The 57,191-nt window shown below is 60.5% G+C and carries 53 protein-coding genes and 1 tRNA gene (2 of these 54 cut by a window edge); 30 read left to right on the plus strand and 24 right to left on the minus strand.

The window, feature by feature from the left end:
• Positions 1-573: the beginning of an ABC transporter substrate-binding protein gene (locus tag AGR1_RS26765; RefSeq protein ID WP_149148997.1), read on the minus strand. Its footprint begins 636 nt before the window's first position; 573 of the gene's 1,209 nt are visible here — the first part of the coding sequence; the start codon lies at positions 571-573; its stop codon lies off the left edge, out of view.
• A gap of 212 nt (positions 574-785) precedes the next feature.
• Here AGR1_RS26765 and AGR1_RS26770 point away from each other — a divergent pair, with 212 nt between their 5' ends.
• Together AGR1_RS26770 and AGR1_RS26775 are read left to right on the plus strand one after the other, a co-directional pair.
• Positions 786-1,703, plus strand: coding sequence for a LysR family transcriptional regulator (locus tag AGR1_RS26770; protein WP_080794345.1), 918 nt, complete (start codon positions 786-788; stop codon positions 1,701-1,703).
• A gap of 133 nt (positions 1,704-1,836) precedes the next feature.
• Entirely contained in the window at positions 1,837-2,859 is a 1,023-nt protein-coding gene (locus AGR1_RS26775) for an LLM class flavin-dependent oxidoreductase (protein ID WP_149148998.1), read from the plus strand.
• 47 nt (positions 2,860-2,906) lie between these two features.
• Here the strand turns inward: AGR1_RS26775 and AGR1_RS26780 are convergent, their stop codons facing one another.
• A complete protein-coding gene (locus AGR1_RS26780) occupies positions 2,907-4,025 on the minus strand; it encodes a mandelate racemase/muconate lactonizing enzyme family protein (RefSeq protein ID WP_149148999.1) in 1,119 nt (372 codons plus the stop codon).
• A 231-nt stretch (positions 4,026-4,256) separates the two neighbouring features.
• Between AGR1_RS26780 and AGR1_RS26785 the strand changes: the two genes are divergently transcribed.
• Positions 4,257-4,931: a GntR family transcriptional regulator gene (locus AGR1_RS26785; RefSeq protein WP_149149000.1), complete on the plus strand. Its 675-nt coding sequence runs from the start codon at positions 4,257-4,259 to the stop codon at positions 4,929-4,931.
• A gap of 108 nt (positions 4,932-5,039) precedes the next feature.
• A complete protein-coding gene (locus AGR1_RS26790) occupies positions 5,040-6,509 on the plus strand; it encodes a mannitol dehydrogenase family protein (protein ID WP_149149001.1) in 1,470 nt (489 codons plus the stop codon).
• 51 nt (positions 6,510-6,560) lie between these two features.
• Here AGR1_RS26790 and AGR1_RS26795 read toward each other — a convergent pair whose 3' ends face one another.
• From AGR1_RS26795 to AGR1_RS26835, 8 genes are all read right to left on the minus strand, one after another.
• Positions 6,561-7,406 carry an ATP-binding cassette domain-containing protein gene (locus tag AGR1_RS26795; protein WP_077984824.1) on the minus strand — a complete coding sequence of 282 codons (846 nt, stop codon included), beginning with the start codon at positions 7,404-7,406 and terminating at the stop codon, positions 6,561-6,563.
• Positions 7,403-8,242 (minus strand): ABC transporter ATP-binding protein, encoded by an 840-nt coding sequence (locus AGR1_RS26800; RefSeq protein WP_077984823.1) that lies wholly within the window; start codon positions 8,240-8,242, stop codon positions 7,403-7,405. The genes AGR1_RS26795 and AGR1_RS26800 overlap by 4 nt, the downstream gene beginning before the upstream one ends.
• A gap of 3 nt (positions 8,243-8,245) precedes the next feature.
• Positions 8,246-9,160: an ABC transporter permease subunit gene (locus AGR1_RS26805; RefSeq protein ID WP_080794364.1), complete on the minus strand. Its 915-nt coding sequence runs from the start codon at positions 9,158-9,160 to the stop codon at positions 8,246-8,248.
• A complete protein-coding gene (locus AGR1_RS26810; protein WP_077984821.1) occupies positions 9,157-10,164 on the minus strand; it encodes an ABC transporter permease subunit in 1,008 nt (335 codons plus the stop codon). The genes AGR1_RS26805 and AGR1_RS26810 overlap by 4 nt, the downstream gene beginning before the upstream one ends.
• 61 nt (positions 10,165-10,225) lie before the next feature.
• Positions 10,226-11,830, minus strand: coding sequence for an ABC transporter substrate-binding protein (locus tag AGR1_RS26815; protein WP_077984820.1), 1,605 nt, complete (start codon positions 11,828-11,830; stop codon positions 10,226-10,228).
• Positions 11,831-11,949: 119 nt separating this feature from the next.
• Positions 11,950-13,137: a Xaa-Pro peptidase family protein gene (locus tag AGR1_RS26820; protein WP_149149002.1), complete on the minus strand. Its 1,188-nt coding sequence runs from the start codon at positions 13,135-13,137 to the stop codon at positions 11,950-11,952.
• A gap of 552 nt (positions 13,138-13,689) precedes the next feature.
• Entirely contained in the window at positions 13,690-14,439 is a 750-nt protein-coding gene (locus tag AGR1_RS26830) for an SDR family oxidoreductase (protein WP_149149003.1), read from the minus strand.
• On the minus strand, positions 14,436-15,050 hold the full coding sequence (locus AGR1_RS26835) for a nucleoside 2-deoxyribosyltransferase (RefSeq protein WP_162927565.1): 615 nt from the start codon (positions 15,048-15,050) through the stop codon (positions 14,436-14,438). Before AGR1_RS26835 ends, AGR1_RS26830 begins: the two co-directional genes overlap by 4 nt.
• Before the next feature lie 177 nt (positions 15,051-15,227).
• Here AGR1_RS26835 and AGR1_RS26840 point away from each other — a divergent pair, with 177 nt between their 5' ends.
• From AGR1_RS26840 to AGR1_RS26855, 4 genes are all read left to right on the plus strand, one after another.
• On the plus strand, positions 15,228-15,854 hold the full coding sequence (locus tag AGR1_RS26840; RefSeq protein WP_077984817.1) for a ribonuclease D: 627 nt from the start codon (positions 15,228-15,230) through the stop codon (positions 15,852-15,854).
• Positions 15,855-15,936: 82 nt separating this feature from the next.
• Positions 15,937-17,163, plus strand: a complete 1,227-nt coding sequence (locus AGR1_RS26845) for a hypothetical protein (protein WP_149149004.1) — start codon at positions 15,937-15,939, stop codon at positions 17,161-17,163.
• A 49-nt stretch (positions 17,164-17,212) separates the two neighbouring features.
• Entirely contained in the window at positions 17,213-17,530 is a 318-nt protein-coding gene (locus AGR1_RS26850) for a hypothetical protein (protein WP_149149005.1), read from the plus strand.
• Between the two features lie 252 nt (positions 17,531-17,782).
• Positions 17,783-19,324: a hypothetical protein gene (locus AGR1_RS26855; RefSeq protein ID WP_149149006.1), complete on the plus strand. Its 1,542-nt coding sequence runs from the start codon at positions 17,783-17,785 to the stop codon at positions 19,322-19,324.
• Between the two features lie 96 nt (positions 19,325-19,420).
• Here AGR1_RS26855 and rpsA read toward each other — a convergent pair whose 3' ends face one another.
• Both rpsA and cmk read right to left on the minus strand, forming a co-directional pair.
• A complete protein-coding gene (gene rpsA / locus AGR1_RS26860; RefSeq protein WP_004437832.1) occupies positions 19,421-21,121 on the minus strand; it encodes a 30S ribosomal protein S1 in 1,701 nt (566 codons plus the stop codon).
• A gap of 171 nt (positions 21,122-21,292) precedes the next feature.
• The gene (gene cmk, locus AGR1_RS26865; RefSeq protein ID WP_187772309.1) at positions 21,293-21,952 is read right to left on the minus strand and encodes a (d)CMP kinase; all 660 of its coding nucleotides are present in this window, start codon (positions 21,950-21,952) and stop codon (positions 21,293-21,295) included.
• A 199-nt stretch (positions 21,953-22,151) separates the two neighbouring features.
• Here cmk and AGR1_RS26870 point away from each other — a divergent pair, with 199 nt between their 5' ends.
• Positions 22,152-22,538, plus strand: a complete 387-nt coding sequence (locus tag AGR1_RS26870; RefSeq protein WP_063947181.1) for a TIGR02300 family protein — start codon at positions 22,152-22,154, stop codon at positions 22,536-22,538.
• 152 nt (positions 22,539-22,690) lie between these two features.
• Positions 22,691-22,766, plus strand: a tRNA-Ala gene (locus tag AGR1_RS26875).
• Positions 22,767-22,841: 75 nt separating this feature from the next.
• On the opposite strand, the gene AGR1_RS26880 is transcribed toward AGR1_RS26875, so the two are convergent.
• Positions 22,842-23,342, minus strand: coding sequence for a thermonuclease family protein (locus AGR1_RS26880; protein WP_149149008.1), 501 nt, complete (start codon positions 23,340-23,342; stop codon positions 22,842-22,844).
• A gap of 73 nt (positions 23,343-23,415) precedes the next feature.
• Positions 23,416-23,790, minus strand: a complete 375-nt coding sequence (locus tag AGR1_RS26885; RefSeq protein ID WP_080794378.1) for a PAS domain-containing protein — start codon at positions 23,788-23,790, stop codon at positions 23,416-23,418.
• A gap of 206 nt (positions 23,791-23,996) precedes the next feature.
• Between AGR1_RS26885 and AGR1_RS26890 the strand changes: the two genes are divergently transcribed.
• The 7 genes from AGR1_RS26890 to AGR1_RS26920 all read left to right on the plus strand — a co-directional run bounded on the left by AGR1_RS26890 (position 23,997) and on the right by AGR1_RS26920 (position 29,404).
• Complete coding sequence (locus tag AGR1_RS26890; protein WP_080796474.1) at positions 23,997-24,899, plus strand: hypothetical protein; 903 nt, start codon at positions 23,997-23,999, stop codon at positions 24,897-24,899.
• 69 nt (positions 24,900-24,968) lie between these two features.
• Positions 24,969-25,940 carry a quinolinate synthase NadA gene (gene nadA / locus AGR1_RS26895; RefSeq protein ID WP_187772310.1) on the plus strand — a complete coding sequence of 324 codons (972 nt, stop codon included), beginning with the start codon at positions 24,969-24,971 and terminating at the stop codon, positions 25,938-25,940.
• On the plus strand, positions 25,937-27,508 hold the full coding sequence (locus AGR1_RS26900) for an L-aspartate oxidase (RefSeq protein ID WP_149149010.1): 1,572 nt from the start codon (positions 25,937-25,939) through the stop codon (positions 27,506-27,508). Before nadA ends, AGR1_RS26900 begins: the two co-directional genes overlap by 4 nt.
• A 1-nt stretch (position 27,509) precedes the next feature.
• Positions 27,510-28,367, plus strand: coding sequence for a carboxylating nicotinate-nucleotide diphosphorylase (gene nadC, locus AGR1_RS26905; RefSeq protein ID WP_149149011.1), 858 nt, complete (start codon positions 27,510-27,512; stop codon positions 28,365-28,367).
• Between the two features lie 145 nt (positions 28,368-28,512).
• A complete protein-coding gene (locus AGR1_RS26910) occupies positions 28,513-28,764 on the plus strand; it encodes a GlsB/YeaQ/YmgE family stress response membrane protein (protein WP_046801707.1) in 252 nt (83 codons plus the stop codon).
• 12 nt (positions 28,765-28,776) lie between these two features.
• Complete coding sequence (locus tag AGR1_RS26915) at positions 28,777-29,193, plus strand: DUF3597 domain-containing protein (RefSeq protein WP_149149012.1); 417 nt, start codon at positions 28,777-28,779, stop codon at positions 29,191-29,193.
• 22 nt (positions 29,194-29,215) lie between these two features.
• Positions 29,216-29,404, plus strand: a complete 189-nt coding sequence (locus AGR1_RS26920) for a hypothetical protein (protein WP_003522463.1) — start codon at positions 29,216-29,218, stop codon at positions 29,402-29,404.
• A gap of 90 nt (positions 29,405-29,494) precedes the next feature.
• Here AGR1_RS26920 and cydX read toward each other — a convergent pair whose 3' ends face one another.
• The 7 genes from cydX to AGR1_RS26955 form a co-directional block, all read right to left on the minus strand.
• Complete coding sequence (gene cydX, locus AGR1_RS26925) at positions 29,495-29,617, minus strand: cytochrome bd-I oxidase subunit CydX (RefSeq protein ID WP_149149013.1); 123 nt, start codon at positions 29,615-29,617, stop codon at positions 29,495-29,497.
• 25 nt (positions 29,618-29,642) lie between these two features.
• On the minus strand, positions 29,643-30,800 hold the full coding sequence (gene cydB / locus AGR1_RS26930; protein WP_149149014.1) for a cytochrome d ubiquinol oxidase subunit II: 1,158 nt from the start codon (positions 30,798-30,800) through the stop codon (positions 29,643-29,645).
• A 6-nt stretch (positions 30,801-30,806) separates the two neighbouring features.
• Complete coding sequence (locus AGR1_RS26935) at positions 30,807-32,384, minus strand: cytochrome ubiquinol oxidase subunit I (protein WP_149149015.1); 1,578 nt, start codon at positions 32,382-32,384, stop codon at positions 30,807-30,809.
• A gap of 66 nt (positions 32,385-32,450) precedes the next feature.
• Positions 32,451-34,142, minus strand: a complete 1,692-nt coding sequence (cydC, locus tag AGR1_RS26940) for a thiol reductant ABC exporter subunit CydC (protein ID WP_149149016.1) — start codon at positions 34,140-34,142, stop codon at positions 32,451-32,453.
• Positions 34,139-35,926, minus strand: a complete 1,788-nt coding sequence (cydD, locus tag AGR1_RS26945) for a thiol reductant ABC exporter subunit CydD (RefSeq protein WP_149149096.1) — start codon at positions 35,924-35,926, stop codon at positions 34,139-34,141. The genes cydC and cydD overlap by 4 nt, the downstream gene beginning before the upstream one ends.
• A 17-nt stretch (positions 35,927-35,943) precedes the next feature.
• Positions 35,944-36,522 (minus strand): GbsR/MarR family transcriptional regulator, encoded by a 579-nt coding sequence (locus tag AGR1_RS26950; protein WP_080794393.1) that lies wholly within the window; start codon positions 36,520-36,522, stop codon positions 35,944-35,946.
• A 366-nt stretch (positions 36,523-36,888) separates the two neighbouring features.
• Entirely contained in the window at positions 36,889-37,920 is a 1,032-nt protein-coding gene (locus tag AGR1_RS26955; protein WP_080794395.1) for an L-idonate 5-dehydrogenase, read from the minus strand.
• Between the two features lie 219 nt (positions 37,921-38,139).
• Here AGR1_RS26955 and AGR1_RS26960 point away from each other — a divergent pair, with 219 nt between their 5' ends.
• The 3 genes from AGR1_RS26960 (at position 38,140) to AGR1_RS26970 (ending at position 41,018) form a co-directional block, all read left to right on the plus strand.
• The gene (locus AGR1_RS26960) at positions 38,140-38,895 is read left to right on the plus strand and encodes an SDR family oxidoreductase (protein ID WP_149149017.1); all 756 of its coding nucleotides are present in this window, start codon (positions 38,140-38,142) and stop codon (positions 38,893-38,895) included.
• Positions 38,896-38,980: 85 nt separating this feature from the next.
• A complete protein-coding gene (locus AGR1_RS26965; protein WP_149149097.1) occupies positions 38,981-39,874 on the plus strand; it encodes an NAD(P)-dependent oxidoreductase in 894 nt (297 codons plus the stop codon).
• 160 nt (positions 39,875-40,034) lie between these two features.
• A complete protein-coding gene (locus tag AGR1_RS26970) occupies positions 40,035-41,018 on the plus strand; it encodes an aldose 1-epimerase (protein WP_149149018.1) in 984 nt (327 codons plus the stop codon).
• A gap of 18 nt (positions 41,019-41,036) precedes the next feature.
• Here the strand turns inward: AGR1_RS26970 and AGR1_RS26975 are convergent, their stop codons facing one another.
• Positions 41,037-41,498 carry an Lrp/AsnC family transcriptional regulator gene (locus tag AGR1_RS26975; RefSeq protein WP_080794397.1) on the minus strand — a complete coding sequence of 154 codons (462 nt, stop codon included), beginning with the start codon at positions 41,496-41,498 and terminating at the stop codon, positions 41,037-41,039.
• 167 nt (positions 41,499-41,665) lie between these two features.
• On the opposite strand from AGR1_RS26975, the gene AGR1_RS26980 reads away from it, so the two are divergent.
• The 10 genes from AGR1_RS26980 (at position 41,666) to AGR1_RS27030 (ending at position 56,342) form a co-directional block, all read left to right on the plus strand.
• The gene (locus AGR1_RS26980) at positions 41,666-42,379 is read left to right on the plus strand and encodes an aspartate/glutamate racemase family protein (protein ID WP_149149019.1); all 714 of its coding nucleotides are present in this window, start codon (positions 41,666-41,668) and stop codon (positions 42,377-42,379) included.
• The gene (locus AGR1_RS26985) at positions 42,380-43,150 is read left to right on the plus strand and encodes a class II glutamine amidotransferase (RefSeq protein WP_080794400.1); all 771 of its coding nucleotides are present in this window, start codon (positions 42,380-42,382) and stop codon (positions 43,148-43,150) included. It abuts the gene before it with no gap.
• A gap of 484 nt (positions 43,151-43,634) precedes the next feature.
• Positions 43,635-46,097 carry a glycogen/starch/alpha-glucan phosphorylase gene (locus AGR1_RS26995; RefSeq protein WP_080794403.1) on the plus strand — a complete coding sequence of 821 codons (2,463 nt, stop codon included), beginning with the start codon at positions 43,635-43,637 and terminating at the stop codon, positions 46,095-46,097.
• A complete protein-coding gene (gene glgB / locus AGR1_RS27000) occupies positions 46,097-48,304 on the plus strand; it encodes a 1,4-alpha-glucan branching protein GlgB (protein ID WP_149149020.1) in 2,208 nt (735 codons plus the stop codon). The genes AGR1_RS26995 and glgB overlap by 1 nt, the downstream gene beginning before the upstream one ends.
• 21 nt (positions 48,305-48,325) lie before the next feature.
• Positions 48,326-49,588: a glucose-1-phosphate adenylyltransferase gene (gene glgC, locus AGR1_RS27005; RefSeq protein WP_077984795.1), complete on the plus strand. Its 1,263-nt coding sequence runs from the start codon at positions 48,326-48,328 to the stop codon at positions 49,586-49,588.
• Positions 49,589-49,593: 5 nt separating this feature from the next.
• Positions 49,594-51,036, plus strand: coding sequence for a glycogen synthase GlgA (glgA, locus tag AGR1_RS27010; RefSeq protein ID WP_149149021.1), 1,443 nt, complete (start codon positions 49,594-49,596; stop codon positions 51,034-51,036).
• Positions 51,037-51,040: 4 nt separating this feature from the next.
• A complete protein-coding gene (locus tag AGR1_RS27015) occupies positions 51,041-52,669 on the plus strand; it encodes an alpha-D-glucose phosphate-specific phosphoglucomutase (protein ID WP_149149022.1) in 1,629 nt (542 codons plus the stop codon).
• Between the two features lie 107 nt (positions 52,670-52,776).
• Positions 52,777-54,732 (plus strand): glycogen debranching protein GlgX, encoded by a 1,956-nt coding sequence (gene glgX / locus AGR1_RS27020; RefSeq protein ID WP_149149023.1) that lies wholly within the window; start codon positions 52,777-52,779, stop codon positions 54,730-54,732.
• A 54-nt stretch (positions 54,733-54,786) separates the two neighbouring features.
• Positions 54,787-55,275 (plus strand): MaoC family dehydratase, encoded by a 489-nt coding sequence (locus AGR1_RS27025; protein WP_080794412.1) that lies wholly within the window; start codon positions 54,787-54,789, stop codon positions 55,273-55,275.
• A gap of 23 nt (positions 55,276-55,298) precedes the next feature.
• Entirely contained in the window at positions 55,299-56,342 is a 1,044-nt protein-coding gene (locus AGR1_RS27030) for a DUF2332 domain-containing protein (RefSeq protein ID WP_149149024.1), read from the plus strand.
• On the opposite strand, the gene AGR1_RS27035 is transcribed toward AGR1_RS27030, so the two are convergent.
• Together AGR1_RS27035 and AGR1_RS27040 are read right to left on the minus strand one after the other, a co-directional pair.
• The gene (locus tag AGR1_RS27035) at positions 56,339-56,893 is read right to left on the minus strand and encodes a sarcosine oxidase subunit gamma (protein ID WP_080794415.1); all 555 of its coding nucleotides are present in this window, start codon (positions 56,891-56,893) and stop codon (positions 56,339-56,341) included. The two genes, AGR1_RS27030 and AGR1_RS27035, sit on opposite strands and share 4 nt — an antisense overlap.
• A protein-coding gene (locus AGR1_RS27040) for a sarcosine oxidase subunit alpha (RefSeq protein WP_080794417.1) crosses the window boundary here: on the minus strand, positions 56,886-57,191 show its final stretch. The gene runs 2,655 nt beyond the window's last position; only the last 306 of its 2,961 coding nucleotides appear in the window; its start codon lies off the right edge, out of view; the stop codon is at positions 56,886-56,888. Before AGR1_RS27040 ends, AGR1_RS27035 begins: the two co-directional genes overlap by 8 nt.

The raw sequence follows: 57,191 nt of genomic DNA on the forward strand, positions 1-57,191 counted from the left end.
ATTGGCCTTGACGAAATTGCCGGTGTTTTCTTCCAGTGAATAACCGAAGGCATAATCGGCGGTCAGGAAGAACCAGCTGTCGCCGCCCTGCTTGACGAGCGCACCGCCGGTGCCAACCGCCAGCGAATAGGTGTCATAGGCCCAGTGGAAACCATAGGGGCTGCACTGCTTGCCGGTCAGTTCGGTGGTTGCCGCACCCGTATTGATGGTGATCTTCTTCTTGTCCTTCGACAGCGCCTGCACAGCCAGACCCACCGACGACGAGGTCAGTTCCATGATCGAATCGACCTGTTCGGTATCATACCATTGGCGGGCGATATTGGAGGCGACATCCGCCTTGTTCTGATGATCGGCGGTCACCACTTCCACCGGCGCATTGAGCACCTTGCCGCCAAAATCCTCAACCGCCATCTTCGCGGCTTCATAAGAGTATTTGCCGCCGAAATTGGCGTAGACGCCCGACTGGTCGTTCAAAATGCCGATCTTGACCTTGCCGTCCGAAATCTCGGCGGCATAAGCGGCGGTGCCAGCGGCCAGCACCATGGCCGTGGATAAAACGATACTCTTGCGCATGACTTCTCCTCCCAGAGATGATTGCGAACCTCAGATTGTCTGTGCAACGGTGAACGAAACCATTGCACCTGAACGGTCACACCGCCCTCCTCAAAGCGATGCATCCTGAGCCTAGACTTCTCGAATTCGGCCGTTGACACAAGAGCGGGGCATCATCAAATTGCGAACAGGAACTGTTCATTTTTGAACAGAACTTTTGATGGGAGACAAATATGGCCACCCCTTTCACCTGGGACGACCTACAATATTTTCTGGCCGTGGCCCGCACCGGACAACTCTCATCGGCCGCCCGAAGCCTGCGCACCAGCCACGCCACCGTCTCCCGCCATATCGACCGGCTGGAATTTTCCCTGAAAACCAAGCTGTTCGAGCGCAATCCGCGCGGTTATGAACTTACGACCGTCGGGCGGCGGCTGGTCGATACCGTCGAGCGCATAGAGGCTGAAGCGGAAAGGTTGCAATCGGACATTTCCGAAAGCGGCAGCCTGCTGCGCGGCGTGGTGCGCCTTAGTGCGCCTGAAGGTTTTTCCAATTTTTTCTTCGTGGAGAGGCTGAAGGACTTCGCCGTCACCCATCCCCACATCATGGTGGAGATGGTGACGATCCAGCAAATCATGGCGCTGTCCAAAAAAGAGGCGGATGTGGCGGTAACGCTCGATCCGCCAAAGGCCGGCCCCTACATCAATGAACAGATCATCGATTACACGCTGCATATCTATGCCTCGCGTTCCTATCTCGCCGGGCAGCCAAAAATCGTAAAGCGCGAGGACCTGCTCGACCACTTCTTCATCGGCTACGTTCAGGACCTGATTTTCTCACCGGGCCTCGATTATATGCGTGACGTGCTGCCCGGCCTGCGTCCGAATTTCCAGTCCTCGAGCATTTTTGCGCAGCTGACCGCAACGCTAAGCGGCAGAGGGCTGTGCATTTTGCCGAATTTCATCGCCGCCCGCTTTCCGGATCTGCAAATGGTGCTTCCCGGTGAAGTGGAACTGCGGCGAGGCTATTGGCTGACGAGCCACCAGGACCTTGCCAACGTGCCGCGGGTGCGCTCGCTTATGGATTTCATTCTCACCACGGCCCGCGCCCACCAAAATCTCTTCGTGCTCGACCGAAAGACAACCGCTTGAGCAGCATCGTTCACATTTCGGCGACACCGTGTCTACCGGTGGCGAATTGGAGAACGCGCCCAACTGCTTATATGACTGACAGCAACGAAGCTGGCTGGCAAAGCCGGCATCCTCCGACATCTGGAAGGTCATCATGAAAAAGATCGGATTCCTGTCCTTCGGCCACTGGACGCCATCGCCCCAGTCGCAGACCCGCTCGGCTGCGGACACGCTGCTGCAATCGATAGACCTTGCCGTGGCTGCGGAAGAACTAGGCGCCGACGGCGCCTATTTCCGCGTGCACCATTTCGCCCGCCAGCTCGCCTCACCCTTTCCGCTGCTGGCCGCCGTCGGCGCGCGCACGAAGAAGATCGAGATCGGCACCGGCGTCATCGACATGCGGTATGAAAACCCGTTCTACATGGCGGAGGACGCCGGTTCGGCCGATCTCATCGCCGGCGGGCGCCTGCAACTCGGCATCAGCCGCGGCTCGCCGGAGCAGGTGATCGATGGCTGGCGTTATTTCGGTTACCGCCCGGCCGAGGGCCAGAGCAAAGAAGACATGGCGCGCCAGCACACCGAAGTCTTCCTCGAGCTTCTGAAGGGCGAAGGTTTCGCTGAGCCGAACCCGCGCCCGATGTTCCCCAACCCGCCCGGTCTTCTGCGGCTGGAGCCGCATTCCGAAGGGCTGCGCGAGCGCATCTGGTGGGGTTCGAGTTCCAATGCAACGGCGGTCTGGGCGGCAAAGCTTGGCATGAACCTGCAAAGCTCCACCCTGAAGACGGATGAAACGGGCGAACCTTTCCATGTCCAGCAGGCGCAGCAGATCCGCACCTTCCGGGAAGCCTGGAAGGAAGCAGGCCATACCCGCGAACCGCGTGTATCGGTCAGCCGCAGCATCTTCGCCCTCGTTGACGATCGCGACAGGTCCTATTTCGGTTACGGCAACGAAGGCGACGACAAGATCGGTTACATCGACGACAGGACGCGGGCGATCTTCGGACGCAGCTATGCCGCCGAGCCGGAAAAGCTGATCGAACAGCTGAAGGCCGACGAAGCCATCGCCGAGGCCGACACGCTGCTCCTGACGGTGCCGAACCAGCTGGGCGTCGATTACAACGCCCATGTGATCGAGACGATCCTGAAGCAGGTAGCGCCGGCCCTCGGCTGGCGCTAACGGCAACGCTTGGAAATGAGGGCGGCGCATTTTATGCGCCGTCTTTTTTATTTCACCGCCTTGCCGTAGCGGGCGAAGCTTTCCGCCAGCGGCGTGGTGCTGGCGCCGGGGCGCTCCGGACGTTTGTAAACGCCATCCCGCACATGGATCGGCTCTTCGAAATGATCCTTGATCCACGGAATATATTCGAGAATGGTCGAGGCCGGGTGCCAGTAGCTTAGATGCACATGCACCTGGCTCATTTCGCCGGCATGCGGCACCACCGGCAGTCGATGGGCGAGCGCGAGATCGGCAACCTGGATATATTCGGTTATGCCGCCAAGCCGGGTCACATCCGGCTGGACATAGGCCACCGCGCCGGCATCGATGAATGAGCGGAACGCATCCACCGTGTAGAGCTGTTCCCCGAGCGCAATCGGAATGGATGTATTGCGCGCCAGCCGCGCATGGCTCGTCACATCGTCATACCAGAGCGGCTCCTCGAACCAGTAAATGTCCAGATCCTTCGCCGCCGCGCAGAAACGCTGGCAGGTCGGCAGATCCCACTTGCCGTTGCCGTCGATGGCGATGCGGATGGACGAACCGACACGCTTGCGCACGGCCGCAAGGCGGGCAATATCGATATTCGGATCGTCATGCCCGACCTTGATCTTCAGGCGGGTGAACCCGTCTTCCTCCACCGCCCCTGCACCGCCCGCCAGCAAATCTTCCAGCGAGAAGGAAAGCCAGCCGATATCGGTATTATAGGCTTCCACCGCCGCCGTGCGTGCGCCGCCAAGATAGTGCCAGAGCGGCACGCCCGCCTTTTTCGCCTTCAGGTCCCAGAGCGCAACGTCCACTGCGGCCAGCGCCAGATGGGTGATGCCCGCCCTGCCGACCCATTGCAGCGCCGGATAACGGGCCAGTTTCGTCCAGAGCCTCGAATGCTCCGACGCATCCTCCCCCACCAGCAAGGGCGCGTAACAATCGCTGATGCAGGATGTGATCAACCTGTCCGACGGCAGATGCGCGTGGGTGCCGGTAAAACCGTATCCCTCAAGGCCATCGCTGGTGGTGATCTTTGCACCGACGACGCCCCAGTGGGTGATGCTGTGGGTGGAATCCGAAATGGACTCCGATGTCAGCGGCAGGTGCAGGATGAAAGGTTCGACAGCGGTAATTTTCATGATCGGTCATTCCTCGATTGCTGATCGCTTCCGGGGAGGAATAGACGCCGCGTCCCGCGACCACGGGCCGCGAAGATGGCTTTTAGGGAAATTGCCAGACCGCCCTCCTCCAGCAGCCAGCTTCCAATGACGGATAGAGCTAAAGCAAAAATCGCCTTTGTAAAATAAAAAATTTTTTATTTTTAATATTCGGCCATTGCCAGTCCTTTAAAGCTGGGCGATGATGCCGCCATGAACTCGCTGGTCAAAGTCACGCTCGCCGAACAGGCGCATCAGGAATTACGCGCACGCATCGTCAGCGGCAGATTGCGCGGCGGCGAACGCCTGCTGCCCAATGAGCTTGCCGCCGATCTCGGCATCAGCCCCACGCCGGTGAAGGAAGCCTGCCTGAAACTCGAGGCTGACGGGCTGGTGATCAATTCCTCCCGTCGCGGCATGGTGGTGCGCGACTTCACTGTGGAGGATGTGGAGGAACTTTACGCCGCCAGAATGCTGCTCGAAAAAGGCGCGGTGGAAGTGGCTTTCGATGCCGGGCAACTGGACGGAGCCCTGCACGCGGAACTGCTGGAAAGCCTTGCGAAACATCGCGAATTCGCCAAAGGCTCGACGCTCGACGAATTGTCGAAAGCGCTTTTTTACGACCGCAGCTTCCATGCAACCCTTGTGTCGGCGGCGCGCATTCCGGTCATTTCCGGCTCGCATGAGCGCATTCTCGACCAGACCCACACGGTTTTCGTCTCTATCCTTGGCGCTTACGCCCGCTCGGTCGAAGAGCACCAGAATATCGCCGATGCCATCGCCGCCGGCGGCAAGGCCCAGATCGTCGACGCCCTGTGGCGGCATCTCGAGCGCAGCCGCCAGAATACGCTGCGCCAGGTCCGGCTGCTCAAAGAGGCCGGCGCCTGATCATTCCGCATGTAAGGGAGGAACTGACATGATGCGCCACAAGCCGGACGCCGCAATGAGAGCGGCGCAAGCCACAACCGCCCCGTTCCGCATGGGGATTTCGCATCGATGAAAGACCGGCTTTCCCCTGCAACCTTGCCCCGCCTGCCGCAATCCGTCACGACACCCGCCTATGACCGTCAAAGCGTCACGCCCGGCATCGTCCACCTGGGCGTCGGGGCCTTTCATCGGGCGCATCAGGCGGTTTTCATCGACGATTGCCTTAATCGCGGCGAAACCCGATGGGGCATCGTCGCCGCGTCGCTGCGCAGTCCTGATACGCGCGACGCCATCGAGCCGCAGGATAATCTCTACACCTTTTGCCTGCGAGACGGTGAGAACGAGCGCCTGCGCGTGATCGGTTCTATTCTCGAAACCATCGTCGCGCCGGAAGAGCCTGAACGGCTGATGGAGCGGATGGCCGATCCGCGCGTCCTCATCGTCACCCTGACCGTGACGGAAAAAGGTTACCTGACCAATCTCGCCTCCCGCAGCCTGCTGCGCGATCATCCCGATATCGTCCATGATCTCGAAAACCCGGAGCGGCCGCGCTCCATCTTCGGCTTCATCCTTGCGGCCACACGGCGCAGGCGTAAAGAGGGTTCCCGGCCCCTGACGCTCCTTTCCTGCGACAACCTGCCCGCCAACGGCCATGTGCTGCAAAAGCTTCTGCTGGAATTTGCGGAATTGGCCGATCCGGAACTGGCATCCTTCATTAAAACCAATATTGCCTGCCCCTGCTCGATGGTGGACCGGATCGTTCCCGCCACCACGGATGCGGACCGCGAGGCGATTTCGACCGCACTCGGCCTCAGCGACGCCTGGCCGGTGGTGGCTGAACCCTATTTCCGTTTCGTCATTGAAGACCGTTTTCCGCATGGAAGGCCGGCGCTCGAGAAATCGGGCGTGGAATTTGTCGGCAATGTCGAGCCATACGAGCATATGAAGCTCAGAATGCTGAACGGCTCCCACAGCGCCATCGCCGCCATCGGCCAGATCGCCGGCCTTGCGACGGTGGCGGATGCATGGGGTGAAAAGCCCGTGCGCGATTTCATCGACGCCTATTGGCGCGAGATCGAACGGACGCTCGACCCCGCCGTCGACGGGGCGGAATTCGCAGCCGGTCTGCGGGAGCGTTTCGCCAACCCTTCATTGCAGCACAAGACCATGCAGATCGCCTCCGATGCGTCGCAAAAAGTGCCGCTGCGCATTCTTGGCCCCTTGCGTGAACTGCTTGCGGAGAAGGCTGAAAGCCGGACGGTCATTTTCGCCGTCGCGCTCTGGATCAGGTCCTGCGCGGACAAGAATGAAAAGGGGCAACCGATCACCATTCTCGATCCCGCTTTCAAGGAGTGGGATGCGCCGGATCAGCTGGCAATGACGCCGGCTGCGGTCGTCGACCGATTTTTGACTTTCGAGCGCACATTTGGCAGCGACCTGCCCGGGAACGAAACCTTCGTCCTAGCGCTGAAAGCCGCCTATCGCGACATTCGGGAACACGGCGCGCTTGCAGCAATCGAGCGTTTCCTGAAGCCGTGAAAAAAGAACAGGCCGGAAATCCAGCCTGTTCCTAAACTCGCTCGACAGCCTTCAGGCTGTCGCTGCCAGCCGTGCCGCCTTGCGGCGTTCCACGCGGGCGCGGATGGCATCGACATCCGTGATCGGTGTCGCGGCGAAAAGCTGGCGGGTATAGGGATGCTTCGGATCGGCGAAGAGTTCCTCGCGCGTGCCCTGCTCCACCGCCACACCCTTCGAAATGACCATCACATCGTCGGCGATGTAACGCACCACCGAAAGATCGTGGCTGACGAAAACATAGGTCAGCTCGAATTCTTCCTGAAGGTCGGCGAGAAGGTTCAGCACCTGCGCCTGCACCGAAAGATCGAGCGCGGAGACCGGCTCGTCCAGCACCAGCAGCGCCGGGTTCAGCATCAGTGCGCGCGCAATGGCGATGCGCTGGCGCTGGCCGCCGGAGAACATGTGCGGATAACGGTTGAAATGCTCAGGACCGAGACCGACCTTCACCAGCATGGCTTCGGCCCGCTCGCGTCGCTCGGAAGCCGGTATCTTGGTATTGATGACCAGCGGTTCCATCAGGACGTCGCCCACCTTCTGGCGCGGATTGAGGCTGCCATAGGGGTTCTGGAACACCATCTGCACCTTGGAGCGCATCTCCGTATCGGGACGGCGTCTGGCGATATCGACCGGCTTGCCTTCGATCTTCAGTTCGCCGCCGGATGCCGGATCGATCAGCGCGATGATCCGCGCCAGCGTCGATTTACCGGAGCCGGATTCACCGACGATGGCGAGCGTCTTGCCGCGCTCGACGGTAAAGTCGATGCCCTTCAGGGCCTGCACCGTCTTGGCGCCGCCGAACATGCCACCGGGAACGTGATAGTCGCGGGTAATGCCCTTGCCTTCAACAACGATACTCATTGAACGCCCTCCTTGCCAAAGAAATCGGAAACCGTGGGCAAACGGTCGCCGGTGGCATTTTCCGGCAGGGCCGAAAGCAGTGCCTTGGTATAGGGGTGCTGCGGGGCTTCGAACAGGCTCAAGACATCCGCCTCCTCCATCTTGCGGCCCTTATATTGCACGACGACGCGGTCTGCGGTTTCCGCCACAACGCCCATGTCATGGGTGATGAGGATCAGCGCCATGCCGTATTCTTCCTGCAGGTTCATCAGCAGATCGAGGATCTGCTTCTGGATCGTCACATCAAGGGCGGTGGTCGGCTCGTCGGCGATCAGCAGGCGCGGCTTGGAGGCGATCGCAATCGCGATCATCACGCGCTGGCACTGGCCGCCGGACATCTGGTGCGGATAGGCCTTGAGCTTGGTTTCCGGCTCGGGAATGCCGACAGCCCGGAACAGTTCAAGGGCGCGGGCGCGCGCGGCAGCGCCGCTCATGCCGAGATTGAGGCGCAGAACCTCCTCAATCTGGAAACCGACCGTGAAGGACGGGTTGAGCGAGGCGATGGGCTCCTGGAAGATCATGGTGATCTCGCGACCGATCAGCCTGCGGCGCTCCTGCGGCGACATGGCCAACAGGTTCTTGCCGTCGAAGGTCATCTCATCGGCGGTAATCGTCGCCGTGTCGGGCAGAAGCCCCATGACGGCGAGCATCGAGACCGACTTACCGGAACCGGACTCGCCGACAATGGCCAGCACTTCATGCTTGTCGACGGAGACGTCGATGCCGTCGACGGCCGTGAAGGCGCCGGTGGCGGTGGCGAATTTGACGGTGAGGTTCTTGATTTTCAGCAGGCTCATCGCTCAGCTCCGCTTCAGTTTGGGATCGAGCGCATCGCGCAGGCCGTCACCCATGAGGTTGATGGCGAGCACCGAGATCAGGATCGTCAGGCCCGGAAGGGTCACGACCCACCAGGCGCGCAGGATGAACTCGCGCGCTTCCGCCAGCATCGTGCCCCATTCGGAGGCGGGCGGCTGCGCGCCCATGCCGAGGAAGCCGAGAGCAGCGGCATCGAGAACCGCAGACGAGAAGGAAAGCGTCGCCTGAACGATCAGCGGTGCAAGGCAGTTCGGCAGGATGGTCTTGAACATCAGCCGGAAATTGCCGGCGCCGGCCACGCGGGCGGCTGTGACATATTCACGTCTCAACTCAGTCATGACGGCCGCACGCGTCAGACGCGCAAAATGGGGCTGGTAGACGATGGCGATCGCAATCATGGCATTGGTGAGACCCGGGCCAAGGACCGCAACCAGCACCAGCGCCAGAAGCAGCGACGGAAACGCCAGAATGACGTCCATCACGCGCATAATGACGGTGTCCACCCAGCCGCCGAAGAAACCGGCGACAAGACCGATGACGATGCCGCCGACAAGGGCGATGGAGACGACGACGATGCCGATGAACAGCGAATATTGCGCACCATAGATCAGGCGGGACAGCATGTCGCGGCCCACCGCATCGGTGCCGAAGAAGAAGGCGGCACGGCCGCCTTCCTGCCAGACCGGCGGAACGAGCAGCGCATCGCGATATTGTTGTGTCGGATCATGCGGGGCCAGGATGGGCGCGAAGATCGCCACCAGCACGAGCAGGATGAAGACGGCAAGCCCGATGACGGCACCGCGGTTCTGGCGGAAATAGAACCAGAAATCGGCAAGCATCCGGCGGCGGATGGCGGCGTCCGAAAGGCGGACGCCGGGAGTGGTGGTCACATCGGTCATTTGTGACGGATCCTCGGATTGATGAGGCCATAGGTCAGATCGACGAGCAGGTTGACGATCATCACCAGACCCGCGATCAGAAGCAGGCCGCTCTGCACGACAGGATAGTCGCGGCGCGAGATGGAATCGATCATCCACTTGCCGATGCCCGGCCAGGAAAAGATGGTTTCGGTCAGGATGGCGCCCGCCATCAGCACGCCGATCTGCAGGCCGATGGTGGTGATGACCGGGATCATGGCGTTGCGCAGCGCATGAATGCCGACGACACGGGCCGGAGACATGCCCTTGGCGCGGGCGGTGCGCACGTAATCCTCACCCATGACTTCCAGCATGGCCGAGCGCGTCTGGCGCGCAATCACCGCCAGCGGAATGGTGGCGAGCACGACGGAGGGCAGGATAAGATGCGAAAAAGCCGAGACGAAGGCGCCCTTCTGGCCCGAAATCAGACTGTCGATCAGCATGAAACCGGTGACGGAGGGGAAGAAATACATCAGCGAAATGCGGCCCGACACCGGCGTCCATTGAAGGATGCCGGAGAACATGATGATCAGCAGCAGTCCCCACCAGAAGATGGGCATGGAGAAGCCGACAAGCGCGGTCGTCATGGAAATCTGATCGAACCAGGAACCGCGACGGATGGCGGCGATGACGCCGACCGGCACGCCGATCAAGGTTGCGATGATGATGGCGACGAGACCAAGCTCGACCGTCGCGGGGAAAAGCGACAGGAACTCGGTGAGAACCGGCTTCTTGGTAACCAGCGAATTGCCGAGATCGCCCTGAAGCAACCGTCCGAGGAAATGAAGATATTGTTGCCAGATAGGCTGGCTGAAACCGAGTTGTTCGGCAAGCTGCGCATGCCGTTCGGGTGAAATGCCGCGTTCGCCCGCCATCAGCAGCACGGGATCTCCCGGCAGGACGCGCACGAAGGAGAAGGCGACAAAGGTGATCCCGAGAAATGTCGGGACGAGATAGAGAAGTTTGCCGAGAATGAACCGGATCATGGCTTTTTCCTGAAAAGACGCGCGGAAGAACAGGGTCCTTCCGCGCGTCCGTTGTTTGGGATTATTCCGCGATGTCGACGTTTTCGAAGGTGAAGTCGCCAAGCGGGCTCATGGTGAAGCCGGAGACCTTGGCGGACATGGGAACGAACTGCGTGGAATGCGCAAGCGTCGCCCACGGAGCCTGTTCCTTGAAGATCACCTGCGCCTGTTCGTAAAGCTTGGTGCGCTCGGCAACGTCAGTCGCCTGCTTCGCCTTGGAAATCAGGTCAGAGAACTCCTTGTTGCACCACTGCGCACGGTTCGTGCCGCCTTCGCCTGCCGAAGCGCAGGAGAGCAGAACGCCCATGAAGTTGTCCGGGTCACCGTTGTCACCGGTCCAGCCGAGGATGACGGCGCCGTCGCGGTTCACTTCGGTCGACTTCTTGAGGTATTCACCCCATTCATACGAAACGATCTCAGCCTTGACGCCAACCTTGGCGAAATCCGCCTGGATGAGTTCGGCGGTGCGGCGCGCGTTCGGCATGTAGGGACGCTGAACCGGCATTGCCCAGATCTTCATCGACAGATCCTTGACGCCGGCGGCTTCGAGAGCTTTTTTGGCTGCTTCCGGATCGTACGCATCGTCCTTGATGCTGTCGTTATAGGACCACATCGTCGGCGGGATCGGGTTCTTGGCAACCTGACCAGCGCCCTGGAACACGGCGTCGATGATCGCCTGCTTGTTCATCGCCATGTTCAGCGCCTTGCGGACTTCCGGCTTGTCGAAAGGCGCAACGGTGGTGTTATAGGCGAAATAGGCGACGTTCAGACCCGGCTGTTCATCGAGCTTGAGGTTGGAATCGGCGCGGATGGCGGCAAGATCGGCCGGAGCCGGGTACGGCATCAGGTGGCATTCGCCGGCCTTCAGCTTCTGCAGACGAACGGCGGCGTCCGGCGTGATCGCGAAGATCAGATCGTCGATCTTCGGTGCTTCACCCCAGTAGTCGGCGTTCTTCTGGTAGCGGATGACCGCGTCCTTCTGATAGGCGACGAACTTGAACGGGCCGGTGCCGATCGGCAGGTTGTTGAAGTCTTCCTTGGTGCCGGCCTTTTCCAGCGTATCGGCATATTCCTTCGACACGATGGAGGCGAAAGGCATGGCGATATTGGCGAGGAACGGCGCTTCCGGACGCGTCAGCACGAACTTGACGGTGTAATCGTCGACCTTGACGATGTCCTTGATCAGCGACGGCATTTCCATGGAGTTGAAATATTCGTAGGTGATGCCTGCGATATACTGGTTCCAAGGGTTCTTCGCATCGCGCTGGCGGTCGTAGCTGAAGATCACGTCATCGGCGTTGAATTCGCGGCTCGGCGTGAACTTGTCGTTGGAGTGCCACTTCACGCCCTTGCGCAGGTGGAAGGTATATTCCAGACCGTCGCTCGAAACTTCCCATTTTTCGGCAAGGCCGGGCTCAACTTCGGTCGTGCCCTTCTTGAACTCGGTCAGGCGATTGTAGACCGGATGCGCGGAAGCGTCGAAGGTGCCGCCGGCGGTGTAGGGCGACGGATCGAAGCCTTCCGGCGATGCCTCGGAGCAATAAACGAAGGTCTTCGCCATGGCGGGCATGGCGGAAGTGATCGCAATCGCAGAGGCGATAAGCAAACTGCGGGTCAGCGTTTTCATCTGGTGGTCCTTTCCCTCTTTTTCTGAGTTCCTGCGGCCCCGTTTGGGGCCCTACCTCTTCTGGTCAGCAGCGACGCGGGAGCCCCATGTCGCCGTTCGGTCCTTTGCCTCCCGACCAATTACCCGGCGACCGGCTGAAACAACCGGTCGAGGTTCTTCTCCGGTGGGCAGAACCAGCGCGGTCCCGCCTCCGTCATGTAGGCTATATCTTCGAGACGGACGCCGCATTCGCCATAGACGCACAGCATCGGCTCGATGGAGAAACACATGCCCGGCTCAAGCGCCGTGGCGTTTCCTGCAACGATATAGGGTTCTTCGTGAATATCCAGCCCAAGCCCGTGGCCGGTGCGGTGCGGCAGGCCGGGAAGCTGATAATCCGGGCCGAAACCGGCCGCTTTCAGGCTGTCGCGCGCGGCCTTGTCCACATCCGAGCAAGCCGCGCCGACTTGGGCTGCGGCAAATGCCGCCGCCTGCGCGTCGCGCTCGGCGTTCCAGAGAAAACGCTGCCGTTCCGTCGGTTTGCCGAAGACATAGGTGCGCGTGATATCGGAACGATAGCCGTGAAGAATGCCGCCGAGATCGACCAGCACCATATCGTCTTCGCTGAGCGTCTGCGCATGGGGCACGCCATGCGGATAGGCCGTCGCCTCGCCGAACTGGACGGCCACGAAAAGCGGCTTCAGGCCAAGGGCAATATGCGCCGTGTTGACGAAATCGGCGACTTCCGTGGTGGAAACGCCGGGACGCAGCCCTTCGAACACGGCCTTCTGCACGCGGTAGCTCGCGTCCATCGCCGTCTGGATGATGGCGATCTCGGCTGCGGATTTGACCTGCCGCTGGGCGACGATCATCGGCTGGGCGGAAATGATGCGGCCTTCCAGACGCTGCATGAGGGCCGATGCGAAGACAAAGGGCGTGGCGGGATCGATGGCTACAAGATGACCGGGACAGGTCAAGGCGCCGATACGTCTTGCCATCAGGTCGAAGGGGCTTTCATCCTCTTCCCAGACGGCAACCTCACCCGGAATGCGGATGAGCGTCTGAAGCTTCGGCTCCTCGAAGGTCGGGCTGACATAGACCGGCGCACCTTCCGCCGGCACCAGGGCGCCGTGAATGCGCTCGGAAAGACCAAGCGACAGGCCGGTATAATAGGTCAGCGACGATGATGCATCGAGCCAGACCGCTTTGATATTTTGCTGGATCATTCGCGCCTGCAGGCCGCGTAGCCGCAACCTGAGCTCGTCTTCAGCGATCGATGAAACCGCGATCGGCTGAAACCGCTTCAGCGTCTCTTGAAAGTCTGCCATTCTCTCCCCGCCGCTTTCGGGCCGCAGACACACGCGTGCCGGCAACCTCCCAAGCGTTCTTTTGCTCATGCTTAAACACAGGGCGGGGGCTAAGCAATGGCCCCGCCGGGCGTGCCACGACAAAACTGTGCAAATTTATCTAGACATAACGGAAACGTGATCGACGCAGGCCTGATTTCAATACTCGTTGCCTTGACGCAGAAATTCAAAATCCCCCCGGAAATCCAAGGGCCGATCACGGGCCGCTCTCGGCACAGAGCCGGCGCGCAGGAGGTCGTCAGCCAAAAACACTCAAGAAAAAACGCCCCAAAAAGGAAAAAGCCTGCCGCGGGAGGAGGTGCGGCAGGCTTCAAACTTGATCGGCGATTGGGAGGAGGAGTACCACCGATCCACATCGAGTGACGCTGGGAGGAGGAGTGCGTCGCTTCGATGATTTGAATATAGCGGTATCCGTGATTTTTAACAGAGCAAGTCTCGCAATGCAGCATTGCATTTCTGCATAGCTCGAAAATTCCTGCCCGGTTTTTCAGCATCCCACAAAAACCTGGGAAATCAGCTTTCCCGATAGACCTGGAAACCGGCGAAGGACTGGTTGACCGGCATGAGTTCGAGGCTGTTGATGTTGATGTGCTTGGGCTGCGAGGCGACCCAGTGGATGGTGTTGGCAATATCGTCCGCCGTGATCGGATTGACGCCCTTGTAGAGATTGTCTGAGGCTTCCTGATTGCCGCCGGTGCGCACCAGCGTAAATTCCGTTTCGCACATGCCGGGCTCGATGGACGTCACCCGCACGCCCTTGCCATGCAGGTCGGAACGCAGGCCAAGCGAAAACTGCCGCAGGAACGCTTTGGTGCCGCCATACACATTGCCGCCCGTATAGGGGTAATGTGCCGCCACGGACGAGAGGTTGACGACAATACCCTTGCGCTCGATCAGCGTCGGCAAGAGATGATGGGTGATGTTGAGGAGACCGGTGATGTTGGTGTCCACCATGGTCTGCCAGTCTTTCAAGGGCACCTGCGGTGCGGGCGCGGTGCCGAGTGCGAGACCGGCGTTGTTGACGAGAACGTCGATATCCCTGAAGCCCTCCGGCAACCCGGACAGCGCCTTTCCAGTCGCCTCCTCGTCGGTGATATCGAAGGCGAGGCCATTAAAGGCGGAGCCAAGTTCAGCGGAAAGCGCCCCCAGCCGCTCCGCCCGCCGACCCGTGCCGATGACCTTCCAGCCCTCCTTGACGAAGCGCCGCGCCGTGGCCTGTCCGAAGCCGGATGTCGCGCCGGTGATGAGGATAGTTCCGCTCATGATGATGCCTCCACTCTATTCGTTTTTTCAGGGTCAATCGGTGTCAGTAACTTTTCGGCCGCGGCCGCGAGACAGCGCCTGTAGGCCTCGAGATCCGTATACAAGGCCTCTTCGGGAGCATCGCCAATGATGATGACGCCGCCGCGCCGCAAAATTCCGCCATGCAGCATGAGGTTGTCGACCATGTCGAAATTCTCGATCGACAGCCCGTCCGGCCCGCGATAACGGCCCGTTTCATCCAGGGTAGCGACGCCGCCATAATGCGCCTTGATGCGGGTGAAGTGATTGGCCGCAACATTGGTATAGGCGAAAACCGGCTTGCCCAGCGCGCACATGAAACCAAGCTCATAGCTGGTTCCCGTATCGGCCGCGATGCCGCGGAACGGCGTCAGATTGGCAATCACCGCATCCGCTTCCAGCATCATCCGCTCATCGATGGCATTGATGTTGCAGCCATGGCCGATCCTGGTGTCCGCCGGCGGAATTTGCAGATCGCCCGGCGAAAGCGGCGTGAAACCGGCTTCCCGCGCCAGAGAGGCCTTGAGATCGAGCATTTCGCGCGCGTTCGGCAGGAAGACTTCCGGTCCGGCGAGATAGATTTTCTTTGTCATCAGGAATTCATGCGATTTGTCAGGAAAGAATGTCTCGACCCTAACCCGGGGACTTTCGCAAAGGCAAGTACCAAGGGCGGTGGATCGCGATGCACTCGGCGAGCCGATAAAACGGTATCGTCCCGCCGCTCTTTCCGTTATAGCCGGAGCAGGAAACTGGAATTTCTGGAGCAGGACATGGCAGCACCCATCCGTTACCACGAAGGCGATATTTCCGCCGAAGATGCCGCGCGTTACAACGGCGCCATCGCAATCGATACGGAAACGCTGGGACTGGTGCCGCGCCGCGACCGCCTCTGCGTCGTTCAGCTTTCGCCGGGCGACGGCACCGCGGACGTCATTCGCATCGCCGCCGGCCAGAGGCAAGCCCCTAACCTGGTGCGGATGCTTGCCGACCCCGCCCGCCAGAAGATCTTTCACTATGGCCGTTTCGATATCGCCGTTTTGTTCCACACCTTCGGCGTGACGACCACGCCGGTCTTCTGCACCAAGATCGCCTCGCGGCTGACCCGCACCTATACCGACCGGCACGGGCTGAAGGATAATCTCAAGGAAATGCTGGAAGTCGATATTTCCAAGGCCCAGCAATCTTCCGACTGGGCTGCCGAGACCCTGTCGCCGGCGCAGCTCGAATATGCAGCCTCCGACGTGCTGCACCTGCACGCGCTGCGCGACAAGCTGACGGGGCGTCTCGTGCGTGACGGCCGCCTCGACCATGCCGACGCCTGTTTTGCCTTTCTGCCGACCCGCGCGAAGCTCGATCTCCTCGGCTGGGAAGAAACCGATATTTTCGCCCATAGCTGAGCCTTCTGCCGCTTCGTTTAAGCACTGATTTACCAGAATTGCCTATTCTCGGCCGCAACTTTGGGCGGCCGGGGATTTCCAGATGATTACTCCGTTACAGCGGACGGCGGGCATTGCAGTCAGCGACCTGATGCGCTCGATGGTCGAAACCATCGAGGAACGCCAGCGCGAAGAGCAGGAAAAGGCCAACGGCACCAAAAAGGACGATGCGGTCAAGACAAACCCGCGCACGGACGAAAGCCAGCGCGCCGCCAACGAGAAGATAAGCGCCTATCTCTTCGGCGCCATGAAACTCGATCCTGACGCTTTCTTGTCCCTCATCTCCCGGTTTGCTTCCGCGCTTGGCGTCACGCAGGAAGCAAACGAATCGAGCTTTGCCTTCGCAAACCGGCTCCAGGACGCGCTGACGCTGACCCAGTTCGAAAAATCCGACGCACTGGGAAATGCCAGGAAAATTTCCCTGATATCCTTTGGCGTTTCGGAAGCGCAGGTCGTGGATGTGCTGAACAACGGCGCCAACGCCAAGACCGCCCCCATGGCCGCCCTTGCCGCCCGCATTGCGAAGGGCGCAGGCCTGACCGGCGCCGAGGAGGATTTCGGCGAGCAGATGTCGAACGCCATCATGGCGGCGCGCGCGACCCTGCCGAAAAAAGTCGATGATCTGGAAGAATCGACCGGGATCAAACAACTCGGCGTCTCCGCTCGGCAGATGATCGCCGCCATCGCCAACCCCTATGGCGATGAGGCGCGCGCCGTTAAGGACGCCCTGAACCACCAGACGCAGAGCGCCAGTTTCATGACGCGTGAAACTCTGAAGGTCATCCAGCGCCTGGAAGATGTCGCCGATCCCAAAACCAAGGAAGAGTTGCAGGCCGAACGTGGTGAAGAACGCATCGGCGAAATCAACGATGCCGAGGTGAAGGCCGAAAGGGAACAGGATATTCAGGCGCGCGATGCGCAGGGCAAGCTTGACGACGTGAAGGAGCTCCAGGACGTCGTCAAGGAGCATATCGATGCTTCCGGCGACGAAAAAACGGCAGACGACGACCCGCAGGCGCCGACCGACACGTCATCGGAAACGACACTGATCTCCGTACTTGCAGCTGCGCCCGCTGAGCAGGCCGCCCCGGCGGAAACCGAAAATGTGCCCGCGGAGACAGACACCGGCCGCAATCCGGCCGAGACGGAAACGGACGGCCAAAAACTGCTCGATGCGCAGGCGCTTGTCGAAGACGCCCGCAAAACCATTTTGCCGATCTCGATCGACGACAATGGCCTTTATGAACTGCTGAAGAAGAAGGCGGCATGATTGCCGCTCCCGATCATTCCCTTGAACAAAACATGATGTGAGTTCAGACATGACCGATATTTCCGGCCTGGCCGGCAGCGCCGCTTTCGACATTGAATCCAATGCGGAACCCAATGCGGCGCAGGCGCTGCTCTCCATGGCCGCCCCGCCGATCGTTCCGGATGACACAGGCTTCACACCCGCTGAGGAAGCCAGCCGCATCGACCCCGCGAACGCTCAACCCGAAAGAAGACTTCCCAAGGCAAGCTGGCTCGACGCCATGCCGCCGGAAGCTTTTGAGACGGCGCCCAGCGATCCCGACCATATTTCCTCGGTCAATTCCGACGATAACGGCCTTTACCGCATGTTCATCGGCGTTTCTCCCTGACGGACGCCAATTCGTTGGTTAGCCAAATCTTAATATCTGCAAGCCAAGATTGAGCTTGATGATTCTGTATGCGCGGCAACCGGCATTGCGGCCAGAGGCGTATACGGCGCTCCCGCATGAGCGGGCGAGATGACACCTGTCCATCACCGGCGCGGCGATTTTTCAACATTCAAGCCAGATGCGGATCACAGAGCCAATGGGGATTGGCCCTTTCGCAGCCAGCGGCGGTCACCGATAGAAACGGAGCGCAGCATGTTACCGCCTGTACCGAAAATTGCGGCAACCGATGCCGCCTATGGAACCACGGTTTCACTGACACCGCGCGAGCAGGTGAAACAGACTACGCCGCCGCAACCGAACACTCCCGCCCCTGAAAACAGCAGCCTTTTTGCCCGCGCAGCAATTGCCTCCCTTACCAGCGAGTTTCAGCTCTCGCGCAGCACCGCGATTCTCGCGGAAGCGCTCGGCAAGCTGATGAACCTGCCCCGGCAGGATGGCGAGGCCATAGAGACTTATGTGACGCGGCTGACGGAGGCGCTCCGCACCCTGCCGGCGTCACAACGCCTGGCGTTGGAACAGCAGGTCGGCAAGGCCCTGCAGGGTCTGACCCTTTCGATGCTCGCCGAAATCCTGAAACAGCCGACCGGACCGGATGCCGCCCGCCTCGCGCTACTGGTCGAGCTTTCCCGTTACAGGGGAATGGATCTTGCGGCGAAGGCGGTGATTTCCTCCTATCAGCAGAACAATTCCTCCAATCCCGCCCCCACGCAATCGGCCCAGCCGAAACAGCAGAACGCGCAGAGCCAGAATGCGGAAGCTCGCCCGTCTCCGGCCGCCACAGCACAGGCGGCAAATTCCGCCACCGTCAGTCGCCTCCTGCCGCTGCTCATCGGGCCGCTCGCCCTCAGCGGCACAGCAATGAAAGCAACGGTGCCCGCGCTAACGGCGCAACTGGACCCCCGGCCCACGCCTTCCACCCCGCCTGCCGATACACTTGAGATGCCGACCAATGCCGCAAAGCCGGATGGAAGAGCCGAATACCCGGCACGTCCGCTTCCGCCACAAATCGGCAGCGTGACGAAGGAAGTATCGGCCGAGGTCCGCCCGGCAAATCAGCCCCGCGCCGAAACGGGCGAGGCCCGCCCCGCCCTTCCGCATCGGGAGATGATGAAGACGGAGCAGAAAGAATCCCGCACGGGATTTACCCCGCCATCCGGTCCGCTCGCGGACGACGCCGAGACCATGAACACCCTGCTGCTTGCCGCCACAGCCGGCAAGCTTCCCACCAAGGCAGCCGGCACACAGCAGCCTCTGCCCGCACCCCAGGATGTTGCGCAGCAACCCTCCAACGATCAGCCCGCAGAAAAACCAGCCCTCGCAACAGCCGCCGCCCGCCCCTCGGGTGAGGAAACGGAGACGGCGGCGCCTCGCCCCGAGGCCCAGCCCCCGTCTCGGGTCATGCCGGACGCGGAAGTGCGGATGGCGATGCTGGAGCAATCGGTTTCGCAATCGTTGATCGCCGCGGCTCTGGCAAAGGACGGCATACCATTGCCGCTCGTCGCCTATCCTCCGGCGGATGAGGACTATGAATCGGAAACACCGCCACGCGGAGGCGGCCCGTTTTCTGAGGATGAGGCAAACGACGACACCGAAGCTGATCACTCCGATGATCAGGATGAAAAAGAAGAACGCGTCGCCGCCAATGACGGGATCGATACGCAGGAAAGCGCGGCAGCGTCGGCTTCCGATGACAGCGCGGAAAATTATTATCTCAAGATGAGCGGCATGCTCTGACAAGCGGACCATGGCCCGCCCACCGGCGCGACCTGAAAGCAACAAAAAACCCGCCGGAAAATTCCGGCGGGTTCTTCATTTCAAAGATCGGAGCGATTATTCGCCGCGGTTCTTCAGAGCCGCGCCGAGGATGTCGCCGAGCGAAGCGCCCGAGTCGGAAGAACCGAACTGTGCGACGGCTTCCTTCTCTTCAGCGATTTCCAGAGCCTTGATCGAAAGCATGACCTTGCGGTCCTTCTTCGAGAAGTTGACGACGCGGGCGTCGACAACCTGGCCAACGGAGAAGCGCTCAGGGCGCTGCTCGTCACGGTCACGGGAGAGGTCAGCGCGACGGATGAACGAGGTGAGGTCTTCGTGGTTGACGAGCTTCACTTCGATGCCGCCATCGTTGACCGCGGTGACTTCAGCGGAAACGACTGCGTTCTTGCGCAGGTCGCCGGAAGATGCGGCTTCGCCGACAGCATCCTTGCCGAGCTGCTTGATGCCGAGCGAGATGCGTTCCTTCTCAACGTCAACGTCGAGAACGACAGCCTTAACGACGTCACCCTTGTTGTACTCTTCGATGACCTGCTCGCCCGGACGGTTCCAGTCGAGGTCCGACAGGTGAACCATGCCGTCGACATCGCCTTCGAGGCCAATGAACAGGCCGAATTCGGTCTTGTTCTTGACTTCGCCTTCGACTTCCGTGCCAGCCGGATGGCTGTAAGCGAATGCCTGCCACGGGTTTTCAAGCGTCTGCTTGAGACCGAGCGAGATACGGCGCTTGGACGGATCGACTTCGAGAACGACAACGTCAACTTCCTGGCTCGTGGACAGGATCTTGCCGGGATGTACGTTCTTCTTGGTCCAGGACATTTCGGAAATGTGGATCAGGCCTTCGATGCCCGGCTCCAGCTCAACGAATGCACCGTAGTCGGTGATGTTCGTGACCGTACCAGAGATCTTCTTGCCAACCGGGTACTTGGCGGAGATGCCATCCCACGGATCGGACTCGAGCTGCTTCATGCCGAGCGAGATACGGTGGGTTTCCTGGTTGATGCGGATGATCTGAACCTTGACCTGCTGGCCAATGTTGAGAATTTCCGAAGGATGGTTGACGCGGCGCCATGCCATGTCGGTGACGTGCAGCAGACCGTCGATGCCGCCGAGGTCAACGAACGCACCGTAATCGGTGATGTTCTTGACGACGCCGTCAACAACCTGGCCTTCTTCGAGGTTCTGAACGATTTCAGAACGCTGCTCGGCGCGCGACTCTTCGAGAACCGTACGACGCGAGACAACGATGTTGCCGCGACGCTTGTCCATCTTGAGGATTTCGAAGGGCTGCGGGTTGTGCATCAGCGGGGTAACGTCGCGGATCGGACGGATGTCGACCTGCGAACGCGGAAGGAAGGCAACAGCGCCGTCCAGATCGACGGTGAAACCACCCTTGACCTGGTTGAAGATAACGCCTTCGACGCGCTCGCCAGCTTCGAACTTGGCTTCGAGCTTGACCCAGCTTTCTTCGCGGCGAGCCTTCTCGCGCGACAGAACGGCTTCGCCGAGAGCGTTTTCGATGCGCTCGACGTAAACTTCGACTTCGTCGCCGACCTTCAGCGTGCCGTCCTTGGACTTCGCGCCGAATTCCTTCAACGGTACGCGGCCTTCAACCTTGAGGCCGACGTCGACGATGGCAACGTCCTTCTCGATTGCCGTTACGATACCCTTGGCAACATAGCCTTCGGCAAGATCGTTGGAGGCAAAGGATTCTTCGAGAAGCGCTGCGAAATCTTCGCGCGTGGGGGTAGATACTGACATGAAATCTCCTGATTGCATCCGCGCAATGGCGAATACAAAAGCGCCGGTGGGCTAGTGTTGTTGATACCCGACCCCATGCCCGCCTTCTTCAAAAGGCTTTCCGGCGCAAGGACATGTCTTCGGGCAATTCCGGACTAAACGCGGGCGGCGGCAAGCCGTTCCGCGAAAAACCTATCTCTTCAGGGCGGCGTCGATAATCGTGCGCGCGGCCTGAAACGCCGCCTCTATACTCATTTCCGACGTATCTAGCAAGTGCGCGTCTTCAGCCGGCTTCAACGGGCTGTCGGCGCGGCCCATGTCCCGCTCGTCGCGTTTTTTCACCTCGGCGAAAATGGCATCGTAATCGCCGCTGCCGCCATTGGCCAGAATCTCGTCGTAACGGCGTCGCGCCCGCACATCCGCAGAGGCCGTCACGTAAAGCTTCACCGGCGCCTCAGGGCACACCACCGTGCCGATGTCGCGGCCATCCAGAACCGTGCCCGGTTCCTTCAAGGCAAAACGCTGCTGCGCCTTGACGAGCGCCCGCCTCACCGGCGTCATCACCGCGATTTTGGACGCCGCCTCGCCGATATCGTGCCGGGAAAGGACGGCGCGGTCCAACCCCGCAAGATCGAGTTCCAGCGCGATTTTCTCAGCCACGGCCTCATCATCGAGCGGCAGGCCCGCATCCAAAAGCGCCTTGGCGGTCGCCCTGTAGGTCAGTCCGGTATCGAGATGGTGGAAACCATAGGTTTCCGCGATCCTGCGCGACAGGGTTCCTTTGCCCGCCGCAGCCGGCCCGTCTATGGCGATCGTGAAGGTCATGAAGCTTTCCGCCTGTGCATTCGTCATTCATATAATAGAGTGCGCAACGCCTTCCTATTTATATCAGCATCCCCGCATAGGGGTTGCGCCGAGGCGGGCGGCACCCGAAGTTTGTCTTTGACACGAAAGAGCGCAACGATTAAGGGGACCGGCTATAAATTTTACCGTCTATGCCGGTTTTACGGCGTACACACCGAAACTCATTCGACAATTTGAGGCTTAGACAGTGGCAAAAGCGGAACTTGGTACCAAGCGCACAGACCCCGATACCGGCAAGAAGTTCTACGATCTGAACCGTGACCCGGTCGTTTCTCCCTACACCGGCAAGTCCTGGCCGCTCTCCTTCTTCGAGGAAAGCACCGCCCAGGCCAAGATGGAGCAGGCTGAAGAAGAGGAAGTGGCGGAAGTCGATACCGAAAACACGGAAGTCGAACTCGTCTCGCTGGAAGATGCCGATGGCGACAACAGCGGCGACGACATCCCTGATCTGGGTGACGACGACGACGTCGAAATCGACGACGACGACGACACCTTCCTCGAAACCGACGACGAAGATGACGACGACGATATGTCTGGGATCATCGGCGTACCCGGCGACGACGAAGAAGCTTGATTTTACTCGATAATTCGGCCCGACGACAAAAAAATGACGCCGGGCCGTTTTTTATGCTTGCACTCGCCGGAAAGCCGCAGTAGTAAGCCGCCACCGAACGGAACAACAACCGCTTCGGTTCCCGGAACCGGAAGAAATGCCGGAACCCTTATGGGGCTATAGCTCAGCTGGGAGAGCGCTTGCATGGCATGCAAGAGGTCAGCGGTTCGATCCCGCTTAGCTCCACCAAACCTTCCCAGATAAAAAATACACTTTCTTCGTCAGTCGCTTTCACGCATCGCGTAAGCCGTTCGACCCGATCGCCTATTGCAGCAGCGCCCGCACATCCTGCCCGTTGATCCGGCACTCCACGGAACCGCCGGCACTACCCTCCTCAATCACCCGACATTCGAGATATCTGCCACGCAGCCGGTTCTCCAGCGCCTTGAAGGCGTTGAGGCCGCAGGCGTAACGGCGGCCGTCGGCGCGGGTGCAGACGCGGTTGCGCTCAACATCCTCCACGCCGGCGAGACGGAATTCCTTACCCTTGAAAGTGAAACGGCTGCTGGATATGACGCGCAGACGCTGGTCCGCATGCATTTTCAGCGGATAAAGATCGGGAGGCGTCGGAATGCGCTCGTAATTTTGGCTACGCGGATCGACCCGCACCGGCGAGGTCGTCCAAAGCAGTTCCGTATTGGCCGCAAGGCCTGCTGGCGCCGACGTCGCCTCACCATTGATAAGCGAGGCGATGCGGATGCCGGCTATGCCGAGGCCAATGGCCAAGACGATCTGAAACAGCAAAATTGCGATCTGCCGGACCATATCACCGCAACATCAAAACGATGAACGAATTAAAATCGATCGGCCTCCGCCTCGCGAGGAGGTCCGCCGCTTATCACATCAATAAAATCTTGCTTGCACTGACATCCCGCACCGTGCCCATGGCCATGATCGGAATCCGGTCGCCGTCCAGGATCACTCTTCCCGTTGTCCGCAGCCAGCGGAAACCGCCGGATTTAAGCACAATGCGGTATTCCTGATCATAAAACACGCCATTTGTCAGCGAATTATAAACCGCCTTGGCGACACGCTCCCGCGAGCCGCTTTCGATCTGCGCGATGAAATCTTCGACCGGGATACCGCAGGCGGCATCTTCCGGCGAAAATTCGCGCAGACGGGCGGCCACGGCATCCAGGTAAACCAGATTTTGCCCGACATTCCAGGTGTAGTAACCCACAAGTGTCTCTTCGAGAGATATGTTTTTCAGCATCGGCCTTCTACAGTCTGAAATGCTCGTGCGGGTCTGTACCATATCAGACGACGGACGACTAACTACAAGAATTCATCTTTTTGTCTGATGGCGTCCCGTTTTCGGTAAGGCTACTTATCGACAGCCCTTTTCGGCCGTCATGTTGGCGAAGCAACCTTCTTGTGCCAAAGAAGATTGATCTTGCGCCAACGACCAGAGGAGCCGCCGTGACCATCGGCCTTGCCCATGCCGAACTCATCGCCGTCGTCACCGCCATCACCACGGATGAGCCGCGGGTCATGACCGTTCGGGAAGGTGCAGCACTTCCGTCGGGACCGTTCGAATTCGGGCACAGAACCCTCCAGAGCGGACTGCGGGAATGGATCCACGAACAGACCCATCACCCCGTGGGCTACCTCGAGCAGCTCTATACTTTCGCCGATCGCGACCGCAATAACGACATTTTAGGCGGCAGAACCATCTCCATCGGCTATCTCGGGCTGGTTCGCGAACAGGAAGCCACCGACGGCAAACGCGCCCTCTGGCACGGCTGGTACGAATATTTTCCTTGGGAAGACCATCGGCGGGGCCGTCCTGATGTTCTCGACAACATCATCGACAGGCTGCGCGCCTGGGCGGATTCCGATCCCGCCGCGAAAAACCAGCGCCATTTGCGGGCCGACTTTACCTTCGGTCTCGATGGCGGCGGCTGGAACGAAGAACTGACCCTGCAACGTTATGAGCTGCTTTATGAGGCCGGGCTGGTCGAGGAGGCGCAGGGCGAACCGAGGAACAATTTCGGCAAGCCGATGTTTGCCGATCACCGCCGCATCCTCGCCACCGGCATCGCGCGTCTTCGGGCCAAGATCAAATACCGGCCGGTGGTGTTCGAACTGATGGCCGACGCCTTCACGCTCCTGCAGCTACAGCGCGCCATCGAGGCGCTGGCCGGGCTGACGCTGCACAAGCAGAACTTCCGCCGGCTGATCGAACAGCAGCAGCTGGTGGAAGAGACCGGCGAGATAGCGACCGAAACCGGCGGCCGCCCGGCAAAGCTCTTCCGCTTCCGCCAGACCGTTCTCGATGAACGCGCCCTTTCCGGAACGAAACTGCCGCTCTCCCGCAATTGACATATGCTCACAATGAGAATATGTCTTTGCTCTAGATATACTCAATACGAGTATAAATGGGAGACCACCGTGAACGAGCAGATTTCCGCCGCCAGCCTCTATGATCGCGTCGCCCGCGTCATTCCCAAGGCCGAATGGATGGGCTTTCAGGACGATGTGGAGGCGATCCTGGCGCTAAAGCGCCAGCGCAACGCCGTCATCCTCGCCCATAATTACCAGACACCGGAAATCTTCCACGGCGTCGCCGATATCGTCGGGGACAGCCTCGCCCTTGCCCGCAAGGCAATGGAGGTGGAAGCGGATGTCATCGTTCTGGCCGGCGTGCATTTCATGGCCGAGACGGCAAAACTGCTCAACCCGGAAAAAACAGTGCTCATTCCCGACATGGCGGCCGGCTGTTCGCTGGCCGATTCCATCACGCCCGAGGACATCGCGCTTTTGCGCAAGGCTTATCCGGGCGTTCCGGTCGTGACCTATGTGAACACCTCCGCCGCGGTGAAAGCGGCATCCGACATCTGCTGCACCTCAGGCAACGCCCGTCAGGTGGTGGAATCGCTCGGCGTACCGCGCGTGCTGATGTTGCCGGATGAATATCTGGCGAAGAACGTGGCCAAGGAAACCAATGTCGAGCTGATCGCCTGGCGCGGCCATTGCGAGGTGCATGAACTGTTCACCGCCGATGATATTCGCGAATTGCGCGAAAACTATCCGGGCGTAACCGTGCTCGCGCATCCGGAATGTCCGCCCGATGTCGTCGAGGCTGCGGATTTTTCCGGCTCCACCGCCGTCATGTCGGATTATGTCGGCCGCGAGCGCCCCGCCCGCGTGGTTCTTTTAACGGAATGCTCGATGAGCGACAATGTCGCCGTGCATCACACCGATGTCGAATTCATCCGCCCCTGCAATCTGTGCCCGCATATGAAGCGCATCACGCTTGGCAATATCCGCGCGGCACTTGAAGAAAACCGCCACGAAGTGACGGTCGATCCGGCCATCGCTGTCGCCGCCCGCCGCGCCGTGGAAAGGATGCTGGAAGTATGAGCGAACGCCTCCCGTCGCATACGGGCTGGACGGTCATCGTCGGCAGCGGCATTGCGGGCCTGATGGCGGCGCTGACGCTTGCGCCGCAGCCCGTGCTGCTTCTGACACGCGGCGCGCTCGGCGGCGAGACCTCCAGCGCCTGGGCGCAGGGCGGCATCGCGGCAAGTCTCGGCCCTGATGACCGCGCGGCCCTGCATCTTGCCGATACGCTCGCTGCGGGCGATGGCCTTTGCGATGAAGATCTGGCCGTTGAGATTATATCCGCGGCCCCCGCCGTCATCGATGCACTGGAGGGGGCGGGTGTGAGGTTCGACCGCGACGCCTCAGGCAACTATGTCTTCGGGCTGGAAGCCGCCCATAGCCGGCGGCGCATTCTCCATGCAGAAGGCGACGGGTCGGGTGCGACGATCGTCAGGGCGCTTGCAGCCGCCGTTCTTCGCACGCCGTCCATCACCATGCTGGAAGGTACGGAAGTGCGCCGCCTGCTGACGGAGGACGGCGTCATCGCCGGTCTCGCCTGCATAGGGCCAAAAGGCTGCTTCACTTTGCCGGCCACACAGGTCGTTCTCGCCACCGGGGGCCTCGGCGGGCTTTATGAGGCGACGACCAATCCCTCCGGCAATTTCGGGCAAGGCATCATGCTCGCCGCCCGCGCCGGCGCCATACTCGCCGACATGGAATTCGTGCAATTCCACCCAACCGCGCTTTCCTCGCCCCGACGGCCGCTGGCGCTGGTGAGCGAGGCGGTGCGGGGCGAAGGCGCGGTGCTTCTCAACGAAAACGGCGAACGCTTCATGGCGGGAGTTCCGGGGGCGGAACTTGCCTCGCGCGATATTGTCGCCCGCGCCATCGACCGCGAAATATTGCGTGGCGGCAAGGTCTTTCTCGATGCCCGCAAGGCGCTCGGCACGGGCTTTTCCACTCGCTTCCCCTCCATCGACCTGCTCTGCCGCGAAGCCGGGATAGACCCCGCCCGTGAGCTCGTTCCGGTGCGCCCGGCGGTGCATTACCATATGGGCGGCGTCGCCACCGATAGCAAAGGCCGAAGCTCGGTGCCTGGTCTTTGGGTTGCCGGCGAAACCGCCTGCACGGGGCTGCATGGCGCAAACAGGCTTGCCAGCAATTCCCTACTGGAAGCGGCGGCCATGGGCATGCGCGCGGCAGAAGATATTGCCGGTCGGCAGGCATATGCGGGAAAACAGGCAGCGGATATCGCGGCACTCCCCGCACCTGGCGTCCCGGCAGTCGACCTCTCTTCCGTCCGGCCCATCGTTTCCCGCCATCTCGGCATCGTAAGACAGGCGGAAGAGCTGACGGGCGCAATCCATGACCTCCTGCCATTGGCAGAGCGGAACGGCCCGGCATCCGATCCCGCCCTTGTCGCACTGGCCGTCGCCGTCTTTGCGGCGCTGCGCACGGAATCGCGCGGCGCGCATTTCCGCGACGATTTCCCTGAAAAACATGCGACGGCCACAAGGCGCAGGCTGAGCCTCAGCGACGTCCTCACCATCGCCCACGAATTTTCCTCTTCCAGCCATTCTTCAGCCAGCCTTGCGCGGAGCGCCTGACATGACCCTTTCTCCCCTGCCCCGCCTCATCATCGAACCGCTTGTGCGCAACGCCCTTCTGGAAGACCTCGGCCTGGCGGGCGACATCACGTCCGCCGCCGTCATTCCCGCCGATCATCGCTCGGTCGTCGTCATGGCCGCACGCGAGGCGGGCGTCATCGCCGGTCTCGATGCGGCGGAACTGGCTTTCCAGCTGGTAGACCCGGCCATCGTGATGAAACGGCATGTGCAGGATGGGGCCGCCGTGGTTCCCGGCGATATCATCGCAACGATCGAAGGCCCCTCGCGCGGCCTTCTGACGGCGGAGCGCACGGCGCTGAATTTCCTCGGCCATCTGTCGGGCATCGCCTCCGTCACCGCAAAAATCGTCGCCGCCATTGCCGGCAGCAAAGCCTCGGTCGCCTGCACCCGCAAGACGACGCCGGGGCTGAGAGCGCTGGAAAAATATGCCGTGCGCGCCGGCGGCGGCATGAACCACCGTTTTGCGCTTTATGACGCTGTTCTTATCAAGGACAACCATATCGCCGTGGCCGGCGGCGTGCGCGACGCCATCCGCCGGGCCCGGCAGGGCGTGGGGCATCTCGTCAAGATCGAGGTAGAAGTCGATACGCTGGCGCAACTGCGCGAGGTTATGGACGAGGGCGTAGATGCGGTTCTTCTCGATAATATGACACCGGAACAGCTGCGTGAGGCGGTAGAGATCGTTGCCGGTCGCGCCATCACCGAAGCCTCCGGCCGTATCAATCCGCAAACAGCGGCAGCCATCGCCGCCACCGGCGTCGATCTCCTCTCCATCGGCTGGATCACCCATAGCGCGCCGGTTCTTGATATCGGGCTGGATTTTGAGAGCCAGAGTTGAGTTTGCGCTAACGTACACGTCTCACGGAACAAAACTTCCGCCTCTTCGTTAATAATCGCCTGGGGTCAATTCAAGGCGGGGGGACGTGCGCAAAAAATGCGGGTCCATATGCCTATGACCTCTCTCTAGAAAGGAAAGGCCTGTTATGGAAGACGCACAAGTTGGCTGGATTGCAGCAATCATCATCGGCGGCGTAGCCGGTTGGCTCGCCGAACAGTTCATGAAAAGCAATATGGGTGTTTTCATGAACATTATCCTCGGCATTGTTGGCGCCATCGTCGCCAATTTCCTTCTGGGGCTCATCGGCGTCTCGCTCGGAGGCTGGATTGGCTATCTCATCGCCGGTTTCATCGGTGCCTGCATTCTCATTGCCGTCGGGCGCGCATTTCGCAGATAAGGGGAGGACAGAATGAGCTTTTTCAACAAGATCAAGAACGCGATTTTCGGCAAGGCTGAGGCCGCGCCGCAGACATCCGCTCCGGCCGGAACACCGCCGACTACGGCCAGCCCGACCGCAGCAAGCCCGGCAGCACCAGCCCCGACAACGGCGGCTCCGGCGCCGACCGGCAATGTCGATGTCGCGTCCATTCTGGATGAGGCTGTCAAGAAAAACGGGCAGAAGCTCGACTGGAAACATTCCATCGTCGATCTTCTCAAGGCTCTCGACCTCGACAGCAGCCTGAGCGCCAGAAAGGAACTCGCCAGCGAGCTCGGCTATACCGGCGATACCTCGGATTCGGCGACGATGAACATCTGGCTGCACAAGGCCGTCATCAGGAAACTGTCCGAAAACGGCGGCAAGGTTCCGGCCGACCTTCTGGATTGAAACGATAAACGGGAGCGCCGCGATGGACGACTACTCCAGCCTTCGAGAGCAGATTGGCCAGGACCTCGACACCCTGCACAGGACCGAGAATCCGAAGTCGATTTTCGAGATCGCCGACGACTATCTTCTGGGAAATCCAAATCTCAAGAGGGCCATCGTCGAAGACATCATCAAGGAAGAAGCGGACAAGCGCGGCATCGCGATCCACTGACGCCGCGCATCGCAGGCACGGCTGCTGTCCACAAAGGGGCGTCATCCCAACCGGATGCCGCCCCCTTTTTATGCCACGAACCTCGAAGCTTTATTTATCCGGCTTCGCTTGCGCCTTTTTCGCGTTTTCTTCCATCAACTCATACCACATGGCGTTCATGACGGCGAAGATGGCGGCGAGAGGCAGGCCGAGCAGCCAGGCGAAATACCACATGTTCGATCTCCTTCTTTCTTGAGTCTCAGTAGGCATGACCGCTGTCGTCGCGGATCGCCTTTTCATCCACCTTGCCCCACAGCACGCGATAGACCCACGACGTATAGGCGACGATGATCGGGATGAAGATGAGGGCGACGACCAGCATGATGAACAGCGTCATATGGCTGGACGATGCATCCCAGACCGTCAGGCTCGATCTGGGATCGACCGACGACGGCAGGATGAAGGGAAACATCGTCAGCCCGACCGTTGAGATGATGCCGAAAATGGCGAGCGAGCTTGAAAGCAACGCCAGCACCTCCCTGCGGGCCCGGAACAGGATGAAGGCCACGAGCGGGAAGACAAGACCGAGCGCCGGCGCCAGCATCATCCAGGGATGCGCCGCATAGTTGGAAAACCAGACGCCGCTTGCGACCTCGACCGTCTTTGACAGCGGATTGGAAGGACCGTCGCTCACGACCTCCGAGGTGAAGCGATAGCCATCGATACCGAGCCACAGAAAGACGCCGCCGAGCGCAAAAAGAACGGTGGTGGCAAGCGCCGCAATGCTGCCAAAACCGCGGGCACGGGCGGCAACCGGACCATCCGTTTTCAGCACCAGCCACGCCGCACCATGCATGACGAGCATGGCGACGGATACGAGGCCGCAGAGGATGGCATAGGGGTTCAGAAGCTCAAACAGCGTCGTGCCGTCGTACAAAATCCTGAGATCGTCATTCAGGTGGAAGGGTACGCCCTGCAGCACATTGCCAACCGCCACGCCGAAGATCAGCGACGGGACGAAGCCGCCAATAAAGAGCGCCCAGTCCCAGCCGGTGCGCCACGCGGTGCTTTCACGCTTGGAGCGATATTTGAAGCCGACCGGCCGCAGGATCAGCGCGAACAGGGTGGCAAACATCGCCAGATAAAAGCCCGAGAACGACACCGCATAAAGCGGCGGCCAGGCGGCAAAGATCGCGCCTCCACCAAGGATCAGCCAGACCTGATTGCCTTCCCAGACCGGCCCGATGGAATTGATGACGACACGCCGCTCGATGTCGGTTTTCGCAACGAATGGCAGCAGTGCGCCGGTGCCAAGATCAAAACCACCGGTAACAGCAAAACCGATCAGCACCACGCCAAGCAGCAGCCACCAGATGACGCGGAGGATTTCGTAGTCGATGAGTTCGTGCAAAATCATAATGGTTTACTCCGCAGCGACGAGTTTTTCAGGAACGAGCGGCGCTTCCGGCTCATGGTCCGGGTCCGGCCCCTTGCGGATCGCCTTCAGCATCAGCCCCATTTCGACGATGAACAGCACCGTGTAGATGGCGATGAAGCACAGGAGCGTGATGAGGACGGTCGACGCGCTGAGGCTGGAAACGGCGGCGGCCGTTGGCAGCACGCCCTCGATGATCCATGGCTGGCGACCGAATTCGGCCACCACCCAGCCCATTTCCGCCGCGATCCAAGGCAGCGGGATGGCGAAGACCGCCACTTTCAGCAGCAACGGATAGTGATCCAGCCGGCGGCGGGCCGAGAGATAAAAGAAAGTCGCCGTCAGCAGAATGAAGAACATACCGAGGCCGACCATGATGCGGAACGACCAGAACAGCGTTGGCACATGGGGGATCGTATCGGCTGCCGCCTTGGCGATCTGCTCTTCGCTCGCCTGACGCGGATCATCGACGTAGCGTTTCAGCAGCAGGGCATAACCAAGCTCATGGCCGAGTTCGGCAAAGGTGCCGCGCACCTCTTCCGGCAGTTGCGCACCTTTGCCAGTGGCGCGTATCTGCATCAGCGCATCATAGGCCTTGATGCCGTCGCGGATGCGGTTCTTCGCCTGCTCCACCAGATCGTTGATGCCCGGAATTTGCGTGTCGAGCGAGCGGGTGCCGATGAGGCCCATCACCCACGGGATCTTCACGGCAAAATGTGTTTCGCGTGCTTCCTGATCAGGAAAACCGATGGCCGTGAAGGGGGCAGGCGCCGGCTCCGTTTCCCACATGGCCTCGATGGAGGCGAGCTTCATCTTCTGGTGTTCGGTCGAGAGATAACCGCTTTCATCACCCAGCACGACGACCGACAGCGCGGACGCCAGACCGAAGGAAGCGGCAACCGTCATCGAGCGCTTGGCGAGATCGACATGGCGGCCTTTCAGCACATACCAGGCCGAAACGCCGAGCACGAAGATTGAAGCCGTCACGTAGCCGGCGGAAACCGTGTGAACGAACTTCGCCTGCGCCACCGGGTTGAACAGAACCTCGAAGAAGTCAGTCACCTCCATCCGCATGGTCTGGGGGTTGAAGGCTGAGCCCGTCGGGTTCTGCATCCAGCCATTGGCGATCAATATCCACAGCGCCGAAAAATTCGAACCGAGCGCCACGCACCACGTCGCGACGAGATGGCCGAGCTTCGACAGCTTGTCCCAGCCGAAAAAGAACAGGCCGACGAAGGTGGCTTCCAGGAAGAAGGCCATCATGCCCTCGATGGCCAGCGGCGCACCGAAGATGTCGCCGACATAATGGCTGTAATAACTCCAGTTCATGCCGAACTGGAATTCCATGACGATGCCGGTGGAAACGCCGAGCACGAAGTTGATACCGAACAACGTGCCCCAGAATTTCGTCATCTGCCGCCAGACCGTGCGGCCGGTCATGACATAGACCGTTTCCATGATGGCGATCACCACCGATAGTCCGATCGTCAGGGGGACGAACAGAAAGTGATATAAAGCCGTCACTGCAAATTGCAGGCGCGACAGCGCCACTATGTCGAGTTCCATAGTCTTACCCACCTTTTCCGGAAGACCGGCCTTCCATTTCAAAGACGACGCCGGCTCTCAAAAATCTCAGTCCGGGCGTAGTGTCTCAAGCACTACGCCGTATTCCGGGGTGCCGCTTTGACATTGATCAAGTTGGCGCCCGTCTTTCAGCACGATGATGCGATCGGCAAATTCCGCTTCGCGGCGATTATGAGTGATCATCACGACAGTCTTCCCCTCTGCCCTCGCAAACAGCCGGGTGAGCACGTCGCGCGCAGTCTCCCCGTCCAGCCCTTCCGTCACCTCGTCGAGAAGCCAGAGCGGACGATCCGCAAGCAGGAAACGGGCGAGCGCCAGACGGCGCGACTGTCCGCCGGAAAGCCCTTGACCCGCCTCGCCAAGCCTTGTCTCCAGGCCGGCGGCCAAGGTTTTGACGTGTTCGGCAAGGCCTGCCGCCTCAAGCGCGTCCCATAGCTCGGCCCCGGTTGCGGCGGGTTTCGCGAGCCGCAGATTGCCCGCGATACTGTCGCGGAAAAGCTGGCTTCGCTGCGTCATAAGAGTGGACGGCAGGGCGCTGACCGTGCCTGCAACCGGCTGCAATTCACCCCCCAGAAGCTGGATGAGACTTGTCTTGCCCGCGCCGCTCGGGCCGACGATCGCAACCCGTTCTCCGACAGCGATTGCAAGGTTGATATTCGTCAGGACAGGATTGTCGTTCCCCTCCCGCTCCAGATGCACATCTTCTAATTTTGCCGCCATCCCGCTGGCCGGCAAGACGGGACAGCGACCCTCAACCGTTGCCGAGAGACGCGGCGCGATGCGCCTCGCGGAAAATAGCGTGCGCCCAAGCTCCATAGCCCCGCGGCGCAGCGCCGTAAAAGGCTCCAGCGCGGCAAAACAGACCAGCAGCCCGAGCGCCGCCGCCGGCGCGGTGACCGCCCCCCGTTCCGCAAGCCAGGCCATGCCGAGAAGGGCCGCGCTCAAAAGAACGGCCGCTGAAACCCCGAAGGAAAAACCGGCACCGGTCTCGATGCGGTTCAGGGTATCATCGCAGGCAGAGAGGTAATCATCCGCCCGTTTCACCGCCGCGACCTGCGCGGAGAGGCGGCCGGCGGTCAAGAACTCCGTCTGCCCGTTCACGAGATCGGCCGTGCGGGCGCGAAGGGCTTCCAGCCCGATTGCCCGACGGCGCGAGAATGTTTCCGCCCGCAAGGCGGCGCGCACCGAAATTCCAAGCCCCGCCGCGATGAGGAAAACCGCCGCCAGAATGCCGGCCAGAGGATGGAGAAAAGCAAGCCCGAGGCCTGTCGCGATTGCGGCAAGGATCGCCACGGCGGCGGGAACCAGCACGCGCAGATAAAGCGAATCCAGCGCGTCGATATCCGCCGTCAGCCGGTTCAGCAGGCGCGCAGGCCTCGCCTCCAGGGATTTCGCAGCCTGCGGCGCAGCAAAGCCACGAAACAGTTTTTCCCGAAGTGCTGCAAGCACGGAAAGCGTGGCGTCATGGGTCGTCATGCGTTCGCCGTAACGGGCGGCGGTGCGCGCCAGCGCCAGAAGACGAATGGCGGCCGAAGGCGCAAAGACATCGAAAGCATAGGCCGTTGCCGGCAGAAGGCCGGCAATCGCCGTTGCGGTGATGAACCAGCCGGAAACGCCGAGAAGGCCGATGCCCGCCAGCACCGTCGTTACCGCCAGAGCCGCGCCCGCCAGCAGCATGCCGCGCCGGGTCGACCAGAACAGGCCGATAATGGGTCTCAATATCGCAAAACGCGCGATCATGGCTGCCCCCTCGAATGGATCGCCGTCATATCCACGATCCTGTCCATGCGCGCCGCAAGCACCGGATCATGGGTCGCGACGATCAATGTCCTACCATTTGCCAGTTGCAGCAGGTTATCCGTGACGAGAGCAGCCGTTTCCCGGTCGAGATGGGCTGTCGGCTCGTCGGCCAGAACTAGCTGCGTGGCGGGGTCTGCGAAAGCACGCGCAATGGCAAGCCGCACCGCCTCCCCACCCGAAACGCCATATCCGCCATCACCGATCTGCAGATGCCGGCGTGCATGCCTCAATTCATCGAGCCCTGTGCGGCGCAGCGTCTGTTCCACCATGCCGTCACTGACAACCGAACGGCCGAAGCGAATGTTCGCCTTCAGCGAACCGGCAAAAAAGAACGGCTTCTGGCTGACCCAGCCGATCGTCCCGCGCAGCCCATCCGCCGTCGCATTATCGAGCTTGACGCCGCCGATCCTGATCGAGCCCTCTCCAGCCTCGGCCAACCCGGCAATCAAGGACAGTACAGTGGATTTGCCACAACCGGAAGGCCCAAGAATCGCAACTCTCTCACCCTGCTGAACCTTCAGGTTGAGATTTTGGATGACCGGCGGGGTGTTCGGATAAGCAAAGGAGAGATTGTCCATCTCCACCAAGCCGGACTTCGGGGCTGCGACAGACGCCATATCCGCGCCCTCGCCGGCGATGGCCGTACCGCCGGCCGTCAATTTGCCGAGCGCATCAAGCGCCGCTTCGCCGGCTGCGCGGTCGTGCCAGACGGCGGCGAGTTCCCGCAGCGGCTCGAAAAAGGCCGGCGCCAGAAGCAGGATGAAAAGACCTTCGGCGAGTGTCAGCTTGTGGCCCCAGGCGCCGAAATTGAGAAAACCGAGCAGATGAAAACCGATATAGACGGCGGTCATGGCAACGCCGAGCGCCGCGAAAAGCTCCAGCACCGCCGAGGAGAGAAAGGCGATCCTGAGCACCGCCATCGTCCGCTTCTTCAGGTTCTGCGCATCGGCGCTAAGACGCTTTGCAGTCAGATCGACGGCTTTAAGCGTGCGGATCGTTTCCAGCCCACGCAGGCGATCAAGCAGGAAGGCATTCATATTGCCGGTCTCGGCAAGCTGCTTTTCGCTGGCGGCCTTCGCCTGCCAGCCGATGAGCGCCATGAAAAGCGGGATGGTTGGCATGGCGAGCAGCAGCACCAGCGCCGCAATCCAGGTGAATGGCAGGATCGCCAGCACGAAAACCAGCGGCACGATGGTCGCCTTCATCCGCGCCGGCTGGAAACGGGAAAGATAGGGCACCAGCGCTTCCGCCGCCTCGGCCACGACGCCTGCCGCCTCACCGGAGGCGGGGCGTGACAGATCGAGCGGGGAAACCTTCGCCACGGCCTTCAGCGCTTCCAGCCGCCGTTGCGACAGCGCCGCACGGGCGGCACGAAACGACAGCCGCGCCGCCATCTTTTCCAGCCATGCCTTGATGAGGCCGAGGATGAGAACCGCAGCCGCGGCCGGCACGATCGCCATCATCGGCGCGCCATCGGCAATTCTTCCGACTGAAAAGGCAAGCAGACCCGCCTGCGGCAACCAGAGCAAAGCCGCCAGCACATGCAGCAGCGCAACGGATCTCCTCACCACCGGCGCGCCTGTCATTTTCACCCGCCCGTCAGCTCTGTCGCGAAAGGTTTTGTGGTTGGCTTTGCGCCGACCCATCGTATCGGGCGAGACTGCAGCCGGCGCGGGACAGGCTGCCCCTTCACCATCAGGCTCCTGGCGGATTTCCACGGACATGCTCACGGCCGATCTCCTCACCCGTCCTTCTTCGCGCCACGGGGTCTAGCGAGGGAGACGATCCTGTCCTTGGCCTCCAGAAACTTCGTGACCTTCGAACCGAGCGCCAGAAGCGAAGCCAGCCGTTCCGTCTCCAGCCGCTTCACATCGTCATACCAGCCGGTCAGCTGCTCGATCAGCGTTTTCATCTCATCGATGCGCTGTTGCGCATGCCGCTCGTCTTCGTTTTCGGGCGTTTCCATCAGAATTTCGCGCAGCACGCTGAGCGTGGGATCGATCTCGCGTTTCTTGCGCTCTTCGGCAAGGGTGCGGAGAATTTGCCAGACATCGTCAGGCGTCGTGAAAAAATCGCGCCGGTCGCCGGGAAAATGCTTGAGAACTGCAAGGTTCCAAGCCTGCAGCTCCTTCAGGCTCATCGACACGTTGGAACGGGAAATGCCGAGCGCCTCCACGATATCGTCCGCACACAGCGGCTGCGGCGAAATATAAAGCAAAGCATAGACTTGGCCGACGGTGCGGTTGATGCCCCAGCGGCTGCCCATCTCACCGAAATGCAGCACGAAGGACTGAACGAGCGGCGAGAGGTTGGACGGCATTTCTTCACTTCCTGAATTTTCAGTAATTTCTGAAATTTCGATAACGCAAATAACGGCAGGCGGCAAATCACCTTTTTGACCTGCGTCAAAATGTGCACATGGGCAGAGACGACGACGGTCATGGGCGCAGCCGGGGCAAAATATCCGGCACTCGAGTTGGGGCTTCATGACAGGCTGGGCGTTTGCTGGGGCTATCACTCTCCCTTCGCCATCCGGCCTTGAGAAGGAACGACTTACAAAAATAGGCTATGATATCGATAACATCACCACAGGTTGCCACGGGCAAAAATCCATCCATAAAAAACCGGCGGCGGAATGATCCGCCGCCGGTCAAATGCTCCGTATACGTTTGTGCAGAACAAACGCTTACGAAAAAGCGATCTGCACCTTCATCGCACGGCTGCGGTCCGAGGCGAATTCGAAGGCCGAGATGGCGTCGGCGAGATCGACGGTCTGGGTGATGAAAGGCTTAACGTCGATCAGGCCCTTCCGCATCAATTCAACGCCGGTGGCGAATTCTTCGTGGAAGCGGAAAGAGCCGCGCAGATCCAGCTCCTTGGCGGTAATCGCCATCATCGGCAGGCTCATATCTCCGCCAAGACCGAGCTGGACGATGATGCCGCGCGGACGAAGCGCCGTAATACCGCCGGCAAGCGCCGCGGCGGCGCCAGAGCATTCATAGAGAACATCGAAGGTTCCCTTGCTCGCGCCATAGGCGGCAAGTGCATCGGGCTCATCCTTGCTGTTGATGACACGATCCGCACCCGCCTCACGCGCCTTGTCAAGCGTGAAATCGGAAAGGTCGGTGGCGACGATTTCCGCCGCACCCGCCCGGCGCGCAGCCAGAATGGACAGGATGCCGATGGGGCCACAACCCGTGACAAGCACGCGTTTCCCCAGCAAATCGCCGGCGCGGCGGGTGGCGTGAAGCGTCACCGCCAGCGGCTCCGCCATGGCGGCCTCGCCGGCGCTCAGGCCATCGGCCGGCACGCATTGCAGGGCGTCGGCCACCAGAACCTCACGGAAAGCGCCCTGAATATGCGGAAAAGGCATGGCGCTGCCATAAAACCGCATGTTGAGGCACTGGTTGTGCAGGCCTTCCTGGCAAAAGCGGCAGGTTCGGCACGGGCGGGACGGCGAAACGGCGACCAGACCGCCGACCTTCAGCCCTTCCACGCCCTCGCCCAGTTCTTCGACGACAGCGGAGACCTCATGGCCGAGCACCATGGGTTCACGAAGCCGCACCGCTCCGAAGCCGCCATGGTTGTAATAGTGCAGATCGCTGCCGCAAATTCCGCCCCGGACCAGACGAAGCCGCAGTTCTCCCGGCCCCGGCGCTTCCTCGGGCCGCTCCTCGATGCGCACATCCTTTGCCCCATGGGCGACAATCGCTCTCATAAATATCTCCCGCTCGACATCGCGCCTGAATGGCGCGACGAATAATCCGCATCCCTGTCACCGCCGCCTGCCGCGCATTTACACGTCGTGCGGCTTCCCCACGCGCCCGACCCGTACCGAGAGCGGGCGTTTAAGCCTTGACATCCACGCCCGAAAGGGATGAATGTTATCGATAACATAATTCTGTACGAATGCAATGTCGAGAGACTGGAGGAAACAGTGGGCCTTAATTTGTTCGATCTTTCCGGCCGCCGCGCCCTGATCACGGGTTCGTCCCAGGGCATTGGCTTCGCGCTGGCGCAAGGGCTTTCGCAAGCGGGCGCGGAAGTGGTGCTGAACGGGCGCGACGAGGCGAAGCTGAAAGCCGCCGCCGCCGGTATCAAGGGTGCGAAAACACTTGCCTTTGATGCGACCGATCATGAAGCGGTGCGCAAGGCCATCGACGGTTTCGAGGCGGAGGTCGGCCCCATCGATATTCTGGTCAACAATGCCGGCATGCAGCACCGCACGCCGCTGGAGGATTTTCCAGCCGATGCCTTCGAGCGCCTGCTGCAGACCAACATCGCCTCGGTGTTCCACGCCGGGCAGGCTGCCGCGCGCCATATGATCAGCCGTGGCCGTGGCAAGATCATCAACATCGCCAGCGTTCAGACCGCTCTTGCCCGCCCCGGCATCGCGCCCTACACCGCCACCAAGGGGGCCGTCGGCAACCTGACGAAAGGCATGGCGACGGACTGGGCCAAATACGGCCTGCAATGCAACGCCATCGCACCCGGCTATTTCGACACGCCGCTCAACGCGGCTCTGGTGGCGGACGAAACCTTCTCGGCATGGCTTGAAAAGCGCACGCCCGCCGGTCGCTGGGGCAAGGTCGAAGAGCTTGTCGGCGCCTGCATCTTCCTGTCGTCCGATGCCTCGTCCTTCGTGAACGGGCACATTCTCTACGTCGACGGCGGCATCACCGCTTCGCTTTAAAAACACCGAAACCGGATGACCGGCTGTGGCTATCCGGTTTTGAACCGACGACACCACGACACTTTGGGAGGAGGCCGTGAACACCATGACCGAGAAGAACAAAGTCGCCCTGATCGGCGCTGGCGCCATGGGCGGGGCGATCGGCACACGGCTCATCGAGACCGGAAATCAGCTGACGGTTTTCGATCTGGATGCGGAAAAGGTGGCGGCGCTAACGAGCCTTGGCGCGCAGAGCGCGGGGACGGCTGCGGAAGCGGCTTCGGTTTCCGATGTGGTAATCCTCAGCCTCAATTCGCCGAAAATCGTCCGCGTCGCCGTCTTTGGCAAGGATGGGGTCGCGGCGGGGGCGAAGCCCGGCACGCTGATCATCGACATGTCCTCCATCGACCCGGAAGCGACGAAGGAACTGGCGGCCGATGCCGCGGAAAAAGGCCTTCGCTGGGTGGACAGCCCGCTTTCGGGCGGTGCGCCGAAGGCGCTCATCGGGCAATTGACACTGATGGCCGGCGGCAGCGAAAAGGATGTCGCCGATGCACATCGCGTGCTGCGGCATGTGGCCAGCAATTTTACCCACATGGGGCCCTGCGGCGCAGGGCAGACGACGAAACTCATCAACCAGGTTCTGTGCGGGCTGAATTTCCTTGCGGTGGCGGAAGCAACACAGCTGGCGCTGGATGCCGGCGTCGATGCCGCCAAGATACCGCAAGCGCTGAAGGGCGGCCGCGCCGACAGCGCCATCCTGCAGGAATACATGCCGCGTTATGTGGCGAAAGATTACCGCCGCACCGGACGCATCGACAATATGGTGAAAGACCTGAACGGCGCGCAGGATCTCGCCCGGCGCACCAACACGGCCATGCCGCTGACAGCCATTTGCGCCGAGGTGCACCGCATGCTGACGGCGGCCGGGCTGGGTGGGGAGGATCAGGCCGCGCTGATGGAATATTTCAGCGGCGCGAAACGCACTTTTCCGGACTGATTTGCCCGGCAGACATGGAATGGCAGGAGCCTGTTGATACAGCCCTTGCGGGCCCTTAACGGCCATTGCGAAATTGTCCTTCAGCGAAGATGATCAGGCGAATCGGCAGGGCAGTCGCCCCGATGACCGCAGATGCATGCATGCAAAGGACAATTTCCCGATGACCACCCCCACGACAGGCACGGGGATTGCCGGTGTGACCGTTTCTGGAAACGGTTTCACAGCCGAAGTCGCTTATGAGGGCGCGACACTTCTAAGCTGGCGGCCGGTCTCTACCGATGGCGGCGAAGGCGAAAATCTTGTCGACGGCTATTCGACGCCTGCCGAAATGCAATCGCAAAACGGCGTGAGAAACGGCATTCTCGCACCCTTCACCAATCGCATCCCGGATGGCCGGTTCAGTTTTGGCGGGCAGATGCACCGTATTGGGCCGGTGCTTGCCCATGAAGCCCTCGTCTTCCACGGATTTGCCAGAGCCCTGCCCTTCGAGCTTGCGCAGTCTTTCAAGGAAAACGGCGCTCACACTCTCGTCTTCCGCGCCGAAATAGCGCCTGCGGATTTTGAGGGTTATCCCTACCGTCTCGCCATCGAGGTCGAATATCGTTTCGCCGGCCATGAGGTCACCATCGACATACGCGGCATCAATCTCGACGACCAGCCCCTGCCTTTCGCCGCCGGCTGGCATCCCTATTTCCGCCTGCCCGGCACGACGTCTATCGACGATCTTCTCCTCACGCTGCCCTCGCGAACGGCGATTGAAACAAACGAGGACCTGATCCCCCGTCGCGGCGCACAGGGCGGGGTGGTCAAACGGGACGACACCCGCTTTCTTCATACGCCGCTGTCCGGCCATGTACTCGATGTCTGCTTCACCGATCTCATCGCATCCGAAAACGGGCTTTACGAGACGAGGCTGGAAAAACGCCACAACGGTTCGAGCCTGACGGTTTGGCAGGAGCGCGGGCACATGCATGTCTTCACCGGCGATACGCTCGCCCGCGGCAGGCGGCAATCCATCGCGCTCGAACCGGTGGAAACGCCGACCAACGCCTTCAACCAGCCGGAACTCGCGGATGCGATTACGCTGCAACCGGGCGAGGCGCGAAGCTTCCGCTTCGGTGTTCGTTTTGTGGCGGCGCGCTGATCAAGGCCCGACGAGCACTCAGATATGTGTCGTCGGCAGCGAAGACGACAGCTTCACCGTCTCCATGGAGATATAGGCGGACATGTCGTAAAGCTCGACGCGGCGCAGGATCTGTTTGTAGATCGTGTCGTAATATTCGACATTCGGCAGCACCAGTTTTAGAATATAGTCGAAATTGCCGGTCAGCCGGTGAACCTCGACAATTTCCGGTATGGTGCTGACGGCGGCATGGAACCGGTCCAGCCAGTCCTCCGCATGCAGGCCGGTTCTGACCAGCAGGAAAACCGTGGTCGGCAGGTTGATCTTGCGACGGTCGAGCAGCGCCATCGTACCCGTTACATAACCTTCCGCCCGCAGCCGCGTGATACGCCGCGAACAGGCGGATAGCGACAGCGCCACTTCCTCCGCAATGTCGACGAGCGGCGTTTCTGCATTTTCCTGGAGAATCGCAAGGATTCGGCGGTCGCGATCATCAATCATCGTTAAAGAATGCACAGGTTAACGCAATAGCGCAAGAAATTTGCGATTTCCATAGAAAGAGCGCCCTGATTTTGCATATATATCGTGAAATCCTTGCAAAAACGCATGCCGTTTTCGCCCCGACGATGGCATTCTTATTTTCAATCAAACTCGATAAGGGAACTCTTATGAAACGGATCGGCCTGATCGGCGGCATGAGCTGGGAATCAACCGCAACCTATTACCGCATGATCAATGAGGCTGTGCGCGACAGCCGCGGCGGGCTGGTTTCGGCCGACATCGTCATGCATTCGCTCGATTTTTCCGAGGTCGTCGCCCTTCAGAAGGCTGATCGCTGGGATGAGGCAGGCGCACTTCTGGGTGCTGCCGGTGCGCGCCTTGCCAATGCCGGCGCCGATTGCGTGCTGATCTGCACCAACACCATGCATCTTGTCGCTGACACCGTAGCGAAAATGTCCGGCGTGGCGCTTATCGATATCATAGACGAAACCGCCGCAGCCCTGAAGGCGGACGGACGCCGCAAGCCGCTTCTGCTCGCCACCCGCTACACGATGGAACATGGCTTCTACACAGACCGCATGCGCCGCCATGGCGTCGACGTGGTCGTGCCCGATGCGGAAGACCGGGCTGCGATCCACGACATCATCTTCGGCGAACTGTGCCAGGGCGAGATCAAGTCCTGCTCGCGCGAGCGCTATCTCGCGGTCATCGAGAAGGCCCGCGCACTTGGCGTCGATTCCGTCATTCTCGGCTGCACCGAGATTTCGTTGCTGATCGATCCCGATGCCCTGCCGCTGCCGGGTTACGATTCGACCGCCATTCACGCCAAGGCCGCCGTCGGCTTCGCGCTCGGAAACAAGGCCCTGAACAGAGCCGCATGAATGTGCCGCCTCTTTGCCTATTCCGGTAAACCCGTCTGGCTCGACAGCCTGCTGATCGAGCCGGAAGCATCGCTGGTCAGCCAGTCCATGGCCGCAAGGGAAGCGAAAACCGTCGTCAATGGCGATGGTTGCGGCCTTGGCTGGTATGGCGAACGCGGAACGCCCGGCGTGTTTCGCGATACCAGACCCGCCTGGTCGGATGCCAACCTCGCGGCACTCTGCCACCAGCTTCGTTCGGGCATGTTCATGGCCCATGTCCGCTCCGCCACGTCAGGCGAAGTTTCCCGCGCCAATTGCCACCCCTTTGCGCATGGGCAATATCTCTTCATGCATAACGGCCAGATCGGCGGTTACGAGCAGATAAGACGCGATATCGATTCCCTTATTCCCGATGATATCTATGCATCCCGGCGCGGCACCGGCGACAGCGAAGCGATTTTCCTCATCGCCGCCGGCCTCGGCCTTGATGCCGATCCGGTACGCGCCATTTCCACCGCGCTTCGCCTCTGTCAGGAAAAGATGATCGCAGCGGGCGTCTCCTCCGCCCTGCGCTTCAGCGCCGTGCTGATGGACGGCGATTGCGTGCATGCCTTCCGCTGGTCTAGCGATGACAAACCACCGACGCTCTACTGGCGTGGGTTGGAAGAGGGTATTGCGTTGAGTTCCGAGCCCTTTTCGTTTGATTGCACCCCATGGTGCGCCGTTCCACCCAATACCCGCGTGACGATCCGCGCCGGGGAAATGATGACGCAGCCTTTCTGCCTCGGGTGAACACGGCGATGTCGCCCGGTTTCACGCAGCCGCTACCGCCAACAGGTGCGGCTGCGGCGAAGGCCTATTTATTTTCATTGAATTGTTACAGCCGCGAAGGCTAGTGTGTGATCCTAAGTATCAGACCGAAGCCGTTAAGCGGTTTTCGGCCCGGTGTTTAAACAGGATAGTTGAGCGAAACAGATTTCAGGACCGGTGAACCATTTAAAAGTGTTGCAGCCTCTTTCCCTTTTTTGAACGATGCCCGGCATCGCAATGACCACGCAATCCTTTTTCGGTAACGGCGGATAAAGGGTCGGCAATGCCTTTGGCGATCCTTGGAGCGCGGAAGAAAAGGTCTTATTTTTCATAATCCTAAGCCGTTCAACTTTCCGCGAAAATTGCTGTTGCCACACCTCCATATCGATGCATAAACTGGCATCAGCAAAGGCAACACGGATCGACCTCTCAGACCCTCTCCTCCCACCAAGGTGCTGACCGACCAATGATCAATAACCTCAACACCGCCGATCTTCCCCGCCCCGCCCCGCGCAGTTCCAACCCGGAAATCATGGCCGCGGAAATCATCGAACGCCTCACCTACCGCATCGGCAAGGACGTCAAGGTCGCCAAGCCGCATGACTGGCTGACCGCAACCATCCTCGTCGTGCGCGACCGCATCATCGACAAGTGGATGGAATCCACCCGCAAGGCCTATGCCAACAATTCCAAGCGCGTTTATTATCTGTCGCTGGAATTCCTGATCGGCCGCCTGATGCGCGACGCCATCTCCAATATCGGGCTGATGCACGAAATCCGCGATGCACTGTCCTCGCTCGGCGTCGATCTTGACGTTATCGCCGGGCTGGAGCCGGATGCCGCACTCGGCAATGGCGGCCTTGGCCGTCTAGCCGCCTGTTTCATGGAATCCATGGCGACCGTCGACATTCCCGCCTATGGTTACGGCATCCGATACGTGCACGGTCTCTTCCGCCAGCAGATGGCGGATGGATGGCAGGTGGAACTGCCGGAAACGTGGCTTGCGCATGGCAACCCCTGGGAATTCGAGCGACGCGAAAGCTCTTATGAAATCGGCTTCGGCGGATCGGTGGAGACGATCGGCGGTTATGAAGATCCGCAGCGTTTCGTCTGGAAACCGGCCGAACGCGTCATCGCCATGGCCTATGACACGCCGGTCGTCGGCTGGCGCGGCACCCGCGTCAATACGCTCCGCCTCTGGTCCGCGCAGCCGATCGACCCCATTCTGCTGGCCGCCTTCAATGCCGGCGACCATATCGGCGCATTGCGCGAGAGCAACAAGGCGGAAAGCCTGACGCGGGTTCTCTACCCTGCCGACGCGACGCCGGCCGGTCAGGAACTGCGCCTCAGACAGGAGTTCTTCTTCTCCTCCGCCTCGCTGCAGGACATTCTGCGCCGTCACCTGCAGCAATATCCGGACTTCACTTCGCTGCCCGAAAAGGTCTCGATCCAGCTCAACGACACGCATCCGGCGATCTCCATCGCCGAAATGATGCGTCTTCTGTGCGATGTGCACGGGCTGGAATTCGAGGAGGCGTGGAAGATCACGCAGGGCACCTTCTCCTACACCAACCACACGCTTCTGCCGGAGGCGCTGGAAAGCTGGCCGGTGCCGCTGCTCGAGCGTCTTTTGCCAAGACATATGCAGATCGTCTATGCGATCAACGCCAACACGCTGCTCTTTGCCCGCAAGGAAAAGAAGATGGCGGATCAGCAGATCCGTTCGATCTCGCTGATTGACGAAGGCGGCGAGCGTCGCGTGCGCATGGGCAATCTCGCCTTTATCGGCTCACATTCCATCAACGGCGTTTCCGCCCTTCATACCGACCTGATGAAGGAAACGGTCTTTGCCGACCTGCACAGCCTTTACCCTGACCGTATCAACAACAAGACCAACGGCATTACGCCGCGCCGCTGGCTGATGCAGTGCAATCCGGGCCTCACCAGCCTGCTGCGCGAGGCGATCGGCGACGATTTCCTCGATGATGCGGCAAAGCTGACAGCACTCGACCGTTTCGCCGACGATGCCGGTTTCCGCGAAAAATTCGCCGAGGTGAAACGTCTGAACAAGGTGCGGCTTGCCAATACGGTAGCGCAGCGCATGGGCATCCGCGTCGACCCTTCCGCCATGTTCGACATCCAGATCAAACGTATCCATGAATATAAGCGCCAGCTTTTGAACCTCGTGGAGACGGTCGCGCTTTACGACCAGATCCGTTCTCACCCGGAACTGGATTGGGTGCCGCGCGTTAAGTTCTTCGCAGGCAAGGCTGCGCCGAGTTATCACAACGCGAAGCTGATCATCAAGCTTGCCAATGATATTGCCCGGGTCATCAACAACGATCCGGCCGTGCGCGGGCTTCTGAAAGTGGTGTTTATTCCGAACTACAACGTCTCGCTGGCGGAAATCATGGTTCCCGCCGCCGATCTATCCGAACAGATATCGACGGCCGGCATGGAAGCCTCCGGCACCGGCAACATGAAATTTGCGCTGAACGGCGCGCTCACCATCGGCACGCTCGATGGCGCGAATGTCGAAATGCTGGAGCATGTCGGTTCCGACAATATCGTCATCTTCGGAATGACGGCGGATGAAGTGGCCAAGGCGCGCGCCGAAGGCCACAATCCCCGCGCGATCATCGAAGGATCGGCGGAGTTGTCGCAGGCGCTGTCCTCCATCGCCTCCGGCGTCTTCTCGCCGGATGACCGCTCCCGTTTCGCCGGTCTGATCGACGGTATCTATAACAGCGACTGGTTCATGGTCGCCGCCGACTTCGACGCCTATGCCAATGCACAGCGCGACGTGGACGCGATCTGGAGCGATCCGGACAGCTGGTATGCCAAGACAGTGCGCAACACGGCGCGCATGGGCTGGTTCTCGTCCGACCGGACAATCCGCCAATATGCCACCGAGATCTGGAGAGCCTGATGAAAAAACCGCTCAATTCGGCCGACGAGAAAAAGACTGGCGATATCACGAAGGCTGAAATCGAGGCGATCAAGAGCGGTTTGCATTCCAATCCCTTTGCCCTTCTCGGCGTTCATGAAACGCCGGAAGGATTTTCCGCCCGCTGTTTCATTCCCGGCGCCGAGGAGGTTTCCGTCCTGACGCTCGACGGAAACTTCGTGGGCGAATTAAAGCGGCTCGATCCGGACGGCTTTTTCGAAGGCCGGATCGATCTTTCAAAGCGCCAGCCGGTGCGGTATCGCGCCAGCCGCGACGATGCCGAATGGGCGGTGACCGACCCTTACAGTTTCGGCCCGGTTCTCGGCCCAATGGACGATTATTTCGTCCGCGAAGGATCGCATCTGCGGCTCTTCGACAGGATGGGCGCGCATCCGCTGAAGCTCGAGGGCGTCGAGGGCTTCCACTTCGCCGTCTGGGCTCCCAATGCGCGGCGCGTTTCCGTCGTCGGCGATTTCAACAATTGGGATGGCCGACGGCATGTCATGCGGTTCCGCAAGGATACCGGCATCTGGGAAATCTTCGCGCCTGACGTCTATGCCGGCTGCGCCTACAAGTTCGAAATCCTCGGCGCAAACGGCGAGCTTCTGCCGCTGAAGGCGGATCCCTATGCGCGGCGCGCCGAGTTGCGGCCGAAGAACGCCTCCGTTACCGCGCCTGAACTCACCCAGGAATGGGAAGACCAAGCCCACCGGGAACATTGGGCGCAGGTGGACCAGCGCCGCCAGCCGATCAGTATCTATGAGGTGCATGCCGGCTCCTGGCGGCGGCGCGAGGACGGCACGTTCCTGAGCTGGGACGAACTGGCCGCCGAGCTCATTCCCTATTGCACGGATATGGGCTTCACCCACATCGAATTCCTGCCGATCACCGAACATCCCTATGACCCTTCCTGGGGTTATCAGACCACCGGCCTTTACGCCCCGACTGCCCGTTTCGGCGATCCGGAAGGTTTCGCCCGTTTCGTCAACGGCGCACACAAGGTCGGCATCGGCATTCTGCTTGATTGGGTTCCGGCGCATTTTCCAACCGACGAGCACGGGTTGCGCTGGTTCGACGGCACGGCACTTTACGAACATGCCGATCCGCGTCAGGGTTTCCATCCCGACTGGAACACGGCGATCTATAATTTCGGCCGCGTCGAGGTCATGTCCTACCTCATCAACAACGCGCTTTACTGGGCCGAAAAATTCCATCTTGACGGCCTGCGCGTCGATGCAGTCGCCTCGATGCTTTATCTCGACTACTCCCGCAAGGAAGGCGAGTGGATACCCAATGAATATGGCGGGCGCGAGAACCTGGAATCCGTGCGCTTCCTGCAGAAGATGAATTCCCTCGTTTATGGCACCCATCCGGGCGTCATGACCATTGCCGAGGAATCCACTTCCTGGCCGAAAGTATCGCAGCCCGTCCACGAGGGCGGCCTCGGTTTCGGCTTCAAGTGGAACATGGGTTTCATGCACGACACGCTGAGTTATTTCTCGCGCGAGCCGGTGCATCGCAAGTTCCACCATCAGGAACTGACCTTCGGCCTGCTTTACGCCTTCACCGAAAATTTCGTGCTGCCGCTTTCCCATGACGAGGTTGTGCACGGCAAGGGATCGCTGATCGCCAAAATGTCCGGCGATGACTGGCAGAAATTCGCCAATCTGCGGTCCTATTACGGCTTCATGTGGGGTTATCCCGGCAAGAAGCTGCTGTTCATGGGGCAGGAATTCGCGCAGTGGAGCGAGTGGAGCGAGAAGGGTTCGCTCGACTGGAACCTCCGCCAATATCCGATGCATGAGGGCATGCGCCGCCTCGTGCGCGATCTCAACCTCACCTATCGATCCAAAGCCGCCCTGCACGCCCGCGATTGCGAACCCGACGGCTTCCGCTGGCTGGTGGTCGATGATCACGAGAACTCCGTCTTTGCCTGGCTGCGCACGGCGCCCGGCGAAAAACCGGTGGCGGTCATCTGCAATCTGACCCCGGTCTATCGGGAAAACTATTATGTGCCGCTGCCCCAGGCTGGGCGGTGGAGGGAGATCCTCAACACCGACGCCGAAATTTATGGCGGCAGCGGCAAGGGAAATGGCGGACGCGTTCAGGCGGTCGATGCCGGGGGAGACATCGGGACAATGCTCGTCCTGCCGCCGCTCGCCACGATCATGCTCGAGCCGGAAAACTGACAGACAGAGAGGGAGGACACCATGTCGGAAAAAAGAGTTCAGCCTTTGGCACGCGATGCAATGGCCTATGTCCTCGCAGGCGGCAGAGGAAGCCGCCTGAAGGAGCTGACGGACCGCCGGGCAAAACCCGCCGTCTATTTCGGCGGCAAGGCGCGCATCATCGATTTCGCGCTCTCCAACGCGCTCAATTCCGGCATTCGCCGCATCGGCGTCGCCACGCAATACAAGGCGCACTCGCTCATCCGGCACCTCCAGCGCGGCTGGGACTTCTTCCGTCCCGAGCGTAACGAAAGTTTCGATATCCTGCCGGCCTCCCAGCGCGTTTCCGAAACGCAATGGTATGAAGGCACGGCCGACGCCGTCTACCAGAACATCGACATCATCGAGCCCTATGCGCCGGAATATATGGTCATTCTCGCCGGCGACCATATCTACAAAATGGATTACGAATACATGCTGCAGCAGCATGTCGATTCCGGCGCCGATGTAACGATCGGCTGCCTTGAAGTGCCGCGCATGGAAGCAACCGGCTTCGGCGTGATGCATGTGAATGAAAAAGACGAGATCATTGATTTCATCGAAAAACCGGCCGATCCGCCGGGCATTCCCGGCAATGAAGGCTTCGCGCTCGCCTCGATGGGCATCTACGTCTTTCACACGAAATTCCTGATGGAAGCGCTGCGCCGCGACGCCGCCGATCCGAGCTCCAGCCGAGACTTCGGCAAAGACATCATTCCCTATATCGTCGAGCACGGCAAAGCCGTCGCCCATCGCTTCGCGGATTCCTGCGTGCGTTCCGATTTCGAGCATGGTCCCTACTGGCGCGACGTCGGCACCATCGATGCTTACTGGCAGGCCAATATCGACCTGACGGATGTGGTGCCGGACCTCGATATATACGACAAATCCTGGCCGATCTGGACCTATGCGGAAATCACACCGCCGGCGAAATTCGTGCACGATGACGAGAACCGCCGCGGCTCGGCCGTGTCTTCGGTCGTCTCCGGCGATTGCATCATTTCCGGCGCCGCCCTCAACCGCAGCCTCCTCTTTACGGGTGTGCGGGCCAATTCATATTCCCGCCTTGAGAATGCCGTAGTACTGCCAAGTGTGAAGATCGGGCGCCACGCCCAGCTCAGCAATGTCGTTATCGACCATGGCGTGGTCATTCCGGAAGGACTGATTGTAGGAGAAGACCCAGAACTGGATGCCAAACGTTTCCGCCGCACTGAAAACGGCATTTGCCTTATCACCCAATCGATGATCGACAAGCTGGACCTGTAGAGCCCATGAATGTCCTTTCGGTTTCATCCGAAATCTATCCCCTGATCAAGACCGGAGGGCTCGCCGACGTTGTTGGCGCACTCCCCATCGCGCTGGAAGCCCATGGCGTCACGACGCGCACATTGATACCCGGATATCCGGCGGTGAAAGCCGCCGTGACGGACCCCGCCAAATGCTTCGAATTTACCGATCTGCTCGGCGAAAAAGCCGACGTGCTCGAAGTGCGGCATGAGGGGCTCGACCTCCTTATTCTCGATGCGCCCGCCTATTACGAGCGCTCCGGTGGCCCCTATCTCGACCAGACCGGCAAGGATTATCCTGACAACTGGAAACGCTTCGCGGCGCTTTCCCTGGCCGCCGCCCGCATCGCCGCCGGCGCGCTTCCCGGCTGGCGGCCGGATATGGTGCATGCCCATGACTGGCAGGCCGCAATGGCGCCGGTCTATATGCGTTATGCCGAAACGCCCGAGATTCCGAGCCTTCTCACCATCCACAACATCGCCTTTCAGGGCCAGTTCGGCGCGAATATCTTCAGCAAGCTTGGCCTTCCCGCCCATGCCTTTGGCATGGAAGGCATCGAATATTACAACGATGTGAGCTTCCTGAAGGGCGGCCTGCAGACGGCAACGGCGCTCAGCACCGTCAGCCCGTCCTATGCCGAGGAAATCCTCACCCCGCAATTCGGCATGGGCCTGCACGGCGTCATCGGCAGCCGCGCCCATGTGCTGCACGGCATCGTCAACGGCATCGATGCCGACGTCTGGAACCCGGCCACCGACCACCTCATCCACGACAATTATTCAGCCGCCAATCTCAAGAACCGCGCGCTGAACAAGAAGGCGGTCGCCGAACATTTCCGCATTGACGGTGATGACAGCCCGCTTTTCTGCATCATCTCCCGCCTCACCTGGCAAAAGGGTATCGACCTCATGGCGGAAGCCGTGGACGAGATCGTTACCCTTGGCGGTCGCCTCGTGGTGCTGGGCGCGGGCGAAGTGGCGCTGGAAGGCGCGCTTCTGGCTGCGGCGTCCCGCCACCATGGCCGCGTCGGTGTCGCCATCGGTTACAACGAGCCGCTCTCGCATCTGATGCAGGCGGGCTGCGATGCGATCATCATTCCCTCGCGTTTCGAACCCTGCGGCCTCACCCAGCTTTACGCGCTGCGTTATGGCTGCATTCCGGTCGTCGCCCGCACCGGCGGTCTTGCCGACACCGTGATCGACGCCAACCATGCCGCCATCGCCAATAAATCGGCGACCGGCGTGCAATTTTCACCCGTCACGCTCGATGGTCTGAAACAGGCGATCCGCCGGGCCGTCCGTTATTACCACGACCCCAAACTGTGGACACAAATGCAGAAACTCGGAATGAAATCCGATGTTTCCTGGGAAAAGAGCGCCGGTCTTTACGCCGCGCTTTACAGCCAGCTTATTTCGAAAGGCCATTGAAACAATGATCAAGACCGTTCAGACGAAGCCCTATCAGGACCAGAAGCCGGGCACATCCGGCCTGCGTAAGAAGGTGCCGGTCTTCGCCCAGGAAAATTACGCGGAGAACTTCATCCAGTCGATCTTCGACGCGCTTGAAGGCTTTGAAGGACAGACGCTGGTGATCGGCGGCGACGGCCGCTATTACAACCGCGAAGTCATCCAGAAAGCGATCAAGATGGCCGCCGCCGCCGGTTTCGGCAAGGTTCTGGTCGGTCAGGGCGGCATTCTCTCCACACCCGCCGCCTCCAACGTCATCCGCAAATACAAAGCCTTCGGCGGCATCGTGCTTTCCGCCAGCCATAATCCCGGCGGTCCGACCGAAGATTTCGGCATCAAATACAATATCGGTAATGGTGGTCCCGCACCTGAGAAGATCACGGACGCTATCTATGCCCGCTCGAAAGTCATCGACAGCTATAAAATCTCCGATGCCGCCGATATCGATCTCGATAAGGTGGGCAGCTTCAAGGTGGACGATCTGACGGTTGAGGTGATCGACCCGGTTGCCGATTACGCCGCCCTGATGGAAGAGCTGTTCGATTTCGACGCCATTCGTGCCCTCATCGCCGGCGGTTTCAAGGTCGTCATCGATTCCATGAGTGCCGTCACCGGCCCCTATGCCGTCGAGATAATCGAGAAACGCCTCGGCGCTCCCAAGGGTTCTGTCCGCAACGCAACACCGCTGCCGGATTTCGGCGGCCATCACCCCGACCCGAACCTTGTCCACGCCAAGGAGCTTTATGACGACGTCATGAGCCCGGAAGGCCCCGATTTCGGCGCGGCCTCCGACGGTGACGGCGACCGCAACATGGTGGTCGGCAAGGGCATGTTCGTCACCCCGTCCGACAGTCTCGCCATCATCGCGGCCAATGCAAGACTGGCCCCCGGTTATGCCGCCGGCATTTCCGGCATCGCCCGCTCGATGCCGACCAGTGCTGCAGCGGACCGTGTGGCCGAAAAACTCGGCCTTGGCATGTATGAAACGCCGACCGGCTGGAAATTCTTCGGCAATCTCATGGATGCCGGCAAGGTAACGATCTGCGGCGAAGAAAGCTTCGGCACCGGCTCCAACCATGTACGCGAAAAGGACGGCCTGTGGGCCGTGCTCTACTGGCTGAACATTGTTGCCGCGCGCAAGGAAAGCGTGAAGGACATCGTCACAAAGCACTGGGCCGAATATGGCCGCAACTATTATTCCCGCCATGACTATGAGGAAGTGGATTCGGACGCCGCCAACACGCTGGTCGCCACACTGCGCGAAAAACTCGCCACACTTCCCGGCACCAGCTATGGCAATCTGAAGGTCGCGGCGGCGGATGATTTTGCCTATCACGATCCGGTCGATCAGTCGGTCAGCAAAAATCAGGGCATCCGCATTCTGTTCGAAGGCGGCTCACGCATCGTGCTGCGCCTTTCAGGCACGGGTACTGCGGGCGCCACGCTTCGCCTCTATGTCGAGCGTTACGAGCCGGATGCAGCCCGTCACGGCATCGAAACGCAGGAGGCGCTTGCCGACCTGATTTCCGTTGCCGATACCATCGCCGGCATCAAGGCCCATACCGGCCGCAACGCACCGAGCGTTATTACGTAAGGGCTTGCCGCCCGCTTCATGAGGGACGCACTGAAAGCGTCCCTCACTCGGCCTTGCCTCCCTTTTCCATTCTGGAAGAGAAACGCCATTTCCCGGAGAGACCGACCATGCAGACACCTTCCGTTTTTCCCAAAGGCGCAATCCAGACGGAAAACGGAACGGAATTCACGGTCTATTCCCGGCACGCGTCGCAGATCGATCTCTGCCTTTTCGATACGGAGGGCGAAAAAGAAACGGCCCGTTTGCCAATGACGCGTGGTGAAGATGACGTTCACCGGTTGACCGTCTCCGATGTGGGCCCCGGCACGCGATACGGCTTTCGCGCTCACGGCATTTACGCCCCTGAACACGGCCTCTGGTTCGATCCTGCGAAACTGCTGCTCGACCCCTATGCCACGGCGATCGACCGACCCTTCCTGCACGATCCCGCACTTTACGCCTTTGGTGCGGAGACCGGCGGGATCATGCCGAAGGCGATCCTTTCGCAATATGAGCCGGTCAGGCGTCAACCGCCGCTTTTTGCCGAAGGCGGGCTGATTTACGAACTCGCCGTCAAATCCTTCACCCGGCTGCATCCTGAAGTGCCGGAAGAGATCAGGGGCACCGTTGCCGCACTTGCGCATCCCGCCATTGTCGCGCACCTGAAAAAAATCGGCGTCGATGCGGTGGAATTGATGCCGATTACCGCATGGATCGATGAGCGCCACCTGCCGCCGCTCGGCCTTTCCAATGCCTGGGGTTATAATCCCGTCGGTTTCATGGCGCTCGATCCACGCCTGTGCCCCGGCGGCGTGCGGGAATTGCGCGACACGATTGCGGCACTGCATGCGCAAGGCATCGGCGTCATTCTCGACCTGGTCTTCAACCATACCGGCGAAAGCGATATCGAAGGTTCGATCCTGTCGTTGCGCGGGCTCGATAACCTCACCGCCTTCCGCCACCCGCCGGGAAAGCCAGGCGTACTGGTCAACGATACCGGCACCGGCAATACGGTCGCCTGCGACCATCCCTATATTTGCCAGCTCATCGTCGATTCGCTGAGGCATTTCGTTCTGAATGCCGGTGTGGACGGCTTCCGTTTTGATCTTGCGCCCGTGCTCGGGCGAACCGCCAACGGCTTTGACATGGCGAGCGAGACGCTGGCCGCCATGCATTCGGACTCGGTGCTTTACGACCGCCTGCTGATCGCCGAACCCTGGGATATCGGCCCCGGCGGTTATCAGCTCGGCAATTTCCCAGAAAGTTTCCTGGAATGGAACGACCGCGCCCGCGATGACATGCGCCGTTTCTGGCGTGGAGATGCCGGCACGACGGGTGCGCTGGCCAATGCCCTGTCCGGCTCCTCGCCGATCTTTTCCAGGCATGGCCGCCTGAAAAGCCGCAGCGTCAATTTCCTTGCCGCCCATGATGGCTTCACCCTTTTCGATCTCGTCAGCCACGAACACAAGCACAATGAAAAAAACGGCGAGAACAATCGCGACGGCCACAATGAAAACCATTCCTGGAACAATGGTTTCGAGGGCCTGACGGATGACCCTGACATTACCGCCGCCCGCATTGCGGATGTAAAAGCGCTGCTTTCCACGCTTTTTGTCAGCCGAGGCACCCTGATGTTGACGGCGGGCGACGAGGGCGGCCGCAGTCAGCAGGGCAACAACAACGCCTATTGCCAGGACAATGACATCAACTGGGTCGACTGGTCATCGCTTGTCCCTGAGTTGATCGATCACACCGCATTTCTCGCAGCGCTTCGCAAACGCTTCGGCGTCTTTTCGCAGACCGGCTTCCTTTCCGGCAGCGGCGATGTGACATGGCTTGCCCCGAGCGGGAAACCAATGACGGTTGCGGACTGGGAAGACGCGAGTGGACCGGCCTTCGCCATGGTGCTTTCAACGTTGGACCGGGAAACGGGCGACGAGGCCGAGCTTGCGGTTCTCGTCAATCGCGGTCGCGAGGTTGTTCCTTTCACACTGCCTGGCCATGGCTGGTGCGCCATCGGCACGGATTTCGGCAATCCCGCCTTCCTGCCCGCCCGTTCCGTGGTGTTTTATCTGCGCAGTTGATCCCTTCGCGTCGCCAGCCCTATAAGTCCCTGAAAACAATGCGGACGAGGTAACATGACAAAAGAAATTGCGCTGGCGGAGATGAAAAGTCTGGTCGGCACGGAAATGGGCGTTTCCGACTGGATCACCGTCGACCAGGCTATGATTGACGCCTTCGGTAAAGCGACGCTGGACGAGCAGTTCATCCACACAGACCCGGAACGCGCCAAGGTGGAAAGCCCCTTTGGCGGCACCATCGCACATGGGTTCCTGACGCTGTCGCTGCTTTCGGCGCTGAATTACGACGCCCTGCCCCGTATTCGCGAACAGACCATGGGCATCAATTACGGCTTCGATACCGTCCGTTTCGTGACGCCGGTCAAAAGCGGTGCGCGGGTGCGCGGCCGCTTCACGCTGGCGGAAGCGCGTTTTCGCGGCGCGGCCATGTTGATGACAACCTATGACGTGACGGTGGAAATCGAAAACGAGAAAAAGCCGGCGCTTACCGCCCGCTGGACCACCATCAGCCAGTTCAACCCGGAGGACAGGCCGCAAGACGCCTGAAACCGCTGCAACGGAGAGACTGCATGCATGACGAAGCCGTAAGGAATGCCTTTCTGTCGCAGGCAAGAGCCTGCGACAGCCTCGGCTCGCCCTTTACCGCACGGCTCTGCCGCGCCATGGCAGCAAGGCTCGACAGGCAAACCGAGGTGGGCGAGCGTATTTTATCCTGGCCCGGTGATGTCGGCCCCTCGGGCGATTCCGTCCCCCTGCGGCTGGCGGGCGCCCTGCATGCGCTGGCCATCGAGGAAAAGATCGCGCCGCCTGCCGATATCGCGCCGGAAGACGAAGAAGCGCTCTGGCAGGCCTGCGCCAGCGCTCTGCGTTTTCATTCGCCCTTCATCCTAGAAAGGTTGAAATCACCGCCGCAGACCAACGAGGTTCGCCGTTCCGCCGTTCTGCTGCCGGGCTTTCTTTCGATCGCGGCGCTGACCGGCAAGCCGCTGGTGCTTTCCGAAGTTGGAAGCAGCGCTGGCCTCAACCTGCAATTCGACCGTTACCGATATCGCCTGGGCAGCCTCACCTGGGGTGAACAATCCGATGTTTTCCTGTCGCCGGAATGGCGCGGCGACACACCCGCCCATGAGCGGATCGAGGTTATCGAGCGCGCCGGCTGCGATCTCAACCCTCTCGATCCGTCATCCGCCGAAGATCGTCTGCGGCTGATGTCGTACGTCTGGGCCGACCAGAGCGACAGGCTGGAGAGAACCGCCGCCGCCCTGCGGATAGCGGTGGAGAACGACCTGCATGTCGAAAAGGCCGATGCCACCGACTGGCTGAAACACCGCCTTGCCAGGCAATATCCGGGTGCTGCCCATGTCGTCTATCACTCAGTCGCCTGGCAATATCTGCCCGATGCGTTGAAGGAGGCCGGCGAGGCTGTAATTAGCGAAGCTGGAACCCGCGCTACGCCGGATGCCCCGCTTGCCCGGCTGCAAATGGAGGCAGACGCGACGCCGGGCAGCGCCGCCATTACCCTTCAGATCTGGCCGACCGGTGAGAAGCAGGAAATCGGCCGGGCCGATTTCCATGGGCGATGGCTGGAATGGCGGGGGTGGATGGCGGGTTAAACCGCCACGTCCTCGGCCGCTTCCTGCAACAGCCCGCCGACATATTCGGCAAAGGAACGCCAGCATTCCACCCGGAACGTATCGTCCGCCGTGCGCAGCAGCACCACTTCCGCCTTGCCAAAAACAGTGCGCGAGCATGCACCGACCGGGAAGTTTGCGAGAGAAAGATCCTGCGGACAGCCGGCATTGAGTGCCGCTTCCGCACCGGCGCCGGAGACGATGACGGCGGTGTTGCGGTGGGAAATATCGGTTGCCGAAAACAGGCCGGAAACGCCGGCAAGCGCCGCCATCAGGTCGCTCTCGCCCTGATCGATCACCAGCCATTCATCCGGGCCGAGCCACAGCGCGGACCGCAGACCCGAGGTAACGGAGCTTTTCGGGCGGCCAGGCAGGGTGAGACCGAGCGCTTCCGAGAGCGCCGGGACGGCGCTTTCCCGCGCCCGCAATGACAGCCGCGAGGCGGAAGCGGCAGGTTTCAATGACACGATGGGCGAGCCGCCGTGAAAATCCTCAAGCACGGATGTGCGTTTTGCGTGCAGCATGTCAGCCATTGAGACGGGTTCCTTCCTTGTCGAGGAAGACCATGTCGGTCACTTCGACGGCAATGGTTTTATCGGCAAGCGGAATATAAAGCGTTTCGCCCATGCGCGCTCTGCCATCCGCCACCAGCGCAAAAGCAATGGAATGGCCGAGATTTTCCGACCAGTAAGCGGAGGTGACGTGACCGAGCATGGTCATGGGCTTCGGCTGGTTCGGATCGACAACGATCTGGCCGCCCTCGTCCGGAACGGTCAACCGGTCCTTCGTTTTCAGACCGACGAGCTGCTTGCGGCCGCTTCGTGTCAGATC

Source organism: Agrobacterium sp. B1(2019), from assembly GCF_008274755.1.
Lineage (GTDB): Bacteria > Pseudomonadota > Alphaproteobacteria > Rhizobiales > Rhizobiaceae > Agrobacterium > Agrobacterium salinitolerans.

What these genes read in the sequence shown, in the direction of transcription:
- AGR1_RS26770 (WP_080794345.1), top strand. Translation starts at nt 786, where the DNA reads ATGGCCACCCCTTTCACCTGGGACGACCTACAATATTTTCTGGCCGTG.
- AGR1_RS26775 (WP_149148998.1), top strand. Translation starts at nt 1,837, where the DNA reads ATGAAAAAGATCGGATTCCTGTCCTTCGGCCACTGGACGCCATCGCCC.
- AGR1_RS26780 (WP_149148999.1), bottom strand. Translation starts at nt 4,025, where the DNA reads ATGAAAATTACCGCTGTCGAACCTTTCATCCTGCACCTGCCGCTGACA.
- AGR1_RS26785 (WP_149149000.1), top strand. Translation starts at nt 4,257, where the DNA reads ATGAACTCGCTGGTCAAAGTCACGCTCGCCGAACAGGCGCATCAGGAA.
- AGR1_RS26790 (WP_149149001.1), top strand. Translation starts at nt 5,040, where the DNA reads ATGAAAGACCGGCTTTCCCCTGCAACCTTGCCCCGCCTGCCGCAATCC.
- AGR1_RS26795 (WP_077984824.1), bottom strand. Translation starts at nt 7,406, where the DNA reads ATGAGTATCGTTGTTGAAGGCAAGGGCATTACCCGCGACTATCACGTT.
- AGR1_RS26800 (WP_077984823.1), bottom strand. Translation starts at nt 8,242, where the DNA reads ATGAGCCTGCTGAAAATCAAGAACCTCACCGTCAAATTCGCCACCGCC.
- AGR1_RS26805 (WP_080794364.1), bottom strand. Translation starts at nt 9,160, where the DNA reads ATGACCGATGTGACCACCACTCCCGGCGTCCGCCTTTCGGACGCCGCC.
- AGR1_RS26810 (WP_077984821.1), bottom strand. Translation starts at nt 10,164, where the DNA reads ATGATCCGGTTCATTCTCGGCAAACTTCTCTATCTCGTCCCGACATTT.
- AGR1_RS26815 (WP_077984820.1), bottom strand. Translation starts at nt 11,830, where the DNA reads ATGAAAACGCTGACCCGCAGTTTGCTTATCGCCTCTGCGATTGCGATC.
- AGR1_RS26820 (WP_149149002.1), bottom strand. Translation starts at nt 13,137, where the DNA reads ATGGCAGACTTTCAAGAGACGCTGAAGCGGTTTCAGCCGATCGCGGTT.
- AGR1_RS26830 (WP_149149003.1), bottom strand. Translation starts at nt 14,439, where the DNA reads ATGAGCGGAACTATCCTCATCACCGGCGCGACATCCGGCTTCGGACAG.
- AGR1_RS26835 (WP_162927565.1), bottom strand. Translation starts at nt 15,050, where the DNA reads ATGACAAAGAAAATCTATCTCGCCGGACCGGAAGTCTTCCTGCCGAAC.
- AGR1_RS26840 (WP_077984817.1), top strand. Translation starts at nt 15,228, where the DNA reads ATGGCAGCACCCATCCGTTACCACGAAGGCGATATTTCCGCCGAAGAT.
- AGR1_RS26845 (WP_149149004.1), top strand. Translation starts at nt 15,937, where the DNA reads ATGATTACTCCGTTACAGCGGACGGCGGGCATTGCAGTCAGCGACCTG.
- AGR1_RS26850 (WP_149149005.1), top strand. Translation starts at nt 17,213, where the DNA reads ATGACCGATATTTCCGGCCTGGCCGGCAGCGCCGCTTTCGACATTGAA.
- AGR1_RS26855 (WP_149149006.1), top strand. Translation starts at nt 17,783, where the DNA reads ATGTTACCGCCTGTACCGAAAATTGCGGCAACCGATGCCGCCTATGGA.
- rpsA (WP_004437832.1), bottom strand. Translation starts at nt 21,121, where the DNA reads ATGTCAGTATCTACCCCCACGCGCGAAGATTTCGCAGCGCTTCTCGAA.
- cmk (WP_187772309.1), bottom strand. Translation starts at nt 21,952, where the DNA reads ATGACGAATGCACAGGCGGAAAGCTTCATGACCTTCACGATCGCCATA.
- AGR1_RS26880 (WP_149149008.1), bottom strand. Translation starts at nt 23,342, where the DNA reads ATGGTCCGGCAGATCGCAATTTTGCTGTTTCAGATCGTCTTGGCCATT.
- AGR1_RS26885 (WP_080794378.1), bottom strand. Translation starts at nt 23,790, where the DNA reads ATGCTGAAAAACATATCTCTCGAAGAGACACTTGTGGGTTACTACACC.
- AGR1_RS26900 (WP_149149010.1), top strand. Translation starts at nt 25,937, where the DNA reads ATGAGCGAACGCCTCCCGTCGCATACGGGCTGGACGGTCATCGTCGGC.
- nadC (WP_149149011.1), top strand. Translation starts at nt 27,510, where the DNA reads ATGACCCTTTCTCCCCTGCCCCGCCTCATCATCGAACCGCTTGTGCGC.
- AGR1_RS26910 (WP_046801707.1), top strand. Translation starts at nt 28,513, where the DNA reads ATGGAAGACGCACAAGTTGGCTGGATTGCAGCAATCATCATCGGCGGC.
- AGR1_RS26915 (WP_149149012.1), top strand. Translation starts at nt 28,777, where the DNA reads ATGAGCTTTTTCAACAAGATCAAGAACGCGATTTTCGGCAAGGCTGAG.
- AGR1_RS26920 (WP_003522463.1), top strand. Translation starts at nt 29,216, where the DNA reads ATGGACGACTACTCCAGCCTTCGAGAGCAGATTGGCCAGGACCTCGAC.
- cydX (WP_149149013.1), bottom strand. Translation starts at nt 29,617, where the DNA reads ATGTGGTATTTCGCCTGGCTGCTCGGCCTGCCTCTCGCCGCCATCTTC.
- cydB (WP_149149014.1), bottom strand. Translation starts at nt 30,800, where the DNA reads ATGATTTTGCACGAACTCATCGACTACGAAATCCTCCGCGTCATCTGG.
- AGR1_RS26935 (WP_149149015.1), bottom strand. Translation starts at nt 32,384, where the DNA reads ATGGAACTCGACATAGTGGCGCTGTCGCGCCTGCAATTTGCAGTGACG.
- cydC (WP_149149016.1), bottom strand. Translation starts at nt 34,142, where the DNA reads ATGATCGCGCGTTTTGCGATATTGAGACCCATTATCGGCCTGTTCTGG.
- cydD (WP_149149096.1), bottom strand. Translation starts at nt 35,926, where the DNA reads ATGTCCGTGGAAATCCGCCAGGAGCCTGATGGTGAAGGGGCAGCCTGT.
- AGR1_RS26950 (WP_080794393.1), bottom strand. Translation starts at nt 36,522, where the DNA reads ATGCCGTCCAACCTCTCGCCGCTCGTTCAGTCCTTCGTGCTGCATTTC.
- AGR1_RS26955 (WP_080794395.1), bottom strand. Translation starts at nt 37,920, where the DNA reads ATGAGAGCGATTGTCGCCCATGGGGCAAAGGATGTGCGCATCGAGGAG.
- AGR1_RS26965 (WP_149149097.1), top strand. Translation starts at nt 38,981, where the DNA reads ATGACCGAGAAGAACAAAGTCGCCCTGATCGGCGCTGGCGCCATGGGC.
- AGR1_RS26970 (WP_149149018.1), top strand. Translation starts at nt 40,035, where the DNA reads ATGACCACCCCCACGACAGGCACGGGGATTGCCGGTGTGACCGTTTCT.
- AGR1_RS26975 (WP_080794397.1), bottom strand. Translation starts at nt 41,498, where the DNA reads ATGATTGATGATCGCGACCGCCGAATCCTTGCGATTCTCCAGGAAAAT.
- AGR1_RS26980 (WP_149149019.1), top strand. Translation starts at nt 41,666, where the DNA reads ATGAAACGGATCGGCCTGATCGGCGGCATGAGCTGGGAATCAACCGCA.
- AGR1_RS26985 (WP_080794400.1), top strand. Translation starts at nt 42,380, where the DNA reads ATGTGCCGCCTCTTTGCCTATTCCGGTAAACCCGTCTGGCTCGACAGC.
- AGR1_RS26995 (WP_080794403.1), top strand. Translation starts at nt 43,635, where the DNA reads ATGATCAATAACCTCAACACCGCCGATCTTCCCCGCCCCGCCCCGCGC.
- glgB (WP_149149020.1), top strand. Translation starts at nt 46,097, where the DNA reads ATGAAAAAACCGCTCAATTCGGCCGACGAGAAAAAGACTGGCGATATC.
- glgC (WP_077984795.1), top strand. Translation starts at nt 48,326, where the DNA reads ATGTCGGAAAAAAGAGTTCAGCCTTTGGCACGCGATGCAATGGCCTAT.
- glgA (WP_149149021.1), top strand. Translation starts at nt 49,594, where the DNA reads ATGAATGTCCTTTCGGTTTCATCCGAAATCTATCCCCTGATCAAGACC.
- AGR1_RS27015 (WP_149149022.1), top strand. Translation starts at nt 51,041, where the DNA reads ATGATCAAGACCGTTCAGACGAAGCCCTATCAGGACCAGAAGCCGGGC.
- glgX (WP_149149023.1), top strand. Translation starts at nt 52,777, where the DNA reads ATGCAGACACCTTCCGTTTTTCCCAAAGGCGCAATCCAGACGGAAAAC.
- AGR1_RS27025 (WP_080794412.1), top strand. Translation starts at nt 54,787, where the DNA reads ATGACAAAAGAAATTGCGCTGGCGGAGATGAAAAGTCTGGTCGGCACG.
- AGR1_RS27030 (WP_149149024.1), top strand. Translation starts at nt 55,299, where the DNA reads ATGCATGACGAAGCCGTAAGGAATGCCTTTCTGTCGCAGGCAAGAGCC.
- AGR1_RS27035 (WP_080794415.1), bottom strand. Translation starts at nt 56,893, where the DNA reads ATGGCTGACATGCTGCACGCAAAACGCACATCCGTGCTTGAGGATTTT.